The organism is Bacillus sp. G16 (assembly GCF_021282335.1).
GTDB classification, from domain to species: Bacteria; Bacillota; Bacilli; order Bacillales; family Bacillaceae; genus Bacillus; species Bacillus inaquosorum.
The window spans coordinates 1-57,671 of the sequence record NZ_JAJSOZ010000009.1 but is presented as its reverse complement, the minus strand read 5'-3'; the positions used below and the strand labels follow the sequence as shown (position 1 = coordinate 57,671).

The 57,671-nt window shown below is 43.6% G+C and carries 58 protein-coding genes, 1 tRNA gene and 2 pseudogenes; 13 read left to right on the top strand and 48 right to left on the bottom strand.

Features of this window, described 5'->3' with window-relative positions; all coding sequences use genetic code 11:
• Positions 1-164 precede the first annotated feature (164 nt).
• The 3 genes from LWH95_RS13305 (at position 165) to LWH95_RS13295 (ending at position 3,840) form a co-directional block, all read left to right on the top strand.
• Entirely contained in the window at positions 165-1,691 is a 1,527-nt protein-coding gene (locus LWH95_RS13305) for a mechanosensitive ion channel (RefSeq protein WP_442860843.1), read from the top strand.
• A gap of 113 nt (positions 1,692-1,804) precedes the next feature.
• Complete coding sequence (gene nsrR, locus LWH95_RS13300; protein WP_003239574.1) at positions 1,805-2,245, top strand: nitric oxide-sensing transcriptional repressor NsrR; 441 nt, start codon at positions 1,805-1,807, stop codon at positions 2,243-2,245.
• Between the two features lie 152 nt (positions 2,246-2,397).
• Positions 2,398-3,840 (top strand): C40 family peptidase, encoded by a 1,443-nt coding sequence (locus LWH95_RS13295; protein WP_148982706.1) that lies wholly within the window; start codon positions 2,398-2,400, stop codon positions 3,838-3,840.
• Between the two features lie 41 nt (positions 3,841-3,881).
• Here LWH95_RS13295 and LWH95_RS13290 read toward each other — a convergent pair whose 3' ends face one another.
• On the bottom strand, positions 3,882-4,205 hold the full coding sequence (locus LWH95_RS13290) for a YqzG/YhdC family protein (RefSeq protein WP_148982708.1): 324 nt from the start codon (positions 4,203-4,205) through the stop codon (positions 3,882-3,884).
• A gap of 200 nt (positions 4,206-4,405) precedes the next feature.
• Here LWH95_RS13290 and LWH95_RS13285 point away from each other — a divergent pair, with 200 nt between their 5' ends.
• Positions 4,406-4,648: a YhdB family protein gene (locus tag LWH95_RS13285; RefSeq protein ID WP_003224139.1), complete on the top strand. Its 243-nt coding sequence runs from the start codon at positions 4,406-4,408 to the stop codon at positions 4,646-4,648.
• Between the two features lie 14 nt (positions 4,649-4,662).
• Here the strand turns inward: LWH95_RS13285 and LWH95_RS13280 are convergent, their stop codons facing one another.
• From LWH95_RS13280 to LWH95_RS13215, 14 genes are all read right to left on the bottom strand, one after another.
• Positions 4,663-5,187: an NADPH-dependent FMN reductase gene (locus LWH95_RS13280; RefSeq protein ID WP_003239579.1), complete on the bottom strand. Its 525-nt coding sequence runs from the start codon at positions 5,185-5,187 to the stop codon at positions 4,663-4,665.
• A complete protein-coding gene (locus LWH95_RS13275) occupies positions 5,184-5,831 on the bottom strand; it encodes a response regulator (RefSeq protein WP_232919748.1) in 648 nt (215 codons plus the stop codon). Before LWH95_RS13275 ends, LWH95_RS13280 begins: the two co-directional genes overlap by 4 nt.
• Positions 5,828-6,970: a GAF domain-containing sensor histidine kinase gene (locus LWH95_RS13270; protein ID WP_232919747.1), complete on the bottom strand. Its 1,143-nt coding sequence runs from the start codon at positions 6,968-6,970 to the stop codon at positions 5,828-5,830. The genes LWH95_RS13275 and LWH95_RS13270 overlap by 4 nt, the downstream gene beginning before the upstream one ends.
• A gap of 149 nt (positions 6,971-7,119) precedes the next feature.
• Entirely contained in the window at positions 7,120-8,865 is a 1,746-nt protein-coding gene (pgcA, locus tag LWH95_RS13265; protein WP_232919746.1) for a phospho-sugar mutase, read from the bottom strand.
• A gap of 131 nt (positions 8,866-8,996) precedes the next feature.
• Positions 8,997-10,664, bottom strand: a complete 1,668-nt coding sequence (gene glpD / locus LWH95_RS13260; protein ID WP_080030844.1) for a glycerol-3-phosphate dehydrogenase — start codon at positions 10,662-10,664, stop codon at positions 8,997-8,999.
• 141 nt (positions 10,665-10,805) lie between these two features.
• Positions 10,806-12,296 carry a glycerol kinase GlpK gene (glpK, locus tag LWH95_RS13255; protein ID WP_232919745.1) on the bottom strand — a complete coding sequence of 497 codons (1,491 nt, stop codon included), beginning with the start codon at positions 12,294-12,296 and terminating at the stop codon, positions 10,806-10,808.
• A gap of 18 nt (positions 12,297-12,314) precedes the next feature.
• Positions 12,315-13,139, bottom strand: coding sequence for a glycerol uptake facilitator protein GlpF (gene glpF / locus LWH95_RS13250; RefSeq protein ID WP_003239586.1), 825 nt, complete (start codon positions 13,137-13,139; stop codon positions 12,315-12,317).
• A 178-nt stretch (positions 13,140-13,317) separates the two neighbouring features.
• Entirely contained in the window at positions 13,318-13,893 is a 576-nt protein-coding gene (gene glpP, locus LWH95_RS13245; RefSeq protein WP_003239587.1) for a glycerol uptake operon antiterminator GlpP, read from the bottom strand.
• Positions 13,894-13,923: 30 nt separating this feature from the next.
• Positions 13,924-15,276 (bottom strand): aspartate aminotransferase family protein, encoded by a 1,353-nt coding sequence (locus LWH95_RS13240; protein ID WP_232919791.1) that lies wholly within the window; start codon positions 15,274-15,276, stop codon positions 13,924-13,926.
• Between the two features lie 144 nt (positions 15,277-15,420).
• Complete coding sequence (locus LWH95_RS13235; RefSeq protein WP_232919744.1) at positions 15,421-16,335, bottom strand: AEC family transporter; 915 nt, start codon at positions 16,333-16,335, stop codon at positions 15,421-15,423.
• Between the two features lie 107 nt (positions 16,336-16,442).
• The gene (locus LWH95_RS13230; RefSeq protein ID WP_003239590.1) at positions 16,443-17,984 is read right to left on the bottom strand and encodes a bifunctional GNAT family N-acetyltransferase/carbon-nitrogen hydrolase family protein; all 1,542 of its coding nucleotides are present in this window, start codon (positions 17,982-17,984) and stop codon (positions 16,443-16,445) included.
• A 15-nt stretch (positions 17,985-17,999) separates the two neighbouring features.
• On the bottom strand, positions 18,000-18,662 hold the full coding sequence (locus tag LWH95_RS13225) for an HAD family hydrolase (RefSeq protein ID WP_232919743.1): 663 nt from the start codon (positions 18,660-18,662) through the stop codon (positions 18,000-18,002).
• 125 nt (positions 18,663-18,787) lie between these two features.
• Complete coding sequence (locus LWH95_RS13220) at positions 18,788-19,210, bottom strand: CBS domain-containing protein (protein ID WP_019257888.1); 423 nt, start codon at positions 19,208-19,210, stop codon at positions 18,788-18,790.
• A 137-nt stretch (positions 19,211-19,347) separates the two neighbouring features.
• A complete protein-coding gene (locus LWH95_RS13215; protein ID WP_060398250.1) occupies positions 19,348-19,743 on the bottom strand; it encodes a YhcU family protein in 396 nt (131 codons plus the stop codon).
• Between the two features lie 110 nt (positions 19,744-19,853).
• Here LWH95_RS13215 and LWH95_RS13210 point away from each other — a divergent pair, with 110 nt between their 5' ends.
• A complete protein-coding gene (locus LWH95_RS13210) occupies positions 19,854-20,762 on the top strand; it encodes an RluA family pseudouridine synthase (RefSeq protein ID WP_232919742.1) in 909 nt (302 codons plus the stop codon).
• Positions 20,763-20,792: 30 nt separating this feature from the next.
• Here LWH95_RS13210 and srtA read toward each other — a convergent pair whose 3' ends face one another.
• On the bottom strand, positions 20,793-21,389 hold the full coding sequence (gene srtA / locus LWH95_RS13205) for a sortase SrtA (RefSeq protein ID WP_232919741.1): 597 nt from the start codon (positions 21,387-21,389) through the stop codon (positions 20,793-20,795).
• Positions 21,386-24,997, bottom strand: a complete 3,612-nt coding sequence (locus LWH95_RS13200; RefSeq protein WP_232919790.1) for a 5'-nucleotidase C-terminal domain-containing protein — start codon at positions 24,995-24,997, stop codon at positions 21,386-21,388. Before LWH95_RS13200 ends, srtA begins: the two co-directional genes overlap by 4 nt.
• A 123-nt stretch (positions 24,998-25,120) precedes the next feature.
• On the opposite strand from LWH95_RS13200, the gene LWH95_RS13195 reads away from it, so the two are divergent.
• Positions 25,121-25,771 carry a spore coat protein gene (locus LWH95_RS13195; RefSeq protein WP_019257883.1) on the top strand — a complete coding sequence of 217 codons (651 nt, stop codon included), beginning with the start codon at positions 25,121-25,123 and terminating at the stop codon, positions 25,769-25,771.
• Here LWH95_RS13195 and LWH95_RS13190 read toward each other — a convergent pair.
• A complete protein-coding gene (locus LWH95_RS13190; protein WP_003239598.1) occupies positions 25,703-26,671 on the bottom strand; it encodes a hypothetical protein in 969 nt (322 codons plus the stop codon). The two genes, LWH95_RS13195 and LWH95_RS13190, sit on opposite strands and share 69 nt — an antisense overlap.
• A gap of 119 nt (positions 26,672-26,790) precedes the next feature.
• The gene (locus tag LWH95_RS13185) at positions 26,791-27,375 is read right to left on the bottom strand and encodes a YhcN/YlaJ family sporulation lipoprotein (RefSeq protein WP_003239599.1); all 585 of its coding nucleotides are present in this window, start codon (positions 27,373-27,375) and stop codon (positions 26,791-26,793) included.
• A 149-nt stretch (positions 27,376-27,524) separates the two neighbouring features.
• On the opposite strand from LWH95_RS13185, the gene LWH95_RS13180 reads away from it, so the two are divergent.
• Positions 27,525-27,965, top strand: a complete 441-nt coding sequence (locus LWH95_RS13180) for a hypothetical protein (protein WP_232919740.1) — start codon at positions 27,525-27,527, stop codon at positions 27,963-27,965.
• Positions 27,966-28,461: 496 nt separating this feature from the next.
• On the opposite strand, the gene LWH95_RS13175 is transcribed toward LWH95_RS13180, so the two are convergent.
• Positions 28,462-29,250, bottom strand: coding sequence for a helix-turn-helix domain-containing protein (locus tag LWH95_RS13175; protein WP_232919739.1), 789 nt, complete (start codon positions 29,248-29,250; stop codon positions 28,462-28,464).
• A gap of 250 nt (positions 29,251-29,500) precedes the next feature.
• Between LWH95_RS13175 and LWH95_RS13170 the strand changes: the two are divergent.
• Positions 29,501-29,673, top strand: a pseudogene (locus LWH95_RS13170) (endopeptidase); the annotation flags it as partial.
• 157 nt (positions 29,674-29,830) lie between these two features.
• Here the strand turns inward: LWH95_RS13170 and satA are convergent.
• Complete coding sequence (satA, locus tag LWH95_RS13165; protein ID WP_148982715.1) at positions 29,831-30,352, bottom strand: streptothricin N-acetyltransferase SatA; 522 nt, start codon at positions 30,350-30,352, stop codon at positions 29,831-29,833.
• Between the two features lie 264 nt (positions 30,353-30,616).
• Positions 30,617-32,008 carry an L-cystine transporter TcyP gene (gene tcyP, locus LWH95_RS13160; RefSeq protein ID WP_148982716.1) on the bottom strand — a complete coding sequence of 464 codons (1,392 nt, stop codon included), beginning with the start codon at positions 32,006-32,008 and terminating at the stop codon, positions 30,617-30,619.
• A 172-nt stretch (positions 32,009-32,180) separates the two neighbouring features.
• Between tcyP and LWH95_RS13155 the strand changes: the two genes are divergently transcribed.
• Positions 32,181-33,260: a GGDEF domain-containing protein gene (locus tag LWH95_RS13155; protein WP_232919738.1), complete on the top strand. Its 1,080-nt coding sequence runs from the start codon at positions 32,181-32,183 to the stop codon at positions 33,258-33,260.
• Between the two features lie 2 nt (positions 33,261-33,262).
• Here the strand turns inward: LWH95_RS13155 and LWH95_RS13150 are convergent, their stop codons facing one another.
• Positions 33,263-34,093, bottom strand: a complete 831-nt coding sequence (locus LWH95_RS13150) for a MetQ/NlpA family ABC transporter substrate-binding protein (RefSeq protein WP_232919737.1) — start codon at positions 34,091-34,093, stop codon at positions 33,263-33,265.
• Positions 34,094-34,530: 437 nt separating this feature from the next.
• Here LWH95_RS13150 and cspB point away from each other — a divergent pair, with 437 nt between their 5' ends.
• Complete coding sequence (cspB, locus tag LWH95_RS13145; RefSeq protein WP_003224086.1) at positions 34,531-34,734, top strand: cold shock-like protein CspB; 204 nt, start codon at positions 34,531-34,533, stop codon at positions 34,732-34,734.
• A gap of 91 nt (positions 34,735-34,825) precedes the next feature.
• Here the strand turns inward: cspB and LWH95_RS13140 are convergent, their stop codons facing one another.
• The 18 genes from LWH95_RS13140 to queG all read right to left on the bottom strand — a co-directional run bounded on the left by LWH95_RS13140 (position 34,826) and on the right by queG (position 51,069).
• Positions 34,826-35,767 carry an ABC transporter permease gene (locus tag LWH95_RS13140; protein WP_060398241.1) on the bottom strand — a complete coding sequence of 314 codons (942 nt, stop codon included), beginning with the start codon at positions 35,765-35,767 and terminating at the stop codon, positions 34,826-34,828.
• The gene (locus LWH95_RS13135) at positions 35,760-36,677 is read right to left on the bottom strand and encodes an ABC transporter ATP-binding protein (RefSeq protein ID WP_232919789.1); all 918 of its coding nucleotides are present in this window, start codon (positions 36,675-36,677) and stop codon (positions 35,760-35,762) included. Before LWH95_RS13135 ends, LWH95_RS13140 begins: the two co-directional genes overlap by 8 nt.
• Before the next feature lie 16 nt (positions 36,678-36,693).
• A complete protein-coding gene (locus LWH95_RS13130; RefSeq protein ID WP_232919736.1) occupies positions 36,694-37,392 on the bottom strand; it encodes an ABC transporter ATP-binding protein in 699 nt (232 codons plus the stop codon).
• Position 37,393: 1 nt separating this feature from the next.
• Positions 37,394-37,759 (bottom strand): GntR family transcriptional regulator, encoded by a 366-nt coding sequence (locus LWH95_RS13125; RefSeq protein ID WP_003239614.1) that lies wholly within the window; start codon positions 37,757-37,759, stop codon positions 37,394-37,396.
• A gap of 2 nt (positions 37,760-37,761) precedes the next feature.
• Positions 37,762-38,523, bottom strand: a complete 762-nt coding sequence (locus LWH95_RS13120; protein WP_232919735.1) for a hypothetical protein — start codon at positions 38,521-38,523, stop codon at positions 37,762-37,764.
• Positions 38,524-38,689: 166 nt separating this feature from the next.
• Positions 38,690-39,064 (bottom strand): hypothetical protein, encoded by a 375-nt coding sequence (locus LWH95_RS13110; RefSeq protein WP_060398237.1) that lies wholly within the window; start codon positions 39,062-39,064, stop codon positions 38,690-38,692.
• A 12-nt stretch (positions 39,065-39,076) separates the two neighbouring features.
• Positions 39,077-39,607, bottom strand: coding sequence for an NAD(P)H-dependent oxidoreductase (locus tag LWH95_RS13105; protein WP_148982720.1), 531 nt, complete (start codon positions 39,605-39,607; stop codon positions 39,077-39,079).
• Positions 39,608-39,629: 22 nt separating this feature from the next.
• Entirely contained in the window at positions 39,630-41,234 is a 1,605-nt protein-coding gene (locus tag LWH95_RS13100; protein WP_232919734.1) for an MFS transporter, read from the bottom strand.
• Positions 41,235-41,274: 40 nt separating this feature from the next.
• Positions 41,275-41,940 (bottom strand): HlyD family efflux transporter periplasmic adaptor subunit, encoded by a 666-nt coding sequence (locus LWH95_RS13095; protein ID WP_003239622.1) that lies wholly within the window; start codon positions 41,938-41,940, stop codon positions 41,275-41,277.
• Between the two features lie 35 nt (positions 41,941-41,975).
• On the bottom strand, positions 41,976-42,440 hold the full coding sequence (locus LWH95_RS13090) for a MarR family transcriptional regulator (protein WP_003239623.1): 465 nt from the start codon (positions 42,438-42,440) through the stop codon (positions 41,976-41,978).
• A 158-nt stretch (positions 42,441-42,598) separates the two neighbouring features.
• Positions 42,599-43,777 carry a sporulation protein YhbH gene (gene yhbH, locus LWH95_RS13085; protein ID WP_003239625.1) on the bottom strand — a complete coding sequence of 393 codons (1,179 nt, stop codon included), beginning with the start codon at positions 43,775-43,777 and terminating at the stop codon, positions 42,599-42,601.
• A 179-nt stretch (positions 43,778-43,956) separates the two neighbouring features.
• The gene (gene prkA / locus LWH95_RS13080; protein ID WP_003239626.1) at positions 43,957-45,852 is read right to left on the bottom strand and encodes a serine/threonine protein kinase PrkA; all 1,896 of its coding nucleotides are present in this window, start codon (positions 45,850-45,852) and stop codon (positions 43,957-43,959) included.
• A gap of 350 nt (positions 45,853-46,202) precedes the next feature.
• Positions 46,203-46,910, bottom strand: coding sequence for a hypothetical protein (locus LWH95_RS13075; RefSeq protein WP_232919733.1), 708 nt, complete (start codon positions 46,908-46,910; stop codon positions 46,203-46,205).
• Between the two features lie 11 nt (positions 46,911-46,921).
• A complete protein-coding gene (locus LWH95_RS13070) occupies positions 46,922-47,635 on the bottom strand; it encodes a bactofilin family protein (RefSeq protein ID WP_003239629.1) in 714 nt (237 codons plus the stop codon).
• Positions 47,626-48,267 carry a YhbD family protein gene (locus tag LWH95_RS13065; protein ID WP_232919732.1) on the bottom strand — a complete coding sequence of 214 codons (642 nt, stop codon included), beginning with the start codon at positions 48,265-48,267 and terminating at the stop codon, positions 47,626-47,628. The genes LWH95_RS13070 and LWH95_RS13065 overlap by 10 nt, the downstream gene beginning before the upstream one ends.
• Before the next feature lie 124 nt (positions 48,268-48,391).
• The gene (gene trmL / locus LWH95_RS13060) at positions 48,392-48,874 is read right to left on the bottom strand and encodes a tRNA (uridine(34)/cytosine(34)/5-carboxymethylaminomethyluridine(34)-2'-O)-methyltransferase TrmL (protein WP_072183318.1); all 483 of its coding nucleotides are present in this window, start codon (positions 48,872-48,874) and stop codon (positions 48,392-48,394) included.
• 37 nt (positions 48,875-48,911) lie between these two features.
• Complete coding sequence (locus LWH95_RS13055) at positions 48,912-49,841, bottom strand: amidase domain-containing protein (protein WP_232919731.1); 930 nt, start codon at positions 49,839-49,841, stop codon at positions 48,912-48,914.
• Between the two features lie 67 nt (positions 49,842-49,908).
• A complete protein-coding gene (gene queG, locus LWH95_RS13050) occupies positions 49,909-51,069 on the bottom strand; it encodes a tRNA epoxyqueuosine(34) reductase QueG (protein WP_232919730.1) in 1,161 nt (386 codons plus the stop codon).
• 82 nt (positions 51,070-51,151) lie between these two features.
• On the opposite strand from queG, the gene LWH95_RS13045 reads away from it, so the two are divergent.
• The gene (locus LWH95_RS13045; protein WP_232919729.1) at positions 51,152-51,775 is read left to right on the top strand and encodes a B3/B4 domain-containing protein; all 624 of its coding nucleotides are present in this window, start codon (positions 51,152-51,154) and stop codon (positions 51,773-51,775) included.
• Between the two features lie 90 nt (positions 51,776-51,865).
• On the opposite strand, the gene LWH95_RS13040 is transcribed toward LWH95_RS13045, so the two are convergent.
• Positions 51,866-51,939 (bottom strand) — tRNA-Gly (locus LWH95_RS13040).
• Positions 51,940-52,132: 193 nt separating this feature from the next.
• Between LWH95_RS13040 and LWH95_RS13035 the strand changes: the two genes are divergently transcribed.
• Positions 52,133-52,333, top strand: a complete 201-nt coding sequence (locus LWH95_RS13035) for a helix-turn-helix transcriptional regulator (RefSeq protein WP_033878671.1) — start codon at positions 52,133-52,135, stop codon at positions 52,331-52,333.
• A 1-nt stretch (position 52,334) separates the two neighbouring features.
• Positions 52,335-52,808: a hypothetical protein gene (locus LWH95_RS13030; RefSeq protein ID WP_148982727.1), complete on the top strand. Its 474-nt coding sequence runs from the start codon at positions 52,335-52,337 to the stop codon at positions 52,806-52,808.
• A 17-nt stretch (positions 52,809-52,825) separates the two neighbouring features.
• Here LWH95_RS13030 and rpsN read toward each other — a convergent pair whose 3' ends face one another.
• From rpsN to LWH95_RS13000, 6 genes and pseudogenes are all read right to left on the bottom strand, one after another.
• Positions 52,826-53,095 (bottom strand): 30S ribosomal protein S14, encoded by a 270-nt coding sequence (rpsN, locus tag LWH95_RS13025; RefSeq protein ID WP_148982728.1) that lies wholly within the window; start codon positions 53,093-53,095, stop codon positions 52,826-52,828.
• Positions 53,096-53,235: 140 nt separating this feature from the next.
• A pseudogene (locus tag LWH95_RS13020) lies at positions 53,236-53,452 on the bottom strand (hypothetical protein); the annotation flags it as partial.
• Positions 53,453-53,571: 119 nt separating this feature from the next.
• The gene (gene ssuD, locus LWH95_RS13015; RefSeq protein ID WP_148982729.1) at positions 53,572-54,708 is read right to left on the bottom strand and encodes an FMNH2-dependent alkanesulfonate monooxygenase; all 1,137 of its coding nucleotides are present in this window, start codon (positions 54,706-54,708) and stop codon (positions 53,572-53,574) included.
• A gap of 22 nt (positions 54,709-54,730) precedes the next feature.
• Positions 54,731-55,561: an ABC transporter permease gene (locus LWH95_RS13010; protein ID WP_232919728.1), complete on the bottom strand. Its 831-nt coding sequence runs from the start codon at positions 55,559-55,561 to the stop codon at positions 54,731-54,733.
• Entirely contained in the window at positions 55,558-56,556 is a 999-nt protein-coding gene (locus tag LWH95_RS13005; protein WP_232919727.1) for an aliphatic sulfonate ABC transporter substrate-binding protein, read from the bottom strand. Before LWH95_RS13005 ends, LWH95_RS13010 begins: the two co-directional genes overlap by 4 nt.
• Before the next feature lie 17 nt (positions 56,557-56,573).
• Positions 56,574-57,341 (bottom strand): ABC transporter ATP-binding protein, encoded by a 768-nt coding sequence (locus tag LWH95_RS13000; RefSeq protein ID WP_232919726.1) that lies wholly within the window; start codon positions 57,339-57,341, stop codon positions 56,574-56,576.
• Positions 57,342-57,671 lie beyond the last annotated feature (330 nt).

Here is a 57,671-nt window from a genome sequence, read left to right as displayed (position 1 = left end):
CGAATCCCCCCTACTTGGACTTATCTATAATGTATGAGCCCGCCTGACAAAAGATGATAGCCGCACTTGGGCAAGAAAAAAATTCGCCCCGCACATTCAGCTGTTTGCCGATTGTGTCAGTGGGTAAAAACACATCATATTACGAAAAAAAGGAGCGATACCAATTGAATGTAGCAGACATGCTTTCTTCTTATCTCAGTAAGCTGCCAAACTTAATCATTGCCTTACTCGTCTTATTAATCGGATGGGCTATCGCTAAAATCATTGAAAAAACGGTATACAAAGGGCTCAGAAATACAAAAATCGACGACAAGCTCTTTGCTGGAAAAAAGCCATCACGCTATTCCTCGGAAAAAGTCATAAGCAAGGTCGTTTATTTTATTGCATTGATTATCGTCTTTATTTTATTCTTTAACATTTTGCACCTGACAACAGTGGCATCACCGTTTGTCAGCATGCTTTCCGCAATTACAGCGGCTATCCCGAGCGTGCTGAAGGCCGGACTCCTCCTGCTGTTAGGATGGGCTGCAGCCTCTGTATTGAGCTTCCTTGTCAAAAAAATCGGGATGAAGCTGAGCACGAGTGACAAGGTGCGCAAGTGGAATTTGGTGTCTGAAGGGAAAGATATTCATCAGGCAGTCAATGCCGCTTCACAAATTGTCTTTTACCTTGTGCTGCTCGTTTTCCTCCCAGGGGTCTTATCTTCTTTGAAAATCAGCGGCATTTCAGGCCCGTTTACAAATATGATGGAAAGCGTACTCGCTTTTCTGCCGAAATTATTTGCTGCGGCGCTTATCGTTTTAATCGGCTGGCTTGTTGCCCGTCTTGTACGTGACATCATTACGAATTTCCTTGCAAGCATCGGCACGGAAAGATTCGCTGCCCGTATGGGTTTATCTATTTATTTAAAAGATACAAGCCTTTCTGCAGTCATCGGAACAATCGCTTATGTGCTGATTTTAATACCGGTTGTCATTTCTGCGCTTGACCAGCTTGATGTCGCCGGCATTTCGAAACCGGCTGTCTCTATGCTGAATACCATTTTAAACATGCTTCCGAATATCATCATTGCCATTGTGCTTATTTTAGCGGGTATGTGGGCAGGAAAATGGGTGAACACCATGGTGTCCGGACTGCTCCATCGTGCAGGCTTTGATTCTGTGTTAGGAAAAATGGGCATGGAAGCAGGAACGCCTGCAAAGCTGTCCCTGTCTCAAATTGTCGGTATGATCGCACAAATTATTGTCATTCTGCTGTTTACAGCTGAGGCGTTGCAAATTGTTCAGCTGCACTTCCTCGTAGAGATTGCGACTGGCATCATCGCGTATCTTCCAAATGTCCTTGTCGCCGTATTCATTCTCGGAATCGGCCTTTACACCGGAGAAATGGTGCGAAAAGTGCTCGCCAGCATCATTAAAGGCCAGGAATTCAAGTCTTTAGCAGCGATTGCTAAATATACGATTATCGCACTTGCTTTCTTTATGGCCTTGGATCAGCTTGGTGTTGCTGACACAATCGTCAATTCCGCGTTCATTATCGTGCTTAGCGGCTTCGCACTCGCTTTCGGTTTATCCTTCGGCCTTGGCGGAAAGGATTTTGCATCACGTTATCTGTCTACATTTGAACGCAAAATGCAAAACACCGAAATCGATAAGAACCGTAAAAACCAAAATCCACCGAATCACATGTAAATAAAAAACGTGCACCTGGCAGGGTGTACGTTTTTTATTGAAAAATTCCTTTTTTTTCATTTTTCGATCGATTATGATAAGATATAGAAAATGTCTTATTATGAGGTCTTATTATGAAGTTAACAAATTATACAGATTATTCGTTAAGAGTGTTGATTTTTCTGGCTGCAGAACGTCCCGGAGAACTTTCAAATATAAAACAGATTGCCGAAACATATTCTATTTCAAAAAATCATCTCATGAAAGTCATATACAGGCTCGGCCAGCTCGGCTACGTAGAAACGATACGCGGACGAGGCGGCGGCATACGTTTAGGCATGGACCCTGAAGACATCAATATCGGTGAGGTTGTCAGAAAAACGGAAGATGATTTTAATATTGTGGAATGTTTTGATGCGAACAAGAATCTCTGCATTATTTCCCCGGTGTGCGGCTTAAAACATGTACTTAATGAAGCGCTTATGGCCTATCTTGCGGTTTTAGACAACTATACGCTGCGCGACCTTGTTAAAAACAAGGAAGATATCATGAAGCTTTTAAGAATGAAGGAATAGAAAATGATTCCTTCTTTTTTTATGTCCTTTTTCCCCCTTTTTGTTAAGATAATATGGCTGTTTTAAAAAAAAGGCAAAACGATGAGACAAATCTGCCGATATAAAAAAGAAACAGCGAATTCAAAATCATTGGGGGAAAAAGGAGAGCTCAGATGAAAAAGAAATTAGCAGCAGGGCTGACAGCATCTGCGATTGTCAGCACAACTTTAGCAGTGGCACCAGCTGAGGCAGCAACGATTAAGGTTAAAAGCGGAGATTCTTTATGGAAACTGGCCCAAAACTACAATACAAGTGTGGCGGCTATCACATCCGCCAACCATCTTTCGACTACTGTTCTGTCGATCGGCCAGACGCTTACCATTCCAGGCAGCAATTCCAGCACTTCATCTACTTCAAGCTCAACAACCAAGAAGAGCGGAAGTTCTGTTTACACAGTGAAAAGCGGAGATTCACTTTGGCTGATCGCAAATGAGTATAAAATGACGGTGCAGGAACTGAAAAAATTAAATGGCCTAAGCAGCGACATGATTCGTGCGGGGCAAAAATTAAAGGTATCCGGTACGGTTTCCTCAAGCTCCAGCTCTAGTACCAGTAAAAAAAGCAGTTCCAATAAGAGCTCAAGCTCTTCATCTTCTACCGGAACATATAAGGTGAAGCTTGGAGATTCGCTTTGGAAAATTGCAAACAAAGTCAATATGTCCGTCGCTGAATTGAAGGTTTTGAACAACTTAAAATCAGACACCATTTATGTGAATCAAGTGTTAAAAACAAAATCAACTGGTTCTAATACGTCTTCCAAAGACACTTCATCTAATTCGAACCAAACTTCAGCAACAACGAAATACACTGTAAAAAGCGGAGATTCACTTTGGAAAATTGCAAACAACTATAACCTGACTGTACAGCAAATCCGAAACAGCAACAATCTGAAATCAGACGTGCTGTACGTCGGACAAGTGCTGAAGCTGACAGGTAAAGCATCTTCAGGCTCTTCTTCATCGTCATCGTCTTCTTCGTCAAATGCAAGCTCCGGCACGACGACTACATACACGGTGAAAAGCGGCGATTCCTTGTGGGTGATTGCTCAAAAGTTTAATGTAACAGCTCAGCAGATTCGGGAGAAAAACAATTTAAAAACGGATGTCTTGCAGGTTGGCCAAAAGCTGGTCATTACCGGAAAAGCCTCATCTTCATCCTCTGCTTCATCCGGGTCATCAAGCACTACCAGCTCTTCAAGCGCGAAAATCAACACTATGATTGCCGCCGCTAAAGAGCAGCTTGGGGTTCCATATCGCTGGGGAGGCACGACACCCGCCGGATTTGACTGCAGCGGTTTCATTTACTATGCATTGAACAAAGTCACATCCGTATCAAGATTAACGGCAGCCGGATATTGGAACACAATGAAATCTGTCAGCCAGCCTGCTGTCGGAGACTTTGTTTTCTTTACAACATATAAAGCAGGCCCTTCCCACGTCGGAATTTATCTTGGAAACGGGGAGTTCATTAATGCCAATGATTCCGGAGTTGTCATTTCCAGTATGAACAACTCTTACTGGAAACAGCGCTATCTCGGTGCAAAACGATATTTCTAAAAACAGAAACTGTATGGCCTCAGGGCTGTACAGTTTTTTGCTTAGAGCCTAAAGACGTTGATGCTGATCATATGTTTTGTCAACGGATGAAAATAGACTTCGGCCCGAACAGAAAAGGTGGCGTCATTCTGTTTGACCGTCACCCGAAAGACATCTTTCGTCTGCTCATCATTCACCTCGGTCCGTCCCATATAAGCGTAATCAGAAAACGAAGCCCCCTTATATTCATCCTGAATTTTGCTCCAGGCGAGCTTTTCCCACTTTTGAACGGACTCGTTTGTGTCCGTTGAATGCCCTTTTGCAGCCATTGACACGATGATTAATCCGCAAAAAAGAAGCGCAATGGTATACGGCAGAGATTTCATGTTTTCAGTCTCCTGTACCCAGTTTATGTTCTCTCATAGGATTTCCAAAAGCGATGGCTTCATTCAGGCATTTTGATTTTATGTCTCCCTCATATTGCTACCCCTGTACTGCCGCAGACGCCAAGTTTTGCCCCGTCAATAACATAGGATGCGGCATAAACTAATCATGAACTTCTCACACAAGAAAGGAGAAGCGATTCATGGATTATGCCGATTACGATAAAGCGCTGTATTACACTCACCGTTCTCAATGGGATAATTTATTGATTTTAATGGTGCGTACAGAGGATGATTTGTTATCAAAACGAATCGAGCATTTTTTGCATGCGTATCATTTTGAACAGGATTACGCCGTTCTTGAAAAGATGCTGTATTCCCTTCTCCGTTATATTGATCATGCCACAGAACTGACTTACGAAGATCAATTAGCCTTGCTCACATAAACAAATCCCGGCGTTCAGACGCCGGGATTTCCTGCTTTTGCGAACAGGCTGAGTTCTTCGACAAGCTCTTTCAAGCCGGCCTTTATATTTTCCGTCACTGCAGCATTTTCAACATCAATGTGCACCGGATCAAGCACGAGCTGCTTCGGAATGACATTGGCGTAGACACCCCGCATGACCGTTCTCATATTGTTCAGCGCGTTGATGCCGCCTTTTCCGCCTCCCGCCACTGCCAATAACGCAACGGGCTTATATTTGAATTGTTCGCTGCTTAGAAAATCCAGCGCATTTTTTAAAGCGCCGCTCATGCCGCTGTGATACTCAGGAGATAATAAGATAATCGCATCCGCTTTAGTGACGCGCTGCTTAAGCTCCTGTACCTGCAAAAGTTCGGATTGCTCCGCTTCACCATTAAAAATCGGCAATATAAACTCGCTTAGATCAATCAAGTCCGCGTGATACAGCGCTGAAATATAGGATGCGGCAATTCTTGTTCTGCCATGTTTTCTGGGCGTACCGTTTATGACTAACATGTTCATTTCGTGATCTCTCCATTCAGGTTATATTTCACTGCGAAAAGCGCGGCTTGCGTTCGGTCGGCCACATCAAGCTTTGCTAAAAGATTCGACACATGGGTTTTCACTGTTTTTTCTGAAATAAACAAGGCTGCCGCGATTTCTTTATTGCTTTTGCCATTGGCAATTTCGTTCAGAACGTCCTTTTCCCTTCGTGTTAATTGATAAAATTTTTCTTTTTCCGGATCGTGCTGATTTCTCATATGTGTCAAAACATGGGGCATAATAGCTGAAGAAAGCTTGTATTCGCCGGCATGCACTTGTCTTAGTGTTTTTACCAATTCCTCTGGCTCCGTATCCTTTAATTGATACGCCTTCGCCCCCGCCTGCAGCGCCGGGATGACGTGCTCTTGATCGGAATAGCTCGTCAGCACAATGATATTAATGCCCGGAAATTGCTGTACTGCTTTTTTTATGGCTTTAATGCCGTCCATCTCGGGCATAGACAGATCCATCAGCACAAGATCAGGCTTTGTCTCTTCAATGACACGGAGAGCTTCTGTTCCGGTTGCGGCCTCGCCGGCAACTTCAATATCACCCTGAGTGGCGAAGAAAAAACGAAGCCCCTTTCTGACAACATGGTGATCATCCGCAATTACAATTTTCATTGCACTGTCCTTCCTTTCTGATTGGTTAGCGGAAGCCTGACGGACAGCTTTGTCCCCGCACCAAGCTCTGACTCAATCACAAACGCCGCGCCGGCTTTTACTGCCCGTTCTTTCATACCCTTGATGCCAAGTGAAGGCACCCCGTCATGCGCTTCATAGCGAAACCCTGCCCCATGATCGATGATATCCAGCTCCGCATGGTACGAAGAAGTAGTCAGGCTGACATACGCCGTATCAGTACCGGCATGCTTTTTGCAGTTATTTAAAGCTTCCTGTACTATACGCCACAGCATATGCTCCTGCTCATCAGTAAGAACAAGACAGCCTTTTTGTGTAAAAATGACATTTAATCCGATGAGCGCGCCATAACTTTTAATGGCTTCAGACAACCCTTTTTCCAATCCTCCGGGACGAAGCTGCCAAATTAATGCTTTCATTTCTGCGAGCGCGTCCTGTGATAGGTTTTGAATGAAATCAATCATCTGCTGCAAATTCTCATCTTTTGTTAGTGTCTTTGCCGCTCTGGCTGTTAAACTGACGGAAAACAGCATTTGATTGACGGAATCGTGAAGCTCCTGAGCGAGGCGGTTGCGCTCCATTAAAAGAGCATTTTTTTGTTTATATTCTGAAAGCTTCATGCGCTGGATTGCCGTTCCGATCTGAAAGGCGACAGACTCAAGTAAATGCAGCTCTTCCTCATCAAACATGGTTTTTCCGGCTGCCGCTACATTTAACAATCCGAATCTCCTGTCCCCGTCTTCTAAAGGCACAGTTGCATGATGCGTAATCCCTTCAGTGTCAAAACAATGCAGTTCCTCGGCTGATTCTATGCGTTTGCAGTTCATTATATTAGCGGCCCTTCTCAGCCCTCCGTTATTGAATTTCGTCAGGCAGTAGCACTCCCCTTCGCACATCAGCACTTTTTCCTTGCGGCTTAAAGCCGGGGGCAGATAAGCGTCGGCCGCTAACGTATAGGAGCCGTCTTCTTCGATCAAAAAAATCCATCCGGATTGAAGGTTCGTCAGACTCAGCAATTCTTTTAAAACCTCATCCAGTGTTGCTTTGACATCGTGCCCTTGATTTAAGGTTTCCGCAATCGTTTTCAGCGTTTTTAATTTTTCCATCCTCGTATTGCTCATGTTTCTCACTCCGGCATTGGTCTTGTTATTTAAGATTATACCAGTTTTTTGTATTTCGTTACTTCGCTTGAGGGATGATTTTCTTTCAGACTTTTGGATGAGAAAAGAAAAAAGCCGGATCATTTACAATGATCCAGCTTATGCTTGAACTATTTAGCTGTAGCCTCTACAATGTCGTCTACAGCCTTCATTACATCGTCAGAAAGCGCGGCAAGACGCTTTTCACTGTCTTCTAAAGAGGTTCCTTTTACAGCGAAGTAGAATTTGACCTTCGGCTCAGTTCCGGAAGGGCGGAGGCAGAACCAAGACCCGTCTTCCAGGAAGTATTTCAGTACATTTGATTTTGGCAGATCGATCGCTTCTTCTTTGTTTTCCGTCAGAAGCGTCCGTTTGCTTACAGCATAATCTTCGGCTGTGACAACCTGTTTGCCGGCCATTTTTTGCGGCGGATTTTGTCTGAAGGAAGCCAAAATCGCTTCAATCTGTTCTGCTCCCTGTTTTCCTTTCAGCGTCAAGGATTTCAGCCCTTCACGATAAAAACCGTATTCGTTGAAGAGATTGATGAGCGCTTCATACAATGACATTCCTTGTTTTTTATAGAACGCGCAAACTTCAACTGCCAAGAGCGCTGCCTGAATGGCGTCCTTGTCGCGGGCAAAATCCCCGATTAAGTAACCGTAGCTCTCTTCATAACCGAATTGGAAGGTATACTGGCCTGATGCCTCGTATTCCTTAATCTTTTCACCGATAAACTTAAAGCCTGTCAGCGTATCAATCGTATCAAGGCCGAATGAAGAAGCGACAGCACGCCCGATTTCACTTGTGACGATTGTTTTAAGCACAACACCATTGTCAGGCAGGATGCCTTGCTTTTTCTTTTCAGAAAGCAGGTAATGAAGCAGCAGCGCACCGGTTTGGTTTCCTGTCAGCACTGTATATTTGCCTTGATCGTTTTTCACCGCAATGCCGAGGCGGTCAGCGTCAGGGTCTGTTGCGATGAGAATATCTGCGTTCTGCTCCTCCCCTAGCTTAATGGCATATTCGAATGCCGCATGCTCTTCCGGGTTTGGAGAGCTAACAGTAGAGAAGTCTGAATCCGGCAGCTCCTGTTCTTTGACAACCGTTACATTTTTGTAGCCGAGTGCTTCAAGACCGCGTCTAACCGGTTTATTTGCAGTTCCATGCAGCGGTGTGAAAACAACGTTTACTTCTACTTCTCCGGATAACTCAGGATGAACAGAAATGGACGTCAGTTTTTCTGTATAGACTTTATCAATGTCTTCACCGATGATCTTGATTAAGCCTTTTTCTTTCAACGCTTTTTCATCGTCGACTGTGATCGTCAGCTCATTTTCAATTGCATTTACCTGATCAATGACGATGTCCGCTTCCTTTGGAGGCAGCTGTCCGCCGTCATCTCCGTATACTTTGTAGCCGTTATATTCAGGCGGATTATGGCTTGCCGTCACCACAATTCCCCCATAGGCGTTCAGCTGTCTGACAGCGAATGACAGCTCCGGCGTCGGGCGAAGCTCATCAAATACGTATGTTTGGATTCCTTGTGTAGCAAGTGTTTTTGCCGCTTCCATCGCAAACTCCGGCGATTTATGGCGGGAATCATAAGCAATGACAACGCCCCGTTTTTGCGCTTCCTCACCTTGCTGCAAGATATATGCCGCAAACCCGGCTGATGCTTTGCGCACAGTGTAAATATTCATGCGATTCGTCCCGGCGCCGATTTCTCCGCGCATTCCGCCAGTACCGAATTCAAGGTTTTTATAGAAGCAGTCCTCAAGAGCCTGTTCATTCCCCTCTAATTCAGCGAGACGCTCTTTTAGTTCCGGATCTAAATTTTCTGTCTGTTTCCACCGTTCATAGCTCTTTCTCCAAGTCATATTCGTCCTCCTATGTATCAGCTTATGCCATTATTTTATATGAAGCGAGTGCCTCTGTCACTTGATAACCTGAGATCTGGCACTTTCGGCACGTAAAAGAAATAACGGGCTGACAGGCAGCCCGTTATGATTTATTGTTCGAGCGGCACAACCGCATCGTGTAAAAGCTTGTTGAGGTTTTCTGTATGTTTGTTTTTCGTCTGCTCATCCCATTGGAATCGCTCGCTCATAAAATCAATAACGGCATCTTTATATGTTCTTACCCAATTGATATCAAAAAATAAACGTCCCGTTCTGCGGACAAAGAAGTCAGCAGGTGTTGCGGCCAGCTCTTCTTCTATACTGTATTCTGTCTCAGCAAGAATATGAACCGGAACGTGGCGTTTCGCCGCCTCGTCCTTCAGTCCTTCCACGCGGTTAAATACATGCTCTACGTTAGAGCCGTATCTGATCGCCAGCTGTTTTGCGTCTTTTTCTGATAAACCGGCTGCGATTCCTTCTTTCGTTTTCGCCGTAACGAATGACATGAGATTTTTAGAACCGCCGACGTGTCCTCCTGAGATTGGCATGTTTTTCGTTTTACATGGCCCGAAATCCTTTTCGCCTTCTTCTTTTAAGCGATCACGCACAAGATCGACGATGTGCTCCGCCATTTTTCTGTATCCGGTCAGTTTTCCGCCGGCGATGGTGATCAAGCCTGAGTCAGATGTCCAAATCTCGTCTTTCCGTGAAATTTCAGAAGGGTCTTTGCCTTCTTCATGAATCAGCGGACGCAGCCCCGCCCAGCTGGATTCGATATCGTTCGCAGTGATATTCAGTTCCGGGAACATATAATTGATTGAATTGATGACGTAATCACGATCCGCCGTTGTCATTCGTGGATGCTCCAGCGCCTCTTTGTAAACGGTGTCTGTTGTCCCCACGTATGTTTTGCCTTCACGTGGAATCGCAAATACCATACGGCCGTCAGGTGTATCGAAATATACCGCCTGTTTCAGCGGGAAGACAGACTGGTCAAACACAAGGTGAACGCCTTTTGTATGCTGCAAATGCTTTCCGTTTTTCGAATGGTCTTTTTCTCTGAGCTGATCGACCCAAGGGCCTGTCGCATTGACAATTTTTTTCGCATACACTTTATATTCTTTCTTTGTCAGCACATCTTCAATTAATACGCCGACTGCTTTGCCTTTTTCGTAAAGGAGCTCTTTCACTTTGGAATAATTCACAGGCTCTGCTCCGAATTTCACCGCTTCCTTCATGACTTCGATTGTCAGTCTCGCATCGTCAGTGCGGTATTCCACATAGTATCCGCCGCCTTTTAAGCCGTCTTTTTTCACCAATGGCTCCTTTTGCAGCGTTTCTTTTGCTGAAAGCATGCTTCTTCGTTCTGACTTTTTCACGCCTGCCAGGAAGTCATAAACTCTTAACCCGATAGATGTTGTAAACGAACCGAATGTGCCTCCTTTGTGAAACGGAAGCAGCATCCATTCCGGCGTGGTGACGTGCGGGCCGTTTTCATAAACAATCGCCCGTTCTTTCCCTACCTCAGCGACCATTTTCACTTCAAATTGTTTTAAATAGCGCAAGCCGCCATGAACCAGCTTCGTTGATCGGCTTGATGTTCCCGCCGCGAAATCCTGCATTTCGCTGAGCGCAACCTTCATTCCCCTTGATGCCGCGTCAAGAGCTGTTCCCGCTCCTGTAATTCCTCCTCCGATAATAAATAGATCATATGTTTTTTTCGTCATGTCTGTCAGCATGCGATCTCTTTCAAGACTTGAAAATTGATGTTTCATTATTGCTCCTCCTTGTTGTCACGGTGTGTAAATAGAAAAAGAGACCACAACAGCCAAAGTGCATGCTTACACTTTGGTGCTGTGGTCTCTCCTCATCTCAGGACCGTTCTTATTAACTTGTAATCAGTATATCATACTCTCAGTTCATTTAAAAGCCATAGCTGCTTTAACGGCTTTTTGCCAGCCTGTATACAGCTCATTTCGTTTTTCTTCTTCTAATTCAGGTTCAAACCGTTTATCCAGATTCCACTGGTTCGCGATTTCAGAACGGTCCTTCCAGAATCCCACAGCAATACCTGCCAAATAAGCTGCGCCAAGCGCAGTTGTTTCATTAATTTCCGGCCGCTCCACAGGAACATTCAGAAGATCTCCCTGGAACTGCATCAGGAAATTATTTTTCACGGCACCCCCGTCTACACGAAGCGTCTTTAATTGAATGTTTGAATCAGCTTCCATTGCGTCAAGCACATCTTTTGTCTGGTAAGCCAAAGACTCCAATGTCGCACGGATAAAATGTTCTTTTGTTGTGCCTCTTGTCAGGCCGAAAACCGAACCGCGCACGTCGCTGTCCCAGTATGGCGTTCCCAAGCCGACAAATGCGGGAACAACATATACGCCGTCAGTTGAATCCACTTTCTCTGCGTAAGTTTCGCTTAGCGAAGAATCCTGGAACATTCTCAATCCATCTCTGAGCCATTGGATGGCAGAGCCTGCGACAAAAATACTGCCTTCTAAAGCATATTCAACTTTTCCATCAATGCCCCATGCAATTGTCGTTAAAAGCCCGTGTTCGGACTTAATTGCTTTTTCCCCGGTATTCATCAGCATGAAACATCCTGTGCCGTACGTGTTTTTCCCCATGCCTTCTTCAAAGCACGCCTGGCCGAACAGCGCGGACTGCTGGTCGCCTGCCGCTCCCGCAATCGGAATATTTTTGCCGAAGAAGTGATAATCAACAGTTTCAGCATACACCTGGGAGGATGGTTTCACCTCAGGAAGCATTGATTTCGGTACATCTAAAATGTCGAGAAGCTCATCGTCCCATTTCAAATCGTAAATATTAAACATCAGCGTTCTGGAGGCATTGGAGTAATCAGTCACATGCGCTTTTCCTCCGGACATTTTCCAGATGAGCCATGTATCAATCGTTCCAAACAGTAGCTCGCCTTTTTCCGCTTTTCCTCGCGCGCCTTCCACATTATCTAAAATCCACTTCACCTTCGTACCGGAGAAATACGGATCGATTAAAAGCCCCGTTTTTTCTCTGAATAGATCATTATATCCTTTTTCACGAAGCTCCTCACAAATACCCGACGTCTGTCTGGACTGCCAAACGATCGCATTATAGACAGGGTTTCCTGTGTCCTTATCCCACACAACTGCCGTCTCACGCTGGTTCGTGATACCGATGCCGGCAATTTGCGAAGCACTGATCCCCGATTCAGAAATGACTGTTGCAATAACAGCGAGAACAGAGCCCCAAATTTCATTCGCATTATGCTCAACCCAGCCTGGGTGCGGGAAGTATTGTGTAAATTCCTTTTGAGCAGAGTGAACGATTTTGCCTTCTTTATTAAACAGAATCGCTCTTGAACTTGTCGTCCCCTGATCTAAGGATAAAATGTACGTTTCCATAAGATGTCTCCCCTTTGATTAAATATATTTTGAATTTGATAATGTTTTAGCTGAATGTGATTTCGTATAAACATAGAGTCCTAACAATACCACAACCAATATAACGCTTACAATCCAGAAACTGCTTGTGATGTGCCCTTTAAATGCAGCGTTGTAAAATACGCCGCCGAATGATCCGCCTAAAATCGGGCCGACTACCGGAACCCACGCGTATTTCCAATTTGATGAGCCTTTCCCCGGAATCGGAAGAAAAGCGTGGGCAATCCGCGGGCCTAAGTCACGGGCCGGATTAATCGCATAGCCGGTGGTGCCTCCAAGAGAGATACCGATCGCCACAATGAGGAAACCGACGATTAAAGGATTAAGCCCTTCTGTAAATTGATTTGCCCCAATAGCCAGGATTCCAAGCACAAGGACAAAAGTCCCAATCACTTCACTTAAAACGTTTGCAAATGTATGCGGAATGCTGGGGCCTGTTGAGAAAACCCCCAGCTTGGCAGCGGGATCATCCGTTGACTTCCAATGCGGAAGGTAATGCAAATAGATAATCACCGCACCGATGATCGCTCCGATCATTTGCGCCGCAATATAAACGGGAACCTCTTCCCACGGAAAATCTCCAACAAATGCAAGCGCTATCGTTAGCGCCGGATTCAAGTGTGCTCCGCTTATGCCGCCAACTGCATAAGCCGCCATGGCAACACCCAATCCCCACCCAAATACAACAACAATCCAGCCAGACTGGAATGAAAGCGATTTCTTTAAATTGACACCTGCACAAACCCCTGCTCCAAAAATGATCAGCAGCATCGTACCGATGACTTCTCCCCAAAATGCTGTCATAGCACATTCCTCCTAGAGTCACGATTAAGAAGTATGATAGAGAAGAAGAGAAGAAAAAAACCACAACAAACCGCTTTACGGGTGCATAGACATTTACCGTAAAGAGCTGCTGTGGTCTCCGAGTTCTCCATCACAATGTATTAACCTAGTGCAATTGTATCAGTGGATGAAAGCGGTGTCAATCACTTTCTGTCAAAAAGTTTTCATATTTCTTCCATAATTTGGTATTAGATGTAGTGACAGCAACAGCTCCCGCTTTCAAGGCCTGTTCTACATCCTCTTCCGTACGGATGAAACCGCCAGCAAAGATAGGAATCCCTGTTTTCTCTTTTATTTCTCGAATGAGTGACGGGACGATGCCGGGCAGCACTTCAATGAAGTCAGGCTTATGCTTGCCGACAAACTCCATGCTTTTCTCCATCGCACTTGTATCGAGCAGAAACAGGCGCTGGATCGCATAAATTTTCTTCTGCTTCGCTTTGGCAATCACGTTCGATCTTGTTGAAATAATCCCAGCGGGCTTGATGTCCTGGCAAATAAACTCAGCTCCGTATTCATCGTGCTTGATCCCTTGGATGAGATCGACGTGCACCATCATGTTCTTTCCGTGCTTTTGCGCCTCTCTGATCACACCCTTCAGCTGGCCGAGATGAATATCAAGAATAACGCCGTAGGAAAATGAACTGTTCAAAAACTCATCAAATTGCTTCATATTTCGAATAGCCGGTAAAATAGGCTGATTGTGAAAACTCATCGTGTGCTCCTTTAACAAATCACTTTTATATTAAATCGTCTGAAAGCTATCTTTCACCGTTTTCACGATAAAGGAAAGGTCCTCTTCTGTCAGGCAAAATGGCGGCGCAAGCTGGATGACGTTGTTGTAGCCGGCGACTGTATCGCCGTTTTTGCCGATGATCAGCCCTTTTTCTTTGCACGCCGAAACCACTTGGTTTACTTTGTCGGCATCAGCCGGCTCTTTTGTCCATTTATCTTTGACGAGCTCGATTCCGATCAGCAGCCCTTTTCCTCTAACATCTCCGACTGCCGGGTGTTCTCTTAAGGCCTGAAGCTCACCTAAAAGCTTTGCTCCAAGGTCGCGGGATCGCTGAATCAGCTGTTCGTCCTCCATAATTTGCAGGTTTTTCAACGCCAATGCACAGGCAGCCGGGCTTCCGCCGAATGTGTTCACGTGGCGAAAACGGTCATAAGGCGCTTCACCCTGATACGCTTCGAAAATATCCCGTTTCACAGCAGTCGCTGACAACGGCAGATACGCACTCGTGATTCCCTTTGCCATCGTAATAATATCCGGCTTCACGCCGTAATGCATAAATCCGAACGGCTCGCCTGTCCGTCCAAACCCGCAGATGACTTCATCGCAAATCAAAAGAGCTCCGTGGCGGCGGCAAATGTCCTCCACCTTCTTCATATATCCGTCCGGCGGCATTAAGATGCCTCCGCCTGTAATGATAGGCTCCATGATGACCCCGGCAATTGTTTCGCTTAATTCCCATGTCATGATGCGGTCAATTTCATTTGCGCTTTCAAGCGTATCAGCATCCTCAGGATTCCGGTATACATCTGGCGGGGCTGCATGCAGAAATCCCTGGCTTAAAGGCTCATATTTATATTTCCGCTGCGCCTGTCCGGTTGCTGAGAGCGCTCCCAATGTGTTGCCGTGATATGCCCGATATCTTGAGATGAATTTATAACGGCTATGGTCACCGTTTTGCAGATGGTACTGGCGGGCAATCTTAAAAGCAGTTTCGTTAGCTTCCGATCCGCTGTTGGAAAAAAAGATCACATAATCGCCGCCAAGCCATTCATTCAGCTTTTCTGCCAGCTGAATTGCCGGTGCGTGGCTTTGCGTTAACGGGTAATAAGGCAGCTCCTTTAATTGCTCATAGGCAGCCTCTGCAAGCTCCTTCCTGCCGTAACCAATATTAACACACCATAAACCGGACATCGCATCCAAATAGCGGCGTCCGTCTATGTCAGTCACCCAGGCCCCTTCAGCCTTTTGGGCAATCAGGCTGTCCGCTTGATGCGCTCCCTTCATGGCATGCCACACAAATTGCTCATCTTTTTGCTTTAATCCCTGATTTTGCTGAATGTTTTCCATCCCCATCATCTCCATTTCTTTAGCGTTCACTAAAGTGCCAATTCAATTGAAACAGACCTTCTCTTATGTGATGTCTAGGTGATGATTTCCCTGCCTTCAATATAAAGCCAGACGGGGTTGGAGTCAATAAACCGCGGAAATAATAAAACTTCCTCTTTCTCAAGAAGAAAGAGGATGCAGCATCCAAAGCAGAACAGGCAAGGTGACAATACTCAGCATCGTGCTGATAAAGGTAGCGCTCGAAACGACTTCCGGCCTTGTATTAAACTGGACAGCCATTAAAGTCGTATTGGCAGCAGTCGGCATAGCGGCGACGAGAATCATGATTTGTTTTGTCATATCATCCACAGGCAATATCAATGTAAAGCCTAGCGCAATCACCGGCGATACCATCAGCTTCAAAAGCAATGAATAAGAAATTTTTCTGTATTCAATATTCTTGAAAGAAATCAGTGCAAGCTGCATGCCCAGAATGATCATAATCGTCGGAATTGCCGCATTTCCGACCAGCTCAATTCCCGTCATTAACTCTTTTGAGATTGAAATATGCATAAGCTGAAGTATTGCGCCTAAAAGTGCCCCGTACGCAACAGGCATACGGATAACCTGGGTCATGACCGTTTTAAATCCGCCTTCCTCCGAACCTCCTTTTGCTGCATAATACATGCCGATCGTACTCATGATTAACTGCTGCAGCACCATTAACACAACGGCCGTGTCCAGACCGGCTGTCCCAAACACCAGCAGGACAACAGGCGTTCCGTAATTGCCGTTATTCATAAAAGCAGATGACAGAATCATTGCACAGCGATCTTGATTCGGGTACTTATGAAAAAAAGATAAAAAGTAGACAAATAGAACAAGAACCAAGCAAAGCCCCAGCACAAATATAGAAAGATAGACATAATCCATCGTCAGCTTGTTCGTATAAAATGTATCAAACGCCAGAAAAGGAGACATTAAGTATAAGGACATTTTGGACAGTGTTTGAATATCAAAGCCGAGTGTTTTCTGTCCGATATAACCTATTGCGAAAATTCCGAAAACAGGAACTAAAACAAGCAGAAACTCCATAAGGCACCTTCTTTTCCGATATACAATTTACTTTTATTTTAAAGAAAGCGCGTAAACGTTTCAATTCCGCTTTTAATAAAAAACCCGCCTGTTGGCGGGTTTTGGGATTATTTTTTATACTGAATATGATAGATATCACGCCGTCTGTCTTTTAGCTGGCGCACTGTGCCGTTTTGGCGCTGTCTTCTGAGAATTTCCAGGTCAACATCGCCGATGACGACCATTTCGATATTCGGATTTGTTTCACCGACAATGCCGTCTCTGGCGAATTCAAAATCAGATGGTGCAAAGATGCCTGACTGAGCGTATTGGATATCCATATTTTCCGTTTGCGGAAGGTTTCCAACCGTTCCGGAAATGACCGTATAAATTTGATTTTCAACCGCTCTAGCCTGCGAACAGTATCTGACACGCAAATAGCCTTGGCGATCTTCTGTACAAAATGGCGTAAAAATAATTTTTGCGCCTTTATCCGCCGCAATCCGGGCAAGCTCAGGAAACTCAATATCGTAACAGATTTGAATCGCGATTTTTCCGCAGTCCGTATCAAACACGCGAACCTGGTCTCCGGCGCTGATTCCCCACCATTTGCGTTCATTCGGCGTAATATGGAGTTTATATTGCTTCTCGATCGTTCCGTCCCGTCTGAACAGATAAGCGATATTATAGATTTTGCCTTCCTCTTCGACGAAATGAGACCCGCCGATAATGTTGACGTTGTACTTCACAGCCAAATCAGTAAAAAGGCTGATGTAATCTTCTGTATACTCGGTAATTCTCTGTACCGCCAAGCTCGGTGACCGTTCCTCAAGGAAAGACATCAGCTGGGTTGTGAAAATTTCCGGGAACACCGCAAAATCAGATCTCGCGTCGGAAGCGACATCGACATAGTATTCTACTTGATTCGCAAATTCCTCAAAGGAATAAATTTTCTTCATTTCGTATTGGATCACACAAATTCTCACAGGGAACGCCGATTTATAATAGCGTTTTGTCTGCTGCGGAAGATAATCGACATTGTTCCATTCCATCAGCGTCGCATACTTGATCGAAGCGGTATCATCCGGGAGATAATTCGGGTTAATCCGCATAAGAGTAAAGCCGTTCATCAGCTGGAAAGAAAGCACCGGATCGTAAATTTGGTGGCGTGTCACCTGTTCAACATACTCTCTTGCCGTCATTTCATCTGCATATTTGTGATAGTTCGGAATCCGTCCGCCTATGATGATGCTTTTTAGATTTAAGCGTCTGGCTAAGTCCTTTCTAGCCTCGTACAAACGGTGGCCGATTTTCATTCGTCTGTATTTCGGATGCACCATGACCTCAATTCCGTACATGTTCAAACCGTCGGGATTATGGTTGGTGATATAACCGTCATCAGTAATGTCCTGCCACGTATGGCGGTCATCATATTCATCAAAATTAATCAGGAGACTTGAGCACGAACCGATAATTTCACCTTCGAATTCTGCACAAAACTGCCCTTCGGGAAAATGCTCCAAATGGCTAATTAAATGCTCCCGCTTCCACGGCTCCATCCCCGGAAAGCAGTCCTTTTGAAGATCGATAATCTTGTCGATGTCCTTCTCTTCGATATTGCGAATGACCATTTTCTTTTCAAAACGGGTCAAATCTAATTTCTCAGACAAACTACTCGCTCCTTTCTAGTGTTGTGTGTTCAGATGATCAAGCAATAGGGCGAGCTCCATCTCCGCCATTGATTCAAGCCTGTGATCATAATCTTCAAACATCAAGGTGCTTGTTACTTTATTCGGGACGATGACACACTTCATCCCCGCTCTTTTCGCAGCAATCGAACCGTTGACAGAATCCTCAAACGCGAGACATTCTGATGGCGATACGCCAAGATTCTTTGCCGCCAATAAATACAATTCAGGATTCGGCTTGACCTCTTCCACATCATCCGCCGTTTGAATGACCTCAAAATCATCAAACAGGCCGATTTGCTTCAAATGGCCCGATACCCACTTATAATCAGAGCTGGAGGCAAGGCCTACTTTTAAGCCTAAATCCTTTGCCGCTTTCAGATACGCCTCGACACCCGGTCTTGCTTTTTCTGTTTCCATGCGTTTCGCAAACCGTTCTCTTCGCAATGTTGTCAGCTCTTCATGGTTCAGCTTTTTGCCGATCTGCTCTTCTAAATATTCAAAGGGCCGAAATCCCGCGGCTGTTCCGATCACCTTTCCCCAGACGGATAGCGGCAGGACTGAGCCGTGTTCCTCAAATATTTCCTGAAGGACTTCATATTCATGTGTTTCTGTATCTAGAATAAGTCCGTCAAAATCAAAAATTAGCGCTTTAATCACTGCGTACAACTCCTTTAGTCCGAATTGAGACATATGTATACACTCACTATACCCCGAAACATGTCTGCTTTCAAAAAGTAAGGTTTATGTGAAGAAAGAGCCTGCACACCGCAAGCTCTTTCTTATTAATGAATGTTTTGATGAGAAATGTTTGTCAGCGCTTCTCCCGCAGACTCGTTCGACATCTGATTGACTGCCAGGTCTCCAAGCGCAACGATCCCGACTAGATTGTTTTGATCTACAATAGGAAGGCGGCGGATTTGGTGCTGGGCCATCAGCTGCGACGCGTCCTCCAGACTCATATTAGGATTTCCTGATACGAGGTCTGTTGACATCACTTCTGAAACGGGTGTCTGGCCATCTCGGCCCTGAGCTGTAGTTCTTAATGCAATGTCACGGTCAGTCAGCATTCCTTTTAAAACACCTTGCTCTACAACGGGAATCACCCCGACGTTATGCTGTTTCATGAGAGAAGCCGCTTCCTGAATCGTTTGATTCGGTGAAACGGTTGCCACCTGCGTTGTCATTGTATCTTTTACTGAACTCATTGTCAGCACCCCTTTCAATCATTAGTATGTTCAGACACGTGCCGATTAAAAAGGGAGTTAGAGGAAAGGTTTTATGATATGATTTCTCTGATGCAAAAAAGAGCTTTTCTGAAAATGGAAAAGCTCTTGCTGCAAGATTATATCAGCCTTCTGTGACCGAAAAAGGCTTTGTTTGTTTTCGTTTGAAAGTCAGAAAAAGCAAACGGAAAATAAATCCCGAAATCATTCAGCATCTTGCTGTTTTTCTCAAAAATCGCCTGATCACTCTCATCAAAGTGCGGCGAAGGCTTTGTCAGGATAATATGTATCATTTGCAGACAAGCCATAATTTGAAACGCTTCTTTTAATGTTCCTTGGTAATAATGGTTATTTAAAGACAGAACGCCTTTCTTTTTAAAGCGCTGAATATCCAGTTCAGAGAAATAAAGAGGAAATACATCATGGAATAGCTCCATTGACAGCTCCTTAATAAAGCTCTCCTGTTCTGCAGTTGCTGCGTTCATAATTCTCACGTCAATCACCTTTCTTGCCATCGAATATCCTAAGTCTTAATCAAGAATAGCACAGAAAAAAACACGAAAGCTAAGGTAAGTGTTTCCTATGAGAAACAGCGGCCTTCCGCTTCGAAAAGGAGCCATTTGACATGAAACAAAAAGGCAGAGGGCTTGAGCTCCTCATCAATGACAAACAAGATGGCCAATGGATGTTTTCTGTACTGAAAACAGCGCTCAAAGCCTCTAAACCCGTGATTCAAGACTGGGTGTCGCATCACCAGATAAAGGTCAATCATGAATCAGTCACAAACAACGTCATCGTTAAAAAAGGTGACCGCGTGTTCATTGATCTTCAGGAAAGTGAAGAATCCTCCGTCATTCCGGAGTATGGAGAGCTTGATATTTTATTTGAAGACAATCACATGCTCATCGTCAATAAACCTGCTGGCATAGCGACCCATCCCAATGAGGAGGGCCAAACCGGAACACTGGCTAATTTGATCGCATACCATTATCAGGTGAATGGCGAAGCATGCAAGGTGCGCCATGTTCATCGCCTTGATCAGGATACATCCGGTGCAGTCGTTTTTGCCAAGCATCGTTTGGCACATGCCATCTTAGATCAGCAGTTAGAGAAAAAGACGCTGAAGCGTACGTATACCGCCATCGCTGAAGGAAAGCTAAAGACGAAAAAAGGGACAATTGATTCACCGATCGGCAGAGACCGATCACACCCGACAAGACGCCGGGTTTCACCAGACGGGCAAGCAGCAGTCACTCATTTCAAGTTGATTGCCAGCAATGCGAAAGAGCGGCTGTCACTCATTGAATTAGAGCTGGAAACAGGCAGAACACATCAAATTCGTGTTCATATGGCGAGCATCGGCCATCCGCTGACAGGAGACTTGCTTTACGGAGGCGGGAGCAAACTGCTAAACAGGCAGGCGCTGCACGCCAAAAAGGTACAAGCGGTTCATCCGATAACCGACGAGCTAATTGTTGCCGAAGCGCCTTTCCCAGTTGATATAGAAAGCCTTTGCCACACATATTTTTCATGAAGAAAAGCCGCAGGAATAGCCTGCGGCTTTTTAAGTGATTCGTTTTCCGTATATAATATAGCGCTTCGGGGCATTGCCGATGTATGAAAACGGATAGCAGGTCGTTAGAATGAGTTCTTCCTTTTCATGCTGGAGTGTAATAATGGATTTGTCATCCTTATCGACAATTTTTGTTTTTACAATTTCATATGTGAACTCTCCATATGACAGGAGAATACGAAGCCGGTCCCCTTTTTCCAGCTCTCCCGTCCGGCGAAACACGGTATCCCGATGTCCCGACAGCACAATTTGCCCGTTTTCATCAGGATAATAGCTGTCCTTATAATGCCCGACACCTTTTTCTAAATCATCTGCATCGGTGCCCTCCACGATCGGAAGTTCTGCGCTGATTTTCGGTATTTCCAAAATGCCGCTCGCTTGGCCGGTCTCAGGCTTAAATGATGCTTTATTCTTTGCTTGATCTGCACTTTTTTTCGTGTCCGAAGCTTCCTGGGGCTTTTCAGCCGCCAGTTTTGCTTCTTTTAATGTCTGTTCGGTCTTCATATTCGTGTCGATTAATTTAAGGCCCCCATAGCCTGCGATCACTAGACCGGCCGCAATGATGACAAGTGGAATAACTTTTTTCACGTTCTGGAGGCACTCCTTTTTCTTCTGACATATAGATAAGTTCCGGACAGTGTCACCGCCGCACCGATCACCATAATGTTATAGTAGCCCGCTGATGTATCCGGAAGCTGATGATCAGACCCGCTTTCCGCAGTCTCATTTTGTAAAGGCAATGTGCTGATCTTGTCGGCAGTGTCAGCATTTTTTTCATCGCTCGGTAATTCACCTAATCTCAAAATGTCTGAAGGCGTCAGCTGATGAACAGGTACAGTACCCGGAGTCTCTTTTATATCAGTCTGATCTTCAACAGGCTCTGGATCCTCTTTAACAGGCTGCTCTGTCCCCGGGCCATCTCCCGGTTCTTCCGTAACGGGGTCTTCTGTTACAGGGTCTTCAATGTCACCCGCTTTTGCAAGCTGAATTCTTCCCTCTTTTGTATAAGCAATTGGCTCATCAAAGCTCTTCACGTACTCAACTGTCGCTTCCAAATCCTCGGGACCTGTCACCGGATTTTTCCCAAGCAATCCGATTGGCTGATATTTGGTTCCTGTCGCCGTCGCCATAAAATTGTTGACGGTCAGTGTGTATGTGGCATCGGGCTGAATCTCGGTGCCATCTGCCATTTTCATCTCGACAGCTTTTCCGGTTTCTTTATCCCACGTATACGTAAACCCGCTTATGCTGTAGTCAGGCCCAAAAACCGGCGAGATTTGCGCATTGATAATCTCTCTTAAATCTTTACCTTTAATCTCAAGCTTCGTTAACACATTTCCGAACGGCTGGATATTGTAAAGATCTCCCCACGTAATGGGACCCTTCTTCAGCGCTTCCCGTATTCCGCCGCCATTCATAAGGGCAAAATCCGTTTTCATGGACGCTCTCATGCCATCCGCAATCAGGTTTCCAAGAGGGGTATCGCCGTCATTCGAATACCCGCCTTCCATATCAACAGCCGCTTCACCGACAACCTCGCTAATAATCGGTTCAGCAAGTGTTTGGTATTGCTTTAAAATGGCTGACGCGCTGGCATCCGGTTCTATTTTGCTTTGATCGACATATTCGATTTCTGCCGACTTTTTGACAATGTCTTTTGTTGTTTTATCGATCTCTACATCAACAACACCTATCGCTTTTCCATATTCAAACGCCTGAACAATCAGTTTCCCGTTCACTTCACCGTTAACAACCTTATGATTATGCGCTGCAAAAATTACATCGATTTCAGAATCTGTTTTGTTTGCAAGATCAGCAGACTCCCCGGTAATAGATGTGCCATTTTGCTCGGCTGACATATGCGCGAGAACTGCGATGGCCTTTACGCCTTTTTTCTTCAGCTCTTCGGCCGCCTCATTTACCGCTGTCACTTCATCTGTAAACTCGATGTTTTTGATTCCGTCAGGCATGACCATGCCCGCTGCCGACTGTGTGACAACCCCGATAAAAGCAACGGGGATGCCCTCCACATTTATGATGTCATATGCCGGCAAAAAGGGCTCTCCGGTAGATTTCATTTTACAATTGGCGCATACAAGGGGAAAGTTCTGTCCATCATATCCGCTTGTGCCTTTCGGGTGATCTCCGCCATTTAAGATCCTCAGCAGTTCATCCGTACCTTCATCGAACTCGTGGTTGCCGACAGTTCCGACATCAAATCCGATGTCCTCCATCAGTTCTACAGTCGGTTCATCTTGAAGAAGAGATGAAACTGGAGAACTTCCTCCGATCATATCTCCCGCATGCACAATCATCGTGTTTTTCTTTTCGGCCTTTTTTTCCTTCAAATATGCGGCGGCATAGTCCATGCGTCCAAATGTGCCGTCTGCAGTTCCGTCTCCATCAAGATCAAGCTCATATTGCTGATCGATCTTGCCATGTAAATCATTCATGCTTAGAATTCTTAGCGGCACATTTTCTTTGGGTGCCGTTTGCCTCTTTTGATATCCCGCGTTTTCCGCTTCACTTGCTGAGGCGAAGAAAATTCTGTTTTCCACAGCTATCTGCTTCCAGTCAGCCGGCTGCACATACGTTTTATTTGACGAATCTCCCACATATCTTGTCAGGCCTTTTCCCTGCTCTCTGGCCCTAAACTCAAACGGCATTTCCATGAGGGGATCGGCTTCATTCCAAATGCCTTTTTGCTCTTTTTTCGCAGCGGCTGCGGCAGCCTGAAACTGCTGATAATCCTCTTCATTGTCAACCGGCCAAATAAAATACGTCGGAGCATAGCCATTTTTCACAAGCTCTAAGTTCACGTTTGAACCCGATTCGGTTATGACCTGCCCGAGAAGTCTGCCATAGCTGTCCTTGGCTTCACTTCCGACCTTGACAGTAATCTTATCTCCTGGGGACAGAACCGTTTTTAGATAGTCAGATGCTTTTTTGCCAAATCTTAATTGATTTTCGTCTGCTTCATTTTTTGGTGTGTGATACGTTTCAGGTGTATCTACATTTACGAACCGGATTTTTGTCGTTCCAAGTACCGGAGATTTGAGATGAATGGTATCACCGTCAACAACGCGATCAACAATACCTTCATATTCACCCTCCGAAGACGGAGGTGCGGGCTGTTCTTCAAGCAGCTTCAGGTCAGATGATTTTCGCGGAAGCAGCTGAAAGGATTGGTATCTGCTTAATATACCGGTAAATTCATACCATTTGCCCTCATTAAGTCCGTCTATTATCCCTGTTTCATTCATAACCCGGAGCATCATAGCATGGTGATCTTCATCAATCACCGTTACATTGTACCCGCCTCCGGCAGGTGAATTTGGAATTGAGGAAACATATGCTTTTAGTGCCACAAGACGGCCTTCAAGCTGATCACCGAGACTGCTGTTAACCAGTTCATTGATTGTTGAATGTTTAGGAACGGGGAGAGATTGATTTGACTGGTTGATTTTGATGCCTGATGAGTTAGGAACAATTTCTGTCAGCCCTTGGTATGTCGTGATTTTCCCTGTCACCGTGATGTCCATGCCTTCTTTTAATTCAGGAAATTGTTCAGGGGCAGACGAATAAATGTTAATGCCTCCGGTTTCATCCTGCATAAAGGTCGACAGCTTCCCGCCTCCGACCGCGCTTTGATCAGCAGTGACGATCCCTTTTATCGTTACTTCTTCATTCAGCCGTCCCCGCGCTTCATTTATCGACACTGGCTGTTCAGCCGGCGGAGTTTTCGTGTCATCTGTTAAGTCCATCGACTGGACGTTCTTAAGCCCTGTTGTGCTAAAGTAATCTTCAAGCTGTCCTTGAACCGTTATCTTTTTTCCAAGAAGAAGCGGATTGGTTTGCAGCCCAAATTGGCTTCTGAAGGCGGAGGGGATTTGCACAGGAAGGATGTGATCGGGCGATGTCTCGTTTTCACTGTCTGCCAGCGCAACATTATAATTATTTGAAAAGGGGCTTGCCTGCTTATAATGCTGCGGGGAAACAGCCTGGCCGACAGCGTATCCTTTGACAAGAGCCTGTCCTTCTTTTTGCTGTATCGCTTGATCAACCGATATCGGCTGCTGCTGCTCAGCTGCCTTTACTGCTTCGCAAGTGTACATCACATTCAAGAACACCAATGTCGTGATTAACACAATATGCAGAATACGCCTCATCATTTTTCCTCCCTTAATATACACAATATGACAACGACTTTGTCTGCTTTACATTTCGACAGCCAGCATTTAATTCCTTTCAGGCTTCTGCATAAAACGCGGCAGACTGACACAAAATACAGCTGATCTGAAAAAAAGGAGGAATTGGGTTTGGATCAGTTAAATCAGCAGCAATCCCAAATGAATAAAGGTATCCCTGGCAAGCCGCATAAAAACCACGGCGGACATGAAATGTTTGATATGCACGAGGTGCTTTCCGGAACCCTTACTGTGCTTGATCAGTTTATGATGCTGAGACAATTTTGTAAGGATCAGGAATTATTAAATATCCTTGATCGTCAATATCAATTCATTACGTCTCAATATAACTTAACTGCAGAATGCTTTAAAACAGGAAACGAACCTTCACAAAAAACAGCAACTTATATGATGAAGGAAGACAATCAGACTGTTTACGGCATGCAGCCGTCACAGCCTAAAAAACCGGTTCAATCCATGAATGATATTGATGACAGCATCATCAGCCGACAAATGCTTTGCGCGATTAAAGCACAGGCTTCTATGCTGACAATGGCTTCACTGGAAATGACAAACCCAGCCGTAAGACGCGTACTGTCAGCGCAAATTCAGGAGTATGTTGAAATGGCTTTTGAAATTTTCCTATACCAAAACAAACACGGCTATTACCAAGTTCCTCAGCTTGATGCGCAGGATATGGAACAAATGAGAAATTCATTTGCTCCTGCACAAGGACAAATGCCTCCAACGCAAGGCGGAATGGGCCAGCAAGGACTTCATTAATAACAAAGGCATTGGATAGCTACTATCCAATGCCGCACTGTTTTCTTCAAATGTTTTCTTAAATTCTTTTTCAAATTGATCAAGACTTTCCTTTGTTGCCGATTTAAATCCTTTCTTAAAGTCCCCTTTTTTTGCCGTTTCCTTTATCATTTCTGAAATAATGTCTTTCCCGTATTTGTCCGTCAGCTCATTGATCATATAAAAGCTTTGCAAATAGACATCAGTTTCATATTCAGCTCGGGCTTCCTGCCAATCTTGATCTGTCTGCAAACGGTCAAAGGGCACAACAGAAAACGAGATCGGATCTATGAGCAATTCATAGTTCGCGATCCACTCGCTTAACCCTTCATGAAACCATAACGGAAACTTATCGGGGTCAGCCTCAAGCTCCTTCAATTTCTGGTGAAACGCATGGTGCGTGTATTCATGAATCAACAATCTCTGATACAAATAAACCGCTACCTCGTCACCTTCTAAAAGCTTCTTTTTCTCTTCAGGCAACAATCCGATCAGCTGCTCCTGCTCAGAATAAAAACCGACTACATCCATTAAACCGGAGTAAGCCTCCATCTGTTTTTCATTATGAAAAAAAATAATATCAATAGGCTTTTGATTCGAATATCCAATCATAATCTGATTAATACTGACCGCATATTCAAGCGTTTCTTTCGTCAATGGCAGTAAGGACTTTTCCTTAGAAGTGTAATAAATATCGGCCTGTTTGAATGACTCTTTCTTCATGTGCTTCGTCACTTGTTCTTTTGTTATACCAGATGCCTGCCCTGGCAAAGACAGTATATACATCGTGCTTGATACGATGGCTGAACTTACAGCCAGCATCACAAGGACTCCGCACAGGAATAGAGCGGATGCCGCACGCTTTCCTATGCCATCCCGCAAACGTCTCCCTCCCTGAGCCGGTCCGTCTTGTACCTTTTATTTTTACTCTATGCAGCCTGAGTTCGCGGTGTGTCATTAACGCAAAGAAAAAGCCGCACAAATTATGCGGCTTTTTTCATTTATTCAGCTTGCGGGAATATACGCTGTACAGTTTCACTGAATTCATCAAAGAATCCTGCAATTGGATCGCCATTTTGTATCCGCTCGCCATAGCCCTGCATTCGGTCTACAAAGTCCGGATTTGCAGAAACATAAACATTATCCATGTTTTTGTCAGTGTCTCTCACTTTATCTGAAATCTTCTTTTTGAGGTCTTTTCCAACTTCTTTATTTCCATTTGTTAATACAACTGCAACATATGCTTGATTTCCGGCAACAATTACATTTGCATGTTTTACTTCTTTCATATCAGTGATTTTATCGGCAGCGTCGTCAGCAACATCTAATTTACGGTTGTTATTACCGTTATTATTGTTGTTATCGTTATTGTTGACATTGTCAGTTACATTATTATCGACATTGTCACGATTATTATTGACATCGTTAATATTTCTTGTGCCATTATCGTTCACCGGATTGCGATAGTTAACATTTTCAGGTTCTAAATTATCACGTCTGCCCTCACCCTGGTTGGCCATTCCGCAGCCAGTCATAAGCAAAGGGATAAGAAGCATAGACGCAAGGACTTGTTTTTTTCCAAGCATGTGAATTCCTCCTTTATCACTTTACTTATAGGTTTTTCTAATTGGCTTTAAATATGCATGTAAATCTGAAGGAAATGCTTTCCCGGGAAATAAAACGGTTAATTTGTCTAATGAGGGGGAAAATATGAATACACTAAGAAGGAGGGATCATGTTGTTCAACCAGCGAAAAGGAATCAGGCCCGCAACATTGATTATAGGGTCAACTATGCTTATTGCTGCTTTATCACCTCAGATTCGCCAAAGAGTCGGCGGATTTATTACAGGTCAAATGAACAGACAGAATTCTGAAAATAAGATGTTTGATGCTTCTAATGTAGGTAATATGGTCAAACAAGTTTTTGGCGGCGGCAATAACCAGGAACGTTCGCAAAACCAAAGCCAGCAGCAAAATGGCCGTCAGCATCAGAATGCCGGACAGCAGCAAACACAGCACCAGCATACCCAGACTCAAACTAGGCAAGCTGAGACAGCAACGCAAAAAAGACAGCCCCATTATGCCGAACCCATTCATTTTGAACAAAGCGCAATGAATGTGATGGACGACAACACCATGATGGGAATACTTGAGGACTTAGAACCCGGCCGTTAAAAAAACGTGTAATCTCAGGCGGATTGCATAATGGTTTAAGTAGTTGATTTCATTGGCTTTTCAGGAGTTTTTTGCATTTTTCCGCCTGTTTTGAATTGGAGCATTAAAAAAATCCTTCTTTCGTTCAATGAAGAACGCTTGAAGGATTTTTTTAATGCTGCCACTCTATCCAAAGTATCTTTATCATTTCATTGTTAGTTCCCACATCAAAAGTTGAAAAGGACAGAACACTAGTTAACACTGCTACTGCGAATATAACCCGAGTGAGTTTCATTAATAATTTAATTTTATTTCTTGCTTCAACGCTCAACATATAATATTCACTCGAGTGTTGAAAATCCTGTCAGCAATATAATAACAAACAAGCCGAAGCCCATTTCAATATGTGTTTTTATGTTTCCACTTCTAGTGATTTAGTTCGTCTAAAAGATATCAGGTGAATACCTTTTTAGGCTCTTTAATCATGATTTCCTTGAATCAAATTGGTTAGTATCTATTATGAGAAATCATCCACTCTTTTTCTTACTTTTTTACTTAGCTTAAAGCCGAACCTATTGATATACTCTTCATTTTTCGCCATTATTTGATAAGCCTCAATTATCGGCAAGGTGCGAATTAAAATGTAGACACCAATAACGATCAAAACAACACAAACCGGATAGTAGGCATTGAAACCTGAGACTATATGTTTTCTTTCAAGAAAAAAAGGAATTCCGCCTGCTACAATGGAACAAACACCAGCGCCCATGATAGCAGCATACCTTTTTTTCATATCATTATATCTCGCTGTCAGCTCTTTATGATGATTTTGGTCAAAAATCAGAGCCTCTTTCTTGAGCACCTTGTATTTATCTTCTACCGAGATCAATCCTGTCACAATAGCCCCAATGCCGAGTACAGCTATGATCATGATAAGGAGTGTATAGATGGCAGGTTCTTGTTTAAAAACCAAATAAGGGACAGTGGATAAAATAAGCAGGCTCAGTCCGAAAGAAACATATTTGGAAACTTTGCGTTCATGCAATAAAAAGCCGTCTGCCATTTCTCTGCTAACATAATATCCTTCTTTATTGTCACGACGCGGCTCAACAGAATCTTTTAACAAATAATCAATTGATACTTCAAAAATGTTTCCAATCATTAAAAGCTTTTCGGTTTCAGGAAACCCTTGCCCATTTTCCCATTTGCTAATCGCCTGCCTTGTCGTGTTTACTTTTTCAGCTAAAGCTTCTTGAGACAGTCCTTTTTCTTTTCGCAACTTAAAAAGTTTTTCACCAAATGTCATAGTTAAGAACTCCTTTGCTTTGATGACTATATTGTATGAAAACAACGATCCTTGTTCTATCTTTCAGCAAATGCACTTTGTCAACTTACGGTTGCAACGATGTTATACAGTGTGTTTTTGCCTGTTCAGACCATGTCTAGAATAAAGAGGAGTAAATGTTTTCAAAAATAAACATCTAATTCCTGTTCCTTCTTTAGTATAGATAAACAATTCATTCTTTTCCACTTTTTATCCATTCCCCTTAACTTGTTATGTAACAGTCATGAAAGAAGCATTGAGGTATGAAGGGCAACCGTATGCATGAGATGGTTCAAATCCGAAAACTGGATTTTGATTGTTCAGTGGTCTTTTGAGGAAGCTGGAATTACTCTTCCCAGAACATCACAAGAACAGCATGAGGCAACAAAGAAACAGGGGGAACAGTTGCTTATTTCAGCGTGCAAAAAAATCACAGTAGAATTCTTGAGGACATTATAAAAAGACCACCGTTGATGGTCCTTCACTACTAACACACCCATTATTTCAACAAGACGGAAACATTAAATTACCATCTCTGAGATTGTTGAGATGCTATTGTAAATTAAAATTTACAGTACCAAAAAATCGCAATTTCATTTGCTGTTGGAAAGTTGGAATAAAGCATAGTATCAATTGCACCTATTACAAAGTGGTTTTTGGCATAAAAATGACAAGCTGAAACATTAATATCTTGTGTTTCAAGCATAAGACCACTAAAGTTATTCTCCTTTGCCCATTCAATGGCTTTATTTAATAATGCTGTTCCAACACCATTTTTTCTATACTCTTTTGCAACAGCAATGTCCTCTATTAGTGCATATCCATTCCAATTAGAACGAATCTTAATCCGACCAATGCAATTGTTCTCAACATAATAAAAGAAAACAACTTTCCCCTCTTCTTCAATATAACTAACATCAATTTCATCATCTTCATATTTCTTGAAATAAGGTTCAGAAAATAGTTCCTCTGTATATTTCCAAACATTGTTTTCAAATGTAGGTATAATTCTACCTGAAACAACGAAAGGTTCGTTTGGTTTATTAAAATCTTTCATATTAAAATGATTCATTTTAATTATCATATCAATCTCCTTCCAAACGAAAACTTGTATTAAGAACTCCCAACTTCCATTATATGTTATCTGATAAATAAATCAATAACCGCTCTTAAAACAACAAACTTTGTGAAAACAGCACTTAAGACGTCCATCAACCTTTGTTTCCAATAACTTTTAGTAAGTGGAGTAAAAGCAAATCATAAAAAAGAACCCATGAAACCTTTATATTACAGGGTTCATGAGTTCTTTTATTGAAATGAACTATCAATCCTAGGCGGATATACGTTGTTACGCTTCTTCTGCTTCAACCACTCTGGATTGATCATTGAATACCCCTGGATCAATTTCCTTCGTTACCTTACTCGTAATGAGACCAGATGTCATACTTCCGCTGACATTCAGAGCAGTACGCCCCATGTCAATTAACGGTTCGATTGAGATTAGTAAACCGGCGAGTGCCACAGGCATATTTAATGATGATAAAACTAGAAGCGCCGCGAATGTCGCTCCGCCGCCAACTCCGGCAACACCGAAGGAGCTGATGGCAACGACTGCGATAACTGTGATGATAAACACCGGGTCAAACGGATTTTGGCCGATAGTTGGGGCAATCATCATCGCCAGCATCGCAGGGTAAATGCCCGCGCATCCATTTTGGCCGATCGAAAGACCGAACGAACCGGCAAAGTTTGCGATTCCTTCCGGCACACCCATGCTTCTCTGTGTTTTAATATTCAGCGGTAAAGCACCCGCGCTTGACCGTGATGTAAATGCAAATACAAGTACAGGCACGGCTTTTTTCAAATAAACAATCGGATTCAAGCCACTGAGCGTCAGCAGCAGCAAATGAATAATAAACATTGTAATTAACGCGGCATACGAAGCAATTACAAACATACCCAGTTTCAAAATGCTGTCAATATCACTCGTCGCGATCGTTTTTGTCATAATGGCGAGCACCCCGTAAGGCGTCAGTCTCAAAATGAGGGTGACAACGCGCATGACAATGGCATAAACGGCATCAACCAGCTTTTTAAAGGTTTCTGCCTGTTCCGGCTGTTTACGTTTCACGCCGAGGAACGCCATTCCAAGGAAAGCTGCAAAAATAACGACAGCGATCGTTGAAGTCGGTCTAGCTCCTGTAAAATCTAAAAACGGGTTTCCCGGCAGCAGTTCAACAATCTGCTGCGGCAGCGTTGTCGCTGTCATATCTTCTGATTTCTGCTGAAGCTCCTGTCCACGTGAAAGCTCTGTATCCCCTTGGTCAACCTGAATCGCCTGCAGGTCAAAAGAAAGCGCGGACGCAATGCCGACAGCTGCCGCTACAGCTGTTGTCGCAACTAAAATCCCGATAATCAAACCGCTGATTTTTCCGAGATTTTTTGTCAGCTTCAGCTTTGTAAATGCGCCGAGAATTGAAATAAAGACGAGCGGCATGACAACCATTTGAAGCAATTTGACATATCCGCCACCGGCGATATTAAACCAGTCCGCAGTTTGAATGACTATATTTGAAGTCGGGCCGTAAATCAGCTGAAGCGCAAATCCGAATACGATCCCCAGCCCCAGCGCAGTAAATACACGTTTAGAGAAGGAAACATGTTTTTTCTGCATCACAAAAAGCCCTAAGATAAGTAAAAATAAAATAAATACATGTAATACGACTAGTAAAGTCTCCAAAGCAGGTAAACTCTCCCTTCGAATTTTCTCATATACTATATTATACTAATTCCGATGGGTCAAGTGCGAATTATTAAAACAATAAAATCCAAGTAAAAAAAACTTATATAATCCCTTATTTGTCCTTTTCTTTCCCTTCCATCTTTAGTACCTTATATTAGGGTGATAATATTTGCTGAAAGAGCTGTTTGTAAACTTGACCATTTTAATCACATTTAATTATCTCTTCACCCACCTGTTTAAAGATAGGCTGGTACATAAAAAAGACAGCATACCCTTCCAAGCTGTTAAAGGACTGGCCTGCGGTTTCCTCGGGGTTATTCTGATGGTTTTTGGATTTACCTATCAGCATTCAATCATTGATTTTCGAAATATCCCTATTATGATCGCTGCTCTTTACGGGGGCTGGGTTTCAACGGCAACGGCCTTGGTTATGATCGGTGCAGGCCGCATGCTGATCACGATGAACACATCTGCACTATACTCGGTTATTATCATTTGTATTGCTGCCATCCCGTCACTCATTGTTTCTAGAAGAAAAAAAGTACAATTAAAACATGCTTTCTACCTTTTAATGATCACAAATAGCATGATCTCATTTTCCTTTTATTTTCTTATAGATTTACATTCATATGAGCTTCACTTTTATTTTTGGATCATCTCAATAGCGGGCGGCATGCTCAGTTTATATATTATTGATCATGAAACAAATGCACATCTTCTTTTTAAACAATATAAGTTTCAGGCCCACTTTGACTTTTTAACAGGCATTTATAACCGAAGAAAGTTTGAAGAAATCACACAAGCTCTGTATCAACAGGCGGCCAATACCCCGCATTTTCAATTCGCTCTGATTTATATGGATATCGACCATTTTAAAACCATCAATGACCAATACGGCCATCATGAAGGCGATCAAGTGCTGAAAGAGCTGGCTTCACGTCTGAAGCATAGCATCCGAAATACTGATCCTGCCGCACGGATTGGCGGTGAAGAATTTGCCGTGCTCCTGCCGAACTGTACGCTTAATAAAGCAGTCCAAATCGCGGAACGAATCAGGCGCGCTGTCAGTGACGAACCAGTTAGATTAACAAACGGAGAAGAGCTGTCAGTGACGATATCACTGGGGGCCGCTCATTATCCCAATAATTCGGAACATCCAGAATCCTTGCCGATTCTTGCCGATCAAATGCTCTACAAAGCGAAAGAAACGGGACGGAATAAAGTATGTTTTTCAGAAAAAAAAGAATGAATTCAATGTTCGAATTCATTCTTCCAATCTGAAAGACGTTTTAAAGGCAGAAAAGCCGGAACAAGATCCCCTTGATATTCCTTTTCTATAAATGCCGCTGTATCATCAGCTTGATAAAGTTCAAGAATGGTTTGCAGTGCTTCCCGATCTTGATCCTCCGCTCTGACAACAATCAAATTCATCTCTTCCTCTGACATTAGTCCGCCGCTCTTTATGGTGTGTTTTTTCGGGTTCAGCCCCGCTTTTTTTGCGTCAGATGGTTTCATGACAAATACATCGGCGCCGCTCACTGCATCCTGTTGCCGGACCGTTTTCAATTTCAGGTGTCTCGGATTATCTTTAATCATATCGACTGAACCTGTTCCGTTAAATCCGTTTTTCAGCGTTAGCAAGCCCGCCTCCTGAAGCACCGTCAGCGCCCTGCCAAAATCGATAACTTTATCCGGAACCGAAACAACAGCTCCGCGCGGTATATCTTGGATTCGGCCATATCGTTTTGAATAAATGCCCATAGGCGTTATGTATGTCGTACCAAGCGGTTCCAGCTTATGTTTGTATTTTTGGGTGAACGACTGAAAATATGAAATGGTTTGAAAAGCGTTAGCATCAATTTCTTTGTTCGCAAGCGCGATATCAGACTCTGCATAATCCGAAAAAGGAATCAGTTGAATATCCAGCCCTGCCTCTTCCGCCTTTTCAGCAATATAGTTCCATATTGCCCTGTCAGACTCAGCAATTCCTATTTTGATCGTTTCATGTTCTGCTGACGGTGAGCATGCAGTGAATGAAACGAGCAGAACAAAAACAAAACTGCCTATAAGCCACTTTTTCATTGTGACCATACTCCTATCTATGTATTAGAGCATGCAAGCAATATCAGACATAAAAAACATACGCTCTCTTTAGTTGATAAACGTTGTCATTTGTAATATTGGTTAACTTTTACCTTACTCATATACAATAAGGTTGTCAATTCCTATTGCATTCTCTCCAGAAAAGCAGGAATATCTAAGGCAAACGTATGATCACGTATCAAGAAAGCAGATGAATTTCCTTGAATAAATATCAAATCGAAAAATAAATATGGTATTTTCCGAAAAAAGTTTCATTTAGCAGTTGTTTTTTCTGAAGATTACTGGTAGAGTAAAGGTAATTATTTTTGTTCGAACTATCTTTAAGAAGAAAGTTTTGTAAGAGTTTTCGTCTTGGAAGTTTGTTAAGAGCAAGAATAGTGAATTTAAGCGTTATGATCGCTTTAGGAGGAAATTTCATGTTAGAAGGTAAAGTAAAATGGTTCAACTCTGAAAAAGGTTTCGGATTCATCGAAGTAGAAGGTCAAGACGATGTATTCGTTCATTTCTCTGCTATTCAAGGCGAAGGCTTCAAAACTTTAGAAGAAGGCCAAGCTGTTTCTTTCGAAATCGTTGAAGGTAACCGCGGACCACAAGCTGCTAACGTAACTAAAGAAGCGTAAGCATAAATTGATATGCATAACTGCAGGTGCAAACCTGCAGTTTTTATTTCGATAAAAAAGCTGTTTTGCATATGCAAAACAGCTTTTTTCATTAGTTCGCAATATCCCGCTTCATGAAGATTCCGAAAGCGAGCAGAAGGAAGACAACAAAGTAAACTGCCAGCATGACAACAGAGAAAGTCATGGTCATCCCTTCCACTAATGGTGTCCCCTCTACATATTGCAGCAAATTAACATTGGCAAATAAAATATACTTCGCCCAGTCAAATTTCGTTGCAATAAATGCAGTGGCTGTAGTACCGGCAACCAACAAAAAGATGGAAAATCCTACTGCAAGAGAGCTGTTTCTGAATACAGCGGACAGCATAAATGCCATCGTTGCGATCATTAAAGCCGCAACAGATTCTGAGAGATACGTTTTTGCCAAATATCCCATCATGTTTTGCTCAAATACATGGCCGTCCTTGTAGATTAAATGAACATTCGCAGCAGTGTCGCCGCCTGTCCCGAAGAAGATCAGGCCTAATAAAGTAGAACCCATAAATAAAATAAACAGCAATAAGAACCCAAACAGGAGAACTGTAATATACTTGGAGAGCAAAATCTGAAAACGGCTGAGCGGCCGGATCATTAACAGCTTAATGGTTCCCCAATTAAATTCGTTCGCGACAATTCCGGCTGCGATAATAATGGTAAACAGTCCGGTAAGGATTGTAAAACCTGCTGAATCCGTTACATAAGACCATACAGTATAGCCAGTGTCATCAGGGATGTTATGTTCAATACGATAGTTGTTGAGTGTGATTGTTTCTTCATAGCCATCTTTCAGTGAAGGATTTTCTTTCATTTCCTTCTTCAATGTGGCATTTTCCGCTTGAAGTTCTTGTTTCCAATGGGGATTTGATTCACCAGCAGAAAAATGATTCGCCAGAAATGCGTATCCAACCATTGTTAATCCCAGAATCCCGATCATCACCCATGTTCCGGCACGGCTGAAGATTTTGATCCATTCATTGTAAATCAAATTAAGCATGTCGAACCTCCTCTTTTGCTTCACCTGTCATTTCTAAGAAACGGTCCTCTAATGATTTTGTCACTGCTTTGACTTCATAAATGCGGATTTGCTGCATCACCAGCAATTCAATGGCCGCCGGGACTTCGTCTTTAGACAGTTTGACTTCCACACCGTTTGTCTTGCTCACCAAATCATACTCCTTTAGAACAGAAGCGGCTTCATTCGGCTGTTCAACATGGAAGAAATATGTATCTTTTTCATCAGTGATTTCATCTTTTACATTTTGAATATCGATAAGCTTTCCTTTTTGCAGAATCGCAATTCGGTCACACATCAGTTCCATTTCCGACAGCAGGTGGCTTGAAACGATGACGGCCATTCCTCTTTCTCGCGTCAGCTTCTTTAAATGATCCCTGATTTCCCTGATCCCCGCCGGATCAAGGCCGTTTGTCGGTTCATCCAAGATCAGCACTTTTGGATCATGCAAAAGACATTGTGCCAAGCCAAGACGCTGTCTCATTCCAAGAGAATACGTTTTCACCTTGTCATGGATTCTGTCTGTTAAACCGACTAGTTCAACGACTTCATCAATTTTTTCCTTCGTGACGCCCTTGACCATCCTTGCGTATTGCTGCAGATTTTTATATCCGCTTAAGAATTTATAAAGCTCTGGGTTCTCTACGATCGCTCCAATATGCTTAATTGCCTTGGCATAATCCTTCTTAATTGATTGGCCGCAAATGAAGACATCACCTTGTGACAGCTTCATTAACCCCACCATCATCCGGATCGTTGTTGTTTTTCCTGCGCCGTTCGGACCCAAAAAACCGAATACTTCGCCTTCACGAATCGTAAAGCTCAAATGATCAATGATTGTTCGGCCTCTGATGTTTTTCGTCACATTTTTTAATTCCAATACTGTCGTCATCATGTTCCTCCTCTTTCTAGCAAACTTCCATTTTTGATTTAAACCATTGCAAAACAGACATGCCTTCCTGCTCACGAATATCTTCCACCTCACGTTGAGCAACTTTTTCTCCATTTGCGAGTATGATTACTTCGTCAAGCAAGGTTTCAATTTCATCAATCTCATGCGTGGCGATCACAACAATCTGCTGCTCAAAATCAATGTATGACACCAGGCTGTTTACAATGGAATCCCTGACCATCGGATCAAGCCCGGAAAAAGGTTCATCCAGCAAGATGACGGATGTCCGTCTTGCTAAAGCAAGAACGATTTTCAGCCTTCCCCGATTTCCTTTTGATAGCTTTTTGATCTTTTTTTTCGGATCAAGCTGCATTTCATTCAACAGCTTATAAGCTTGTTCTGTTTGAAAATCAGGAAATTGTGACTGGTAAAAGTTCACCATATCTTTAACAGTAAAATGCGGATAAAACATATCAAGCTCAGTGAGATAAGCCGTTTGACGGACCATATCTCTCGTAACCGGCTTTTCATCCGCTTTAATCAATCCTGAAGTCGGAAACAGAAGGCCGGCCATCATTTTTAAGGTCGTTGATTTGCCGCTGCCGTTCGGTCCGATCAGACCATAAATCCGTCCGGATGATAAGGTGATCGACACATCATTGACGGCGGTTTGGCGGCCATATTTTTTTGATACATGTTCTAAAGTGATTTCCATTTTAGCCTCCCTCAGTGAATTCTTTTATCCCTTCCACCATTTCTTCTTTCGTTAGCCCCAGCTCTGTCATTTGCTTCACAAAGCCTTCCAGTACTTCTCGTGTCAGCCTGTCTTTCAGCTCATCTACGATTTCTGCTTTTTCTGCTATAAACGTTCCTTGACCTCTTCTTGTCTCCACAATACCCAGCCTTTCCATCTCACTGTATGTCCTTTGAATTGTATTGGGATTTACCTTGGTTTGAATCGCCATTTCTCTTACAGAAGGAAGCTTGTCTCCTGGGAGCAGTTCCTTTCTGACCAGCCGATAAAAAATCTGATCAGCGATCTGCAGATAAATCGGTTTCGAGGATTGGAAATGATTGTCCATATTCACACCTCTACTTTACGATCAAGCAGTTTTGAAGCCGCGATGAGCAGCAAGATCGTGATGACAATAGCAATAGGAAACCCAAGCACGGACAGGTGTATCGGTTTTAATTCCAATCTCCAAACGTTGCGGAAGTGGAAATCAAAATTACAATAGACTGTTACAGGCCAGAAATGCTTTTGAGATTCAACTAAAGGGCTTATGATGTATTCATCGAAGAAGAACCACACTGTGACCAACAGCCCCATCGCAGCCCATCGCATTCCGCGCCAGTTCCTAAGTGAGTGGAAAACAGTCCAAAACACAACTACAGTCACTGACATATATAACGAAGAAATAAGACCGTACATATTCAGCAATACCGTTGTACTTGTTATATCAACTTGATGCTCCAGCAGATTTTTCACAGAGAGCATATGATAAATCCAAATACCGTAAGCGGTTAATGCCAATTGAATCAGAAATTGATAGAGCAAAGATGCTGCCAATTTAGAAGAAAGCAGCCAGAAACCGCCGTTTGGATTGTACAGCCAAAGCTGTGATTTCCCTTCTTTGTGAAGATGATAAAACACAAAAACAGGGGATAAGAAAAGCAGAAAAAAAGCAACTGCAACAAAGAAACCAAAAATGACAAGAGGTTCTTGCGTGCGAGAAGCTATGATATGGCCTGTCACAAATAAGAAAATGATTCCGCATATCCAGACTAGCAGCCATATTCTTGAAATTTTTATATCTTTCTTTAACAGACCTAAAAAAGAATCCATGTCTTTACCTCCCGGAAGCCTCTTCGGTGTATGAGTAACATAGTACACTAGATCAAAAATGAATACAACATATTCCAGGGATTTATTTGATAAAAAATCATAATACATACATGAAAACAACAAAAAAAAGCAAATCCGCCATGAGTAAACGGATTTGCCTTTTTTATTACTTCTTCTTGTTTTTCATGGAGAGCAGCGCATCACGATAGCTGCTGTCCTGCATTTTGTCACTTTTCTCAGTGACCTCTTCTTCTGCCTGATGTTCATCAGAATGCTTAAACTTTTGCAGCGCCTGCCTGTAAATATCATCACCCATTGTGTCTCGTTTCTCTTTTGGAGAATCATTTTTCACAACAGCTGGCGTATGCTCAGCAGCCCTTGCTTCAGCTGGGTATTGCGCTTCGTTTTTTTCCTCTTCTGGAGGTGTGATTCTTTCGGTTGCTTCTTGCTTCTCGGGTCCAGGAGAGGCGTTGCGGACATTGAATGTAATAAGAGCCGCAATGACAATGACAGCAGCAATAATTGCTATAATAATGGCCATTTCAACCTCTCCTTACTGTCCTGCTGTTAGGTTTCCTGTAACTTGGGTGACGCGTCTTCCCAGAGCGCGTCCCAACTGAATACCTTCCTCAGACATTAACTCATCACTGTCAACCGGACAAGTGACGCCTGCTCCGTAATAAGAGCCGTACAGTGCGTTTTCAGGCACATTGCCAGGCAGGCCGACAACGATCATGCCTTGATGGAACATCGGCGTGATCAAGTTGTGCATTGTCATTTCCAAACCGCCGTGAGTTGTTGCCGTTGTGCAGAAAACAGCGCCGACTTTGTTGATCAACTCACCTTCAGCCCATAAGTAGCCAAGTCTGTCGATCCAAGCTTTAAGACCGGAGCTGATTGTTCCGAAATGCCCCGGGCATCCCCAAATAATCGCATCCATATCTTTCAGCTTGCGGATATCTGCTTGATCGACATGGTCGATCAATACCTCAGCCGCCTCGTTTTCTCTCGCGCCTTCAGCAATCGCTTCTGCAAGAGCCCTTGTATGTTCACCTTCACTGTCATACACTACATAAATTTTCATGCAGGAAACCTCCTTATACAGATTAAGATTCCTTCACTTCTTTAGGAGCCGGAAGCAATGAAAGCTCCTCTTTTTTCTTTTTCTCCGCACGAACTTTATCTTTTCTCACGTCACGCAAGAACAGACTTAGAATCAAACCGAACACACAGAATATTGTTGCCCACATAAAGGCATCATTAATCCCCATAACGTTTGAATCAAGTGACGCATGCTTGTAAAGATGAGAGTAAACATACGTTTTCGCTGTGTCATAAGACATGTTCATATTCACCATTAAATTAGAAACTGCATTTTGGAATGCATGGAGGAAGTTCGGGTCCGCCGTGCTTGTTTTATCTGCAATTTGTGAATAATGGAACGTCGTACGGTTTGTATAAATCGTCGTAATTAAGCTTGTACCAATTGATCCGCTGATTTGGCGAAGCGTGTTGCTCATCGCCGTACCGTGGCTGTTCAGACGGGCAGGAAGCTGGTTCATACCCGCTGTCATAACCGGCATCATTAAGAGTGACATACCGAATGCACGGATTGAGTAGATCAGCATGATGTGTGTATATGGTGTATCAATCGTTAATTGCGTATATTGATATGTTGTCACCACTGTAACGAGAAGCCCGATAATCGCAAGCGGTCTCGGACCGAATTTATCAAACAAAATACCTGAGATCGGTGACATGATCAGCATGACGATCGCACCCGGAAGCAGAAGCAGCCCGGATTGAAGCGCCGTAAAGCCGACCAGATTCTGAAGATAAATCGGTAACAGGAACATACCAGTGTACAATGCTACTGTAATAATGATATTAATGACACTTGAAAGTGAGAAAATGTCGTATTTAAACACTCTGAAATCAAGCATCGGATCATCATGACGCAATTGCTGAATAACAAAAGCAACAATTGCAATCACACCTATTACAACTGTAGACAGGACAACCGGGTCAGTCCAGCCGTCAGAACCCGCTTCACTGACTCCGTATAATAAGGAGGCGAATCCGACAATTGAGAGGATCGCTCCAAGTGTATCGAGTTTGATTTTTTGCGGCTCCACCAAATTCTTAAAAATGAAGAAAGCCACGATGATAACAATTGCGCCGACCGGCACAAGTCCGTAAAACATGATGCGCCATGTGTAATGCTCAATAATCCACCCGGAAAGAGTCGGACCGACCGCCGGAGCGAACATCATCGCAAGTCCGAAGATCCCCATTCCTTTCCCCCTGCTTTCAGGCGGGAAGATTAACAGAATGGTTGTCATAACGAGCGGCTGCAAGATACCTCCGCCCACGGCCTGAATCAAACGGCCGATCAGCATTACAGAGAAGTTAGGTGCGATACCGCAGACTAACGTACCGAGCGTAAAACAGAACATGGCGACGAGAAAGAGACTCCGTTGGCCAAAACGTGTGATCAGGAAGGCAGATAACGGAATCAATACGCCGTTAACAAGCATGTAACCTGTTGTCAGCCACTGAATCGTCGTTGCACTTACACCAAATTCAGTCATTAAGTGCGGCATTGCGACGTTAAGCAATGTTTGGTTTAATATTGCCAAAAATAAACCCGCCATTAGCACAATCAGCAATGTCATAGGGCTTTTTGTATTTTTTTCTTTGCCTGTAGCCATCTAAGACAACCTCCTTTCATGGTTTGATGACTGATCTGTTTTACTCAGAAATCTTAACAGATGCATTCATACCAGGAAGCACCTTATCAGATGGGTTTTTGATTGAAATTTTCACAGGAACTTTTTGTGTTACTTTTGTGTAGTTTCCGCTTGAATTTGTAGATGGAAGCATATCAAAAGTTGAGTTAGTTGCATAGCCAATTTCTTCTACAGTACCGTCAAATGTTGTATCAGGATCTCCGTCAACTACTACGTCTACACTATTTCCAACTTCAACATCCGCAATATCTGTTTCTTTAATATTTGCTGTGATGTACAGGTTGTCCATGTCAATTGTTTGCGCAATTGTTGTACCAGCCTGTACGGTTTGTCCGTTTTTCACTTCGTTTTTCACAATTGTTCCATCCATGATGGATTTTACATCAACAGTTTGTTCACCTTTGATTTTTGCAACTGTGTCGCCTTTTTTCACTGTTTTTCCTTCTTCAAGATCCCAGTCGGATACTTTACCTGCTGCTGGAGCTGAGATAGCTGCCATATCGCCGGCTACTTTTGCTTCATCTGTTTTTACGTAGTTTGTGCTTTGATAATAGTAGTAAGCACCTCCGCCTATAATTGCAAGAACAACAATCAAACCGATAATGTTGGTCAGAATTAAACGTCCTCTGTTCATTTTGTTTTCTCCTTTCGTTTCATCCTCTATCATTTTGTGGAAAGCTGGTGAAAATATGTGAGAAGTTTTTAATTACCGCTTTTTTCTGAACAGCCTTTAGCAAGCTTTGTTAAGCTTCCGGCAAGCTTGCGCAAATACTGCAGCTGGGATGTGTCGAGCTTCTGATACAGGCTCGCACCCATTTTTGCATATTCAACAGCGGCTTTTTCTATCAGTTCTTCCCCCTCTTCGGTTAACTGAATCATGACGATACGGCGGTCATCCGGACTGTCATATCGATTCATCAATTGGCGCTTATACAGAATATCTGTCATCCGCGTCACAGAAGCGGGCTTAAGATCAAGCGACATCGCCAGCTTGCTTAGCGGGGTGCTTCCGCTTTGATGAATTTTAAACATCAGCAAATATTGAAGGACTGTAATATCAAAAGGCTCAAGCACAATCTCCAATATCTTCTTCTGTTTTTTATAGATCGACCGAGACGTATCGAAGAGCTGTTCAAAAGTGAGCAAAGCACGTTCTGATTCAGTCAACTCCTTTTCACCTCATTCCTCAATAATAGTTCACAAGATAAAATATTAATAAATGAAAGAAGATTTGTCAAAGGAAAAATTTCTTTTTCTCCCGTATTTTTTTCGCAACCGTTTTCTTACTTTTATTAAATAAAAAAAAGCCCTGAAACGGGCTTTTTTTACGAAAATTGATGGCTGACGCCAGACTCCTCATTTCTGAAAAAGTTCTTCAGCGCCTGAAAAACATCTGACTTTTGTTTTAAAATATAGTACTTAAATTTCTCGTCTTTCACATTTTTGTATGCAGACATTAGTGTTGAATGCCTGTTGTATTGATTGACCTCGCCGTAGCAGAAAAGATTGGCCTTCTTCATAATATCATTAACCAGTTTCACACACCGCGCGTTATCCGATGTCAGGTTGTCACCGTCAGAAAAATGAAACGGGTAAATATTATAGCGGGCGGGATTGTACTTTTCATCAATCAGCTCAAGCGACTTCCGGTATACGGATGAACAGATGGTTCCGCCGCTTTCTCCCTTTGAGAAGAAGTCCTCTTCCGACACGACTCTTGCTTCCGTATGATGGGCAATAAATTCAATTTCTACAGTCTCATATTTCGTCCGCAAAAAACGGGTCATCCAGAAAAAGAAGCTTCTGGCCATGTATTTTTCCCAAACACCCATACTGCCGCTTGTATCCATCATTGCTAAGACGACGGCTTTTGACTCGGGCTTTGTTATGTCATTCCATGTCTTATACTTCAAGTCTTCCGGGTAAATCGGATAGAACGACGGCTTCCCTGTCATCGCATTTCGTTTAAAAGCTGACATCATCGTTCTTTTCTTATCAATATTACCGGTTAACCCTGTTTTACGGATATCATTAAACTCTATATCTGTATGAATGATATTGTCTCGCTCTTTTTGCTGGAGGTTCGGAAGCTCTAATTCCTTAAAAAGCGCTTCTTCTAAATCCATTAATGAAACTTCTGCTTCATAATAATCTTCGCCTGCCTGGTCACCGGCGCCCTGCCCTTTTCCGGGTCCCTGTTTTTTGTCTGATCCATCCCGGGCCACAACATCTCCAACCTGGCTGTCGCCGTCTCCTTGCCCTACGTGTTTATTTTTATCATAGTTATAACGGATTTTATACTCATCCAGTGAACGGATTGGGATCTTCACTACATCTTTTCCATTAGACATAATAATGCTTTCCTCAGTCACGAGGTCCGGAAGATTGTTTTTGATCGCTTCCTGCACTTTTTTCTGGTGGCGCTGCTGGTCATCGAAGCCTTTGCGATGGAGGGACCAGTTTTCCTCAGAAATCAAAAAATGGCCGCTGTCATTTTGGGACATGAATTCCCCTCCTTAACCATTTGTGGTCGTGATACATACGTATTCCGGCTTGTGCCAGATTATGAAACAAGTCTTTTGAAAAGATTTATATTCATCATATGCACAAACATACGGTTAATTGACAAACTATTTAGAAAATGGGACAAAATAACCCGCCCTATTCGGACGGGTCACGTTGCTTATCGGTTCAGCAGGCTGCCGACATATTTCAGCAGCTCATTGGCGCTCGTCGAGTTGTAGCCGTGCTCATCAATTAAACGGGCCACGACTTCATTTACCTTTTTCAGCTGCTGCTCATCCGGTGTTTTTGTTGAAGTCGTAATTTTAACGACATCCTTCAGATCAGCAAACAACTTTTTCTGAATGGCTTCACGCAGTCTTTCATGAGAATTGTAATCAAACCTCTTACCTTTTCTCGCATACGCCGAGATGCGGATTAAGATTTCTTCGCGGAACGCTTTTTTAGCGTTTTCCGAAATGCCGATCTGCTCTTCAATTGATCTCATCAGCTTTTCGTCCGGATTCATTTCTTCTCCTGTCAAAGGATCCCGAAGCTTGTTTTTGTTGCAATATGCCTCTACGTTGTCGAGGTAATTGTCCATAAGGGTTTTTGCTGATTCTTCATATGAATACACAAACGCTTTTTGAACTTCCTTTTTCGCAATATCGTCATATTCCTTGCGGGCGGCAGAAATAAAATTCAAATACCGCTCCCTGTCCTCGCTTGAAATCGAAGGATGCTGATCAAGACCTTCTTTTAAGGAACGAAGAACATCAAGAGAATTAATCGATTCCATATTTTTTCTGATAATCGTTGAAGAAATCCTGTTGATCACGTACCGCGGATCAATTCCGCTCATACCTTCATCATTATATTCTTTTTTCATATCCTCAACGTCGACAGAGTTATATCCTTCCACACTTTCCCCATCATACAATCTCATTTTCTTGACCAGATCAATATCCGACCGCTTTGGTTCTTTTAATCGGGTAAGAATCGAGAACATCGCAGCGACCTTCAACGTATGCGGGGCAATATGAACATCCGCCACATCGCTTTCTGCGATCATCTTTTCATAAATTCTCTCTTCTTCAGACACTTTTAAATTATAAGGAACAGGCATCACAATGATTCTCGAGTGCAGGGCTTCATTCTTCTTATTAGAAATAAATGAGCGATACTCCGTTTCATTCGTGTGAGCCACGATCAGCTCATCAGCAGAAATTAACGCAAATCGCCCCGCTTTAAAATTCCCTTCCTGTGTCAATGAAAGCAAATGCCAGAGGAATTTCTCATCACATTTCAGCATCTCCTGAAACTCCATCATCCCGCGATTCGCTTTATTCAGTTCTCCGTCAAACCGGTAAGCGCGCGGATCTGATTCTGAACCGTACTCAGCAATGGTTGAGAAATCAATACTTCCCGTCAAATCGGCAATATCCTGAGATTTCGGATCAGACGGGCTGAATGTTCCGATTCCCGTACGCTTATCTTCTGAAAAGAAAATGCGCTCAACCTTCACATCCTCTATTCTTCCTCCGTACTCTTCCTCCAGTCTCATCACATTTAAAGGAGAAAGACTTCCTTCTATTCTTATGCCGTACTCTCTGTAAAAGTCATCTCGCAAATGATGGGGGATTAAATGTAGAGGGTCCTCGTGCATCGGGCAGCCTTTAATCGCATATACAGCACCATTATCCGTCAGCGTATACGCTTCGAGACCTTTTTTAAGCATCGTGACCAGCGTGGATTTACCGCCGCTCACAGGTCCCATCAGCAATAAAATCCGTTTTCTGACATCAAGCCGTTTCGCGGCCGGATGAAAATACTCTTCAACAAGACGCTCCAAAGATTCCTCAAGCCCAAACAGCTCGCGGTCAAAAAAGCTGTACTTCTTCCGTCCGTCAATCTCCTCTATCCCGCTGTCTTTTATCATATTAAAAACACGAGAATGAGCAGATTGCGCGACCATTGGATTTTCTTTAATAATCTCCAAATAATCGGCGAATGTTCCTTCCCATTTCAGCCGCTGCTCTTCCTCTCTGTACTGTTCAATTTTCTTTAATATATCCATAAGGACCTCCTCCATCATGTTTGATGCGCTATGCAAATAAGGTACTTTGATACAATCTATGCCGCCATCTCGTGATACATGCTTTGGTTTCTTAAAAATAAAGATACTTATACGGCGTTGACAAGGCAGACCGCGACCGTTCATAATAAAGAAAAATACAGAATCATCCAGACTCGGGCAGCACGGAAAAATTGAAGAGGGGGAGAGACGGTGAAAACAATCATCATGATGGGTGTCATTGTCACTTTTTTAGTATCAATTTTTACTGCAGGGTACGAAAGCAAGCCGGGAAAAGAATAAAAAAGGGTGCTCCTCATAAGAGCACCCTTTTTGTATAACAGAACAGTGTTTTACAGTTTTATTTTTTCTTTAATCTCTGAATGATGATCGCATTCGTATTTGTTTTTGTACTCAATTGTTCCGATGCTGCAGCCCGGCCCGATGATCACTTCTTTTCCCCTGACAACTGCCGCCTCGGTATTCTCCAAATAAACCTGATCTCCTTCTATGACATCGGCAATCAGTTTTGTATTCTTCCGTTTAAAAAAGCTCGCGCGTCTTTTCACTGTTATTGTTGTTCCGCCGATTTCCCGCACATAGCTTACATCATGGCTCAATCCAAGCTTAATGTCACCCGCATTCAATAATCCTGACACATCAACGCTACCTGTGACATGGAACATTTCTGTTTCACAATCGCCTTTGACGCTAAGCTTCCCTTTCACATCGCACGATTCTCCAGTCATATTCCCGCCAATTTCAGTCAGGCCTTTCAGATTGAACCGATCAAATTGAAGTGAACCGCTCACTTTCATTGTGCCGTATACATTGATTCTGCCGGCTGTCAGATCGCCTTTAAACTCACTTTCTCCATACACATGCAGCCGATCAGTCTCTGCTTTCCCAAGAAAACATCCTGTTCCGAATATGCGGCAGCCCGCGGCAGACAGCCCTTCACCGACCACACCTTCTCCTTTGATGCTGACATGGTGATATGCGCCTCCTGCAGCGTGACCGGCGCCATATAATTTTAAATTTCCCAGTTTTGTTGTCTCCATTACGATCCTCCTCACATCTTCGTGCATGTTTCTACCGATGCGCTCGGATCACAAGTATAGTCCCCGCTGTATTCCACGGTTTCAATCTGGCAATTTGGTCCGATTTTCACTTTATTTCCGCGCACGGTTTTCGCCTTGGTATTTGTCAGTTCAATCACGTCACCTTCGATCAGTTCAGCCGTTAAAACAGGCTGCGGCATCAGTCTGAGCATTGTCAGCATCCCTTTTCTTCCTGTCACTTGAAGATGGCGGCAGCCGATCTCACGTACATAACTTTCACCGGCAGAAAGCTTAATGATTACCTGGTCAGCGTTTAAAAGCCCGCTGACTTTGCATTTCCCTTCCGATTGAAAGGTTTCCGTTTCACAATCCGCTTCCATGACTGCTTTTCCGCTAATGACAATGTCATCAGCCTTGACTGTACTGCCAAATGTTGATGATCCAGCAATCTTCAATTGTTTTGCAGATACCTCTCCCTCAATTAAACCTGTTCCGTTAATCCGAATAGATTCTGCTTCAACGTCTCCATGTATCTTACCTGAACCGCTGATGGTTACCGCTTTCGCTTTGACGCTGCCGTCAGCTTTTCCGGTTCCATTAAAAGAAAAAGTATCACACTCCACGTCCCCGGCGACTGTTCCGCTGCCGTTAATTTCAACTGATTGAAATGTTCCTCCCTTTGAACTTCCTGATCCGTTTATCACCAGCTTTTCCATTACATCCATTGATGGCCCTCCTGCATATATGTTGTTTTTAATTCCTCTGACGCCTTAGCTAAATCTACCCGTTCCACGACCTTAACGGACGATTCAAACAGAATGCTGTCCGCTGCAGTTGCTATAAAACACGTTGTGACACCGAGCTTCCGCAGCACAATCAGCTCCGTCTGTTTCTTGATCTCTTCAGCATCATGCAGCTTTAACACCCCTGCAGCCATTTTCGCTTCTGCCAAGCTGACATTTCCGGACTGCAGCAGCCCTTCAAGCACATACAGCGAAAGAAGATCGCGGGAAGAAAAAACCGATTTCTCACTGCCTTCTGAAAAGACATCAAGAGCAGTTCTTGAAATCAAACCTTTATGAATCAAATCATCAGCGGTCATGCTGACATCCTTCATTTTCGGCGACAGCATTTCCCTCATTTCATCCAGTGACAAATTTTCCTTCATCTTTTGAATCATTGAAATGCGTTTTAAAATATCCTCTCTCGGAAAAAACGTCTCTTGCCCTGTAAATGTGGACTTGCGAATAAACCATTCCTCAGGAATTAAGTTTTTCCGCTTCCACCGATACAGTTGACCGTAAGAAATCGATGTTTTTTCAAGTAATTCTTTTTTAGAGATTAATTGTTCTTCCATAGGTCCAGCTCCTTCGATGGATCCATTGTAACATAACACTGTTACGTTGTTAAGCCCAAATACAAAACAAAGCATCTCTAATAACATAAAAAACCCGCCCATCATTGATGAGCGGGTTTTTTTACTATTTTAAATCACGGTAATTTTGCTGGCGCAGCGCTTCATAAACGAGAATCGCCGCAGTGTTGGACAGGTTTAACGATCTGACGTGCTCAGTCATCGGAAGACGCAGGCAGCGGTCCATGTTATTTTGAATTAAATCCTTTGGCAAACCGCTTGTTTCTCTTCCGAACACGAAGAAATAATCCTCGTCAAGATCAGTGTAATCAAACGATGTATGAGGCTGCTGGCCGAATTTCGTGATAAAGAAAAACTGGCCTTTTTGATATTCCTCAAACAATTCTTCTAACGAATCATGATACACAACGTTCACAAACTCCCAATAATCGAGTCCGGCACGCTTCAGCATTTTATCATCCGTTGAAAAGCCGAGCGGACGAATCAGGTGGAGCGTTGTATTGGTTGCTGCACAAGTACGTGCAATATTCCCTGTATTAGCAGGAATTTCTGGTTGATATAAAACGACATGTAATGCCACAATGTTCACCTCTGTTTTTCTTATCCGCCCATCATTATATCATTAATTACTCTTTTGTCGTATCATCAAGAATATGAAAAAAGGCATATCGTATTGACGGCGTGTATGCCGTAGAATCCTCGTATGACCAATATCTCATCCGGCTGTCATAGGACTGGGCATTGACAAGCGGCATATTGCCTTTGTCTTTTGCCACGACAATCGTTGTGTGATTAAACCGGCCGTCACCTTCAAAGTCATAGCAAATCACATCGCCAGGCATCAGCTCTTCCGCAGATTTAACCCGCACTGCACGAAGGCCGGCCTTTGAATTCGCCAAATACATTTTCATAGAGTGAGCCACCGTCCAGCTGTAGCTCCAGGAACTTTGCTTCATCCACCAGCCTGATCCTCTGTTCGGATGGCCGCGCATCGGTGCGCCTCCAGCATGGAGACACTGAGAAATAAAATTCGTGCAGTTATCGCTGAAATTTTTATAAGCCGGGTTGCGCTTGTTCCAAAATTTCTCGGCATATTGCACAGCACCAAGGCGATCGTATTGAAAGGCTCTGCCAAACGCTTCCCTGTCCTCTTGAGAATAGTCAATAATACTGGTGCCTTCATGAAATCCAGCCGGTGTTTTCGCAATTTCCTGATCACTAATCAAAATGTGATCATAAAGAAAAGCGATCCGCTCCTCTATTTGCTCTTCCATATACAAGCTGTCGTCCTGCTCCTTATACACGTATTCGTAATGAATGGTATACGTAATGCAGGTCGTTCCGTCATCCTCAATCCGTACATGATCGATGACGGCCTTCGCTTTCGCTTTTATAATGTCAACTTTACGTTTTTCCAGAAGCTTCTTCTTTCGCTCCATGACTTCAAGGTCTCCGACTTCAGACTCCTGTCTCATAGCATGCCCGTTAACCAGATAGCTCAGCCGCTCCTCCGCTAATTGTTCTAAAATGTGCTTCAAGCTCACCCCACCCGCCATACTTTTTTATAGAGAAAAAACACTTGGATGCATCTCAAGTGTTTTTTCCTTCTTCTCTATACGTATGTCAAGACAGGCCTTGTTTAGTCATGCCTGAAGCTTTTAGCAAATCAATTCCTTTTTCAATTTCCAGCTTTGCCTCTTCATCCTTCTCTTTTTCCAGCGCTTTTTCAAGCTCTTCCGCGTATGCGGGGTCTCCGATTTTCCCGATTGCCCATGCAGCTGTTCCCCTGATGACAGGACGCGGATCCTTCTGCATCAGTTCCGCCAATTCAGGCAGTGCGGAAGCATCCTTAAAGTGGGCAAGGGCGAGAATGGCGTTTCGCTGAATCGGTTTCTTCCCGCGCCAAGAACCTGAGACATGCCCGAATTTCTCCTTAAATTCACGGTTGCTGATGGTCAAGAGCGGCTTCAATAACGGTTTGGCTATCTCAGGGTCAGGCTCCATTTCCGGATGAAGATGAAAATCCTTCCCTTTATTAAGAGGACACACCGTTTGGCACGTATCGCATCCGTACAGGCGGTTTCCGATCTTTGTCCGAAATTCATCAGGCAAAAATCCTTTCGTCTGGGTCAGAAAAGAGATGCAGCGCTGCGCATTAAGCTGTCCCGGATTTACAAGCGCTCCCGTCGGGCAGGCGTCCAGACATTTCGTGCAAGAGCCGCACATATCTTCAATCGGCACATCAGGCTCAAAAGGTATATTCGTAATCATTTCTGCCAAATACACATAAGAGCCGTACTCAGGCGTTGTAATCATACAGTTTTTCGCACTGAATCCGATGCCGGCCCGTTCTGCAACCGCCCGATCAGACAATTCACCTGTATCAACCATTGACTTTGTTCTGATATCCTCATGCTTGCTTCTCAGAAATTCCTCCAGCAGATCGAGCTTTTCCCTCAGCACATCGTGATAGTCTTTGCCCCAGGAGGCTCTGCAAAAAATGCCCCTGCGCTCCGTTCTCGTGCTTCTCGGCGCATCCTTCATTCTGGAAGGATATGCGAGTGCAATCGCGACGATTGATTTCGCTTTCGGCAAAAGCAGCGTCGGCGTCACCCTTTTCTCAATATCGGGCTCTTCAAAGCCGGAAAGATAGCCGAGTGATTCTTGAAGAATCAAACGGTCTTTTAAACTGTCAAAAGTATCAGCGGTCGTAAAACCAATCTTGTCCACACCAATGCTTTTCGCGTATTCAATTAATTCTTCTTTGAGCTGATAAACGTTCATGTTTTGCACAGCCTCCTTTCTTTGTGATAAAACAATACAGGGTTTATAATAGGTTGATATCCCGTAACTGGAGTGAATGCTTGTGAATATCAAACTTGATTCTGTTATTACTGAACGTGCGGCCGGCTTACAAGCGGCGGCTGTGTTTTATAAGAATATCGAAGTCAGTTCCTCTCCGCAAATGCTGAAAGGCAGGCTTCGCCTATTTCAAGAATCCCTGTTTTTCGACTATGCGGACGGCGGAATATCCGATGAATCCTTCGCCAAGGAATGGCAGGAACTTTTTAAACAGCTTAACCCTTCATTTGAGGGAGAAACAACCCCAATGGAGGACATGCTGATCCTGATATCCAAAGAACAGTTCATGGAAAGCAAGGATTCAGCCCATGACACCATCGATTTTTTTTCATTAAAATATTCTCTGCCCATTATGATTTATGATGCCGGCAAGCTTCATGAGCCAGTCCGCATCTCATTGGGTGAAAAAGAAAACATACTGCTTTACTCTGATCAAAACGGCATATTTGGCGATTTTAAAAACAGCGTCAATCGCTGTCCCGTTATAGATGAGACCAAGAGCATGCTGCAAATCATCTTTTTCCCGCCATCGATTGAAAAAAACAGTGCTAAAAAACTCTTATCATCATTAACGAAAATGTTCGAACAAATTCACGGCGGCTCCCATACAGTACATTGGCTTACGTAAAAGAACACGAATGACGTGTTCTTTTTTACATAAAAAAACGCAATACTTCGTTTATCTGAGAAACGAAACACTGCGTTAATAACGTATGTATGGAGCGGGTGATGAGAATCGAACTCACGACATCAGCTTGGAAGGCTGAGGTTTTACCACTAAACTACACCCGCATTTGTGGTTGTCAGCAACAGTACCGCTCTGACTTTTCTTATGTTACACGTTTATTGATTTTTCGTCAAGGGAATATGAAAATTTTGTCGAAAAAAAGTTTTATTTTTGTAAAGATGTTAAGTTTCATTTACATAATGTTAATCATACTATACAATATATTCAATCGAGAATGTGAAGGGGACAGACGTCATGATGAAAAATAAAGTAAAAGAGCTGAGGGCACGTTTCGGCTTTTCTCAAGAAAAACTCGGGGAAACGGTCGGCGTCACAAGACAGACTGTGGCAGCTATCGAAAAAGGCGATTATGTTCCCTCACTGCTATTAGCACTGAAAATCTGCAAAGCCTTCTCCATGAAAATGGAGGATGTCTTTTGGTTAGAGGAGGAAAACTAAGATGAGCATGAAAACAAAAGCAGCTTTTCAACTTTTTCTATTTGGCCTTGCATGCTGGACGCTGATTTCGTACTTTGAAGCTTCAGAAGGCATTGCATCCTTTTTCCGCACAAAGAGCGGCGAGATGGTGTTTGAATTAAACCTCACCCCCTTTATTCTGTTTGTTGCGGTGTCTGCGGTTTATTTGTACTTACAAAAGAAAAGCCGCCCTGCTGCAAAAAAGCTTCTTCTGCCTGATGAATTTGAAGAGCAGGACGAAAGAGAGAAGATGATGACGGCAAAAGCATGCCGCGCGTCATATATCGCCGTCTACTTCTCGCTTCCTGCCGCAGCGGTTCTTCTCATTTTTTATCCGCTTTTTCAATCGCGTATTCCGTTTTTCCCTATTATTATAGTGTTTATCATCATGATCATACAGCATCTATCCTACGTCATTTCTTTCAAGAAAAACGAAAAAAACTCCGGCGCGCTGTAATCGGCCGGAGTTTTTTCTTACCAGCTTGCTTTTTTTACACCGGGAATCTGGCCTTTATGGGCCAGCTCCCTGAAAGCGATTCTGGACATTTTAAACTTCCTCATATATCCTCTCGGGCGCCCCGTTACCATGCAGCGATTGTGGAGTCTTCCCGGTGCTGAATCTCTCGGCAGCTTGCTGAGTGCCTCGTAATCTCCTTTTTCTTTTAGCTCGCGTCTAAGTGCAGCGTATTGTTCAACAAGCTGCTGGCGTTTTAACTCTTTTGCCACTTTTGATTTTTTAGCCAAGATATAGCCTCCTTCTCAAATCGAAATAATTACGATTTAAAATGTATCACGCACAATATAAAAAAGCAAGCATACTGCTTTGTAAAACAGACGGCTGAAAGCCGCCCGTTTCTAGTGATCATACAGTAACGCATCTTGATGCTTTCAAAATAAACAAATTGTAATGTATCGGATTTTTCCTCAGAATAATCTGCACTTACCGGACCAATCCTCTCAACTAGCTTTCCCTTTTGATAATGTTCGATGTACATGTCGGCTGAAGAAATACCTTCACTGATATTGACGGCTACGGCAATGAATGACTGTGAAGCTGCAGCATCCATTCAAGCTCTGAGATGTCCGCCGCTTTGACTCCATCTGCTTTGAATGTCCGCATGCTCACAGCATAGCTAACAGGCAAATGACTGATGCGCTTATCAATGTGTTCAGAAAAACAGCCCCCTTTTTGAATACCATGTTCGGGGGCTGTATTTTACTTAAACTGACGCATTTTTCTCTTTGACAAAATAAGTGTTCCCGACCGCTTCTCCCCTTTTGTTCTGAAGCTTTCTCGTCCGCTCATTTTCAAATGGCAAAAGCGGAAACACAAGCTCTGCAAAATAATACGCTTCTTCTAAATGAGGATAGCCAGAGAAAATAAACGATTCTATGCCGAGTGCCTGGTACTCTGTTATCCGATCGGCAATAGTCTGCGGATCACCGACAAGAGCTGTCCCTGCCCCGCCTCTGACCAGACCGATACCCGCCCACAGATTCGGGCTGATTTCAAGCTTCGTCCGATCGCCTTGGTGAAGGACGGCCATCCGCCGCTGGCCTGAAGAATCGTATCGGCTCAAAGCTGCCTGCGCTTTGGCGATGGTGTCATCATCTAAGTGGCTGATTAAGCGTTCAGCCGCTTCCCACGCCTCTTGTTCAGTTTCACGGGCAATGACATGCAGCCTGATGCCAAATCGAACGGATCTCCCCTCTTTTTCAGCTTGCTTTTTGACTCTCTCAATCTTTTCTTTTACTAGTTCAGGCGGCTCGCCCCACGTTAAATACACGTCTGTATGCTTTGCAGCTGCCTCAATCCCCGCCTGTGATGACCCTCCGAAATAGATAGGCGGATGCGGCGCTTGCTGCGGCGGGAAGAGCAGATTGCTGTTTTCCACTTTTATATGCTTACCTTCATAGGAAACCGTTTCTCCCTGCAAAAGTCTCCGCCAAACGGTTAAAAATTCGTCTGTCGCTTCATAGCGTTCATCATGGTTGATAAACAGGCCATCTCCAGCCAGCTCGTACGGATCGCCTCCTGCCACAACATTGATCAGCAGCCGGCCTTCTGAAATGCGGTCTAAGGTGGATGTCATTCTGGCTGCTAGAGAAGGCTGCATTAAACCGGGTCTTACCGCGACTAAAAACTTTAAGTACTTTGTTTCTCCTGCCAGCGCCGATGCTGTAAGCCACGGGTCCTCACACGATCTTCCCGTCGGCAGAAGAACACCCGTATACCCCAGCCTGTCAGCCGCCTGCGCGACTTGTTTAAAGTAAAGATGATCCGCAGTCCGTCCATCGCTTTCAGATCCTAAATATCTCGCGTCTCCATGAGTCGGTATAAACCAAAGAATTTCCATATCTATCTCCCCTTCACGTATATTACCCTTCGTAACTGTTTCTCCATTTTAATAGTTTTCGTTCAAGCAGCCTGACAAAGGAATCCGTCAGCTTTCCAACCACCGCAAAGATGATAATCCCAGCAAAGACTTTGTTTGTTTGTGAAAACTGTCTAGCATCCATGATCATGTAGCCGACTCCTGAGCTGGAGCCCATCAGCTCTGCTACAACAAGTCCGAGCCATGCAATGCCGAGCGATAAGCGAATGCCGAGCAATATATTCGGCAGAGATGCAGGCAATATCACTTTGGAAATCTGCTGATGCCATTTAAATTCAAGCACCCGGGCGACTTCAAACAGCTTCGCGTCAACGCCGCGGATGCCGTTAAATGTATTAATATAGACAGGAAAGAAGGCGCCAAGCGCAATCAGCAATATTTTAGATACTTCATCAAAACCGAACCATAAAATAAACAGCGGCGTAACCGCCAGATGCGGAACGGTTCTAAGCATTTGCAATGACGGATCAAGATACAGCTCCGTCCGTTTGGAGAATCCGGCCAAAATCCCGATGATCAAGCCAAACCCTGCGCCAAGCAAAAAACCAAGCGCCGCCCGATAGATACTGATTTGCAGATGGCCGAACAGCTCACCGGAAAAAACAAGCTCTTTAAACGTCAGGACGATCGTAACGGGCGTAGGCAGCACTGTAGCGGACACAACACCAAGGCCGCCGATGATCTGCCAGATGGCAATGATGACAACGGGCAGCAAAAGCCCCTTCATCCAGCCGTATTTCATCCTTCGGGGCTTTTTTTGCACCGCCTCCGCATTCGTTTTGGGCAGCGAGCCTGCAGTCTCTGCTTTCATCATTGATCACCTCCGGAGGAATTTTCCTTTAACGCTTTTTTAATAAATGTGTTATCCACAACCTCTTTCACGTCGATCTTCTTGTCTATCGCCTTTGTTTGATATTGAAAATCTGCTGTCTCCTGCTGCGCTTTCACAATGTCGTCACTGATAACCTCATTAAGAGGCTCAGTATTTTTCAGCACATTTTTGACGACCTTTTTATCGAGATCTTTAATGTTTGCATACAAGTCCGCGGCTTCATCCGGATGTTCCTTTTGCCACACAACAGCCTTATTAAATACCTTCAGAAAACGGACCACTTCGTCTGGATGCTCCTCTGAAAACTTTGTTCTTACTAGAGTAAATCCGGGTGAATATAAATCTGTGCTTTCCCCGTTCACAAGGATTTTTGCTCCATGCTTGATTGTTTCTAAAGACAGGTACGGCTCCCAGATGGACCAGGCATCAACAGATCCGTTTTCAAATGCGGAGGCTGCTTCATCGGGCTGAAGCTGAATGATCGTCACATCATTAGCTGACAAACCCACTTGATCAAGCGCTTTATACAGAAAATCAAAACCGCTGCTGCCTTTGGCGACTGCAATTTTCTTTCCCTTTAAGTCCTTGACGTCCTGAATGCCGCTGTTTTGATTCACAAGGATGCCATTCGCTTTCAACCCATCCTGGGATAAACCGATTTCTTTAAAATCAATGCCTGCCGCCTGACCTGCGATCACAGGCGAATTGCCGACCTGAGAAAAATCAAGTTTGTCTGCCGCAAGGCCTTCGAATTGGGGCGGACCGCTTTGAAACTCCACCCACTTCACTTTGATGCCTACTTTTTCAAATGCATCTTCAAACCAGCCTTTCTCCTTCGCAATCAAAAGCGGGCTTAAGCTTTGCTGAATACCGATTCGAATTTCTTTCAATGGTTTGTTGTCACCGCTGGCTCCATTTGCTCCGCAGCCTGCCAGCAGAAAAAAAACGGTAACCAATACAATGAGTCCTTTTTTCATTTCTGCTTCCGCCCTTTCTATATCCCTGATCCCTCAGCGTACTCTAGATCTTCTGTTTTCTCGAATTCCGACAGCACTTTCTGTCTGATCGCTTGGAAATCCGGTGTCGTCCGGTTTCGCGGATACGCCAGATGAATGGGCATCAGCTTATGGATGTTCCCCGGTTTGGCCTTAAGGATCGCAAGCTCATTTCCTAAATAAACAGATTCATCTATATCATGAGTGACGAGAATCATCGTTGTTTTTTTCCTCCGCCATATATCCAGCAGCACGTCCTGCAGGTGTTTTCTTGTAAAAGCGTCGAGTGCACCAAATGGTTCATCTAAAAGCAGCACCTCAGGCTCCCGCAGAAGAGCCCGTGCGATGGCCACTCTTTGTGACATACCGCCTGACAGCTCACGAGGATATGCTTTCTCCGATCCTTTCAATCTGACAATCTCGATCAGTTCATCCACCTTCTGTTTGACTTTTGGATCTTTCAAGTTCAAATCAGCGGCAATATTCTGCTCAACCGTCAGCCATGGAAAGAGGCGGTGCTCCTGAAAAATAAATCCTTGCTGAATACCCGGAGCTGTTACGCTGCGTCCGTTAATTTCAACACTCCCGTCATAATCAGAATCAAGTCCTGCAATAATCCTTAACAGAGTGCTTTTTCCGCACCCGCTCGGTCCGATGACCGTTAGAAATTCACCTGGTGCGATTGATAATTGAATGTTCTCCAAGACCGTTGTTTTGCGGCTCTCTTGAACAAATGCCTTTTCTTTGATGCTGATGGTCACAGCCACTTTTATCCCTCTCTTTCTGCCAACCCCGCCTTCTAAAAAAACAAAAAGGCCCCCATCTCTGTTCTTTATAGAGATGAGAGCCTTCGGCGGTCCGATCAGCTGCCCAATTGTTTTTTTGTTTGAATATCATGTTAATTCAAATTATTCCGATATGTCAACTATTTTTTAAACGAGATTTTTGTCAGCCTTGTTTATCACTTACTCTGCTTGTTTCGCAAATAGAGAGGAAAAAATCATTTCTTCAAAAATCTTTTCTCTCTCCTATAAGCTGTTATAACAAGGGTTTATCAACATTTTTAATACTAGATATCCCTTAATAGAGATAACTAT

What these genes read in the sequence shown, in the direction of transcription:
- LWH95_RS13295 (WP_148982706.1), top strand. Translation starts at nt 2,398, where the DNA reads ATGAAAAAGAAATTAGCAGCAGGGCTGACAGCATCTGCGATTGTCAGC.
- LWH95_RS13280 (WP_003239579.1), bottom strand. Translation starts at nt 5,187, where the DNA reads ATGAACATGTTAGTCATAAACGGTACGCCCAGAAAACATGGCAGAACA.
- LWH95_RS13240 (WP_232919791.1), bottom strand. Translation starts at nt 15,276, where the DNA reads ATGGAGATGATGGGGATGGAAAACATTCAGCAAAATCAGGGATTAAAG.
- LWH95_RS13030 (WP_148982727.1), top strand. Translation starts at nt 52,335, where the DNA reads ATGAGCATGAAAACAAAAGCAGCTTTTCAACTTTTTCTATTTGGCCTT.
- cspB (WP_003224086.1), top strand. Translation starts at nt 34,531, where the DNA reads ATGTTAGAAGGTAAAGTAAAATGGTTCAACTCTGAAAAAGGTTTCGGA.
- LWH95_RS13235 (WP_232919744.1), bottom strand. Translation starts at nt 16,335, where the DNA reads ATGGAGTTTCTGCTTGTTTTAGTTCCTGTTTTCGGAATTTTCGCAATA.
- LWH95_RS13270 (WP_232919747.1), bottom strand. Translation starts at nt 6,970, where the DNA reads ATGAGCAATACGAGGATGGAAAAATTAAAAACGCTGAAAACGATTGCG.
- LWH95_RS13065 (WP_232919732.1), bottom strand. Translation starts at nt 48,267, where the DNA reads ATGGAAGAACAATTAATCTCTAAAAAAGAATTACTTGAAAAAACATCG.
- queG (WP_232919730.1), bottom strand. Translation starts at nt 51,069, where the DNA reads ATGAACGTTTATCAGCTCAAAGAAGAATTAATTGAATACGCGAAAAGC.
- LWH95_RS13055 (WP_232919731.1), bottom strand. Translation starts at nt 49,841, where the DNA reads ATGGCGGGTGGGGTGAGCTTGAAGCACATTTTAGAACAATTAGCGGAG.
- LWH95_RS13075 (WP_232919733.1), bottom strand. Translation starts at nt 46,910, where the DNA reads ATGGAGACAACAAAACTGGGAAATTTAAAATTATATGGCGCCGGTCAC.
- LWH95_RS13010 (WP_232919728.1), bottom strand. Translation starts at nt 55,561, where the DNA reads ATGATGAAAGCAGAGACTGCAGGCTCGCTGCCCAAAACGAATGCGGAG.
- LWH95_RS13100 (WP_232919734.1), bottom strand. Translation starts at nt 41,234, where the DNA reads ATGGCTACAGGCAAAGAAAAAAATACAAAAAGCCCTATGACATTGCTG.
- LWH95_RS13275 (WP_232919748.1), bottom strand. Translation starts at nt 5,831, where the DNA reads ATGAAAATTGTAATTGCGGATGATCACCATGTTGTCAGAAAGGGGCTT.
- LWH95_RS13185 (WP_003239599.1), bottom strand. Translation starts at nt 27,375, where the DNA reads ATGCTTGGAAAAAAACAAGTCCTTGCGTCTATGCTTCTTATCCCTTTG.
- LWH95_RS13140 (WP_060398241.1), bottom strand. Translation starts at nt 35,767, where the DNA reads ATGCTTAATTTGATTTACAATGAATGGATCAAAATCTTCAGCCGTGCC.
- yhbH (WP_003239625.1), bottom strand. Translation starts at nt 43,777, where the DNA reads ATGTCCCAAAATGACAGCGGCCATTTTTTGATTTCTGAGGAAAACTGG.
- ssuD (WP_148982729.1), bottom strand. Translation starts at nt 54,708, where the DNA reads ATGGAAATTCTTTGGTTTATACCGACTCATGGAGACGCGAGATATTTA.
- LWH95_RS13175 (WP_232919739.1), bottom strand. Translation starts at nt 29,250, where the DNA reads ATGACATTTGGTGAAAAACTTTTTAAGTTGCGAAAAGAAAAAGGACTG.
- LWH95_RS13215 (WP_060398250.1), bottom strand. Translation starts at nt 19,743, where the DNA reads ATGGCAAGAAAGGTGATTGACGTGAGAATTATGAACGCAGCAACTGCA.
- LWH95_RS13220 (WP_019257888.1), bottom strand. Translation starts at nt 19,210, where the DNA reads ATGAGTTCAGTAAAAGATACAATGACAACGCAGGTGGCAACCGTTTCA.
- LWH95_RS13125 (WP_003239614.1), bottom strand. Translation starts at nt 37,759, where the DNA reads ATGGACAATCATTTCCAATCCTCGAAACCGATTTATCTGCAGATCGCT.
- LWH95_RS13135 (WP_232919789.1), bottom strand. Translation starts at nt 36,677, where the DNA reads ATGACGACAGTATTGGAATTAAAAAATGTGACGAAAAACATCAGAGGC.
- LWH95_RS13070 (WP_003239629.1), bottom strand. Translation starts at nt 47,635, where the DNA reads ATGGATGTAATGGAAAAGCTGGTGATAAACGGATCAGGAAGTTCAAAG.
- glpP (WP_003239587.1), bottom strand. Translation starts at nt 13,893, where the DNA reads ATGAGTTTTCACAATCAGCCTATTTTACCGGCTATTCGAAATATGAAG.
- glpF (WP_003239586.1), bottom strand. Translation starts at nt 13,139, where the DNA reads ATGACAGCATTTTGGGGAGAAGTCATCGGTACGATGCTGCTGATCATT.
- LWH95_RS13130 (WP_232919736.1), bottom strand. Translation starts at nt 37,392, where the DNA reads ATGGAAATCACTTTAGAACATGTATCAAAAAAATATGGCCGCCAAACC.
- LWH95_RS13210 (WP_232919742.1), top strand. Translation starts at nt 19,854, where the DNA reads ATGAAACAAAAAGGCAGAGGGCTTGAGCTCCTCATCAATGACAAACAA.
- LWH95_RS13105 (WP_148982720.1), bottom strand. Translation starts at nt 39,607, where the DNA reads ATGAAAATTTATGTAGTGTATGACAGTGAAGGTGAACATACAAGGGCT.
- LWH95_RS13120 (WP_232919735.1), bottom strand. Translation starts at nt 38,523, where the DNA reads ATGGATTCTTTTTTAGGTCTGTTAAAGAAAGATATAAAAATTTCAAGA.
- LWH95_RS13005 (WP_232919727.1), bottom strand. Translation starts at nt 56,556, where the DNA reads ATGAAAAAAGGACTCATTGTATTGGTTACCGTTTTTTTTCTGCTGGCA.
- LWH95_RS13180 (WP_232919740.1), top strand. Translation starts at nt 27,525, where the DNA reads ATGTTGTTCAACCAGCGAAAAGGAATCAGGCCCGCAACATTGATTATA.
- LWH95_RS13150 (WP_232919737.1), bottom strand. Translation starts at nt 34,093, where the DNA reads ATGAAAAAGTGGCTTATAGGCAGTTTTGTTTTTGTTCTGCTCGTTTCA.
- satA (WP_148982715.1), bottom strand. Translation starts at nt 30,352, where the DNA reads ATGATAATTAAAATGAATCATTTTAATATGAAAGATTTTAATAAACCA.
- LWH95_RS13285 (WP_003224139.1), top strand. Translation starts at nt 4,406, where the DNA reads ATGGATTATGCCGATTACGATAAAGCGCTGTATTACACTCACCGTTCT.
- pgcA (WP_232919746.1), bottom strand. Translation starts at nt 8,865, where the DNA reads ATGACTTGGAGAAAGAGCTATGAACGGTGGAAACAGACAGAAAATTTA.
- LWH95_RS13110 (WP_060398237.1), bottom strand. Translation starts at nt 39,064, where the DNA reads ATGGCCATTATTATAGCAATTATTGCTGCTGTCATTGTCATTGCGGCT.
- LWH95_RS13095 (WP_003239622.1), bottom strand. Translation starts at nt 41,940, where the DNA reads ATGATAGAGGATGAAACGAAAGGAGAAAACAAAATGAACAGAGGACGT.
- glpK (WP_232919745.1), bottom strand. Translation starts at nt 12,296, where the DNA reads ATGGAAACGTACATTTTATCCTTAGATCAGGGGACGACAAGTTCAAGA.
- LWH95_RS13290 (WP_148982708.1), bottom strand. Translation starts at nt 4,205, where the DNA reads ATGAAATCTCTGCCGTATACCATTGCGCTTCTTTTTTGCGGATTAATC.
- nsrR (WP_003239574.1), top strand. Translation starts at nt 1,805, where the DNA reads ATGAAGTTAACAAATTATACAGATTATTCGTTAAGAGTGTTGATTTTT.
- prkA (WP_003239626.1), bottom strand. Translation starts at nt 45,852, where the DNA reads ATGGATATATTAAAGAAAATTGAACAGTACAGAGAGGAAGAGCAGCGG.
- LWH95_RS13035 (WP_033878671.1), top strand. Translation starts at nt 52,133, where the DNA reads ATGAAAAATAAAGTAAAAGAGCTGAGGGCACGTTTCGGCTTTTCTCAA.